Consider the following 50,205-nt stretch of genomic DNA (forward strand, 5'->3'; position numbering starts at 1 on the left):
AGGGAGGCAGGGGAGGCAGGGGGAGACAAGGGGGACAAGGAAAATAACAATTCCCAATTCCCAATGCCCAATTCCCAATGCACAATTCCCAATTCCCAATTCCCAATTCCCAATTCCCAATTCCCAATTCCCAATGCCAAAATAACTATTTAATATGGTTGACTATCTAATTTTCTTAGCAATTTCTACAGCACTTTTTGCTTTATTCGGACTGGGACTCAATTTACAGTGGGGCTTTACAGGGTTAATTAACTTTGGTCATATTGCTTTCATGACCCTTGGAGCATATACAACCGTATTGTTAAGTTTAAAGGGCGTGCCCCTATTGATATCAGCAATGGCTGGGGCAATTGTCGCCGCCTTGTTGGGTTTAATAATTGGTTTTGCAACTCTACGCTTACGGGAAGATTATCTAGGAATTGTCACCATTGGTACGGGCGAATTAATTCGTTTGGTGGTAAATAATCAGGAATTACCTGTGGGTGATACTTGGGTTTCTGGGGCATTTGGTGTACAAAGTTATCCGATACCCTTATCCACAGAGCTGAATTTGTTTGTCAAATTAGCGATGATTGGGTTGTTAACGCTACTAGCTGCTGTAACTTTTTTTACGTTATGGCAATGGATTCGTACTACCCAAATATCTCGGACTACTGATTTAGGCAAAAGGACAACTAGCAAGCAAGAATTTTTGTCGCGCTTGGTTGTGGGAATTATATTAGCAGTTTTGGCAACAGCAATTTATATTTCTGGGGTAATTGGACTGTATAATTACAACCCAAAAGCGGGTTTGATGCTGGTGTTGCTGTTGGTTTTAGCACTTGTATACTGGCGCTTAGAAATTTTGGTGCGATCGCCTTGGGGTAGAATTCTCAAAGCCATCCGTGAAGATGAAGAAATTCCCAAGGCGCTGGGAAAAAATGTTTTTTGGTATAAATTACAATCTCTCATGTTAGGGGGTGCGATCGCAGGTATCGCTGGTGCTTTCTTTGCTTGGCAACTCAGCGCCATTTACCCTGATAATTTTCAACCGCAGATCACCTTTGACACTTGGATCATGGTGATCTTAGGCGGTTCTGGAAATAACGTTGGCACAATCTTGGGTGCGGTAATTTTCTTTGCTTACGATGCGCTAACACGAGAAGTCTTACCTAGAATCGTCCCCCTTGATGAAGCACGTTTGGGTGCATTTAGAATCATGATAATCGGATTAATTTTGATGATACTGATGATTTGGCGACCTCAAGGTATTCTAGGGAAAAAGGAGGAACTTACTCTTGGTAAATAACCAGTCACCGCCACTTCCCCTTTTGGTAGCCACTGGACTTTCTAAAAGTTTTGGTGGTGTCAAAGCAGTTAATGAGGCGAAAATCGAAGTTGCTAAAGGCAGCATTACAGGCTTGATTGGCCCCAATGGTGCTGGTAAAACTACTTTATTTAACTTACTGTCAAATTTTATCCGCCCAGATAAGGGACGAGTGATTTTTGACGGCGAACCGATTCACAGTTTACAACCATATCAAATTGCCCAGCAGGGAGTAATCCGCACCTTTCAGGTTGCACGGACTCTATCGCGGTTGTCGGTGTTAGAAAATATGCTGCTGGCGGCGCAAAAACAAACTGGTGAAAATTTTTGGCAAGTGCAATTGCAGCCGCACGTTGTCGCTAAGGAAGAAAAGGAACTCGAAGAACGGGCAATGTTCCTATTAGAATCCGTAGGGTTGGCAAAAAAAGCACACGATTATGCTGGTTGCTTATCTGGTGGACAGCGTAAGCTGCTGGAGATGGGACGGGCGCTCATGACTAATCCCAAGTTAATTTTGTTGGATGAACCGGCTGCTGGGGTAAATCCGAAACTGATTGATGATATTTGCGATCGCATTATCACTTGGAACCGCCAAGACGGAATGACCTTTTTGATTATTGAACACAATATGGATGTGATTATGTCCTTGTGCGATCGTGTTTGGGTACTTGCCGAAGGGCAGAATTTGGCTGATGGTACACCCGCAGAAATTCAAAGCAATCCCAAAGTTCTAGAAGCTTATTTGGGAAAATGATTTATCAAATGTTTTGGACAATAAATTTCTCTTTACGGATTTGTTATATGTTCTTTTTGCCTCTGTGGTTAAATAAATTAATTTTTTAAACCGCAGAGGCACAGAGAACGCTGAGAAAAAATAAGAGATTTTACAAGTCGCCCTAAAAGCGGTTGTCATACATATTTTATTATGAAAGCCATAAATACCCGATTTATCAAATCAGTCGGGTACCTTGCTGATTGCAGTTATATTTTAGGATTATTCGGGAATATTAAGCTATGAGAGCTTAGACACAAAATCGAGTTTTGGATATTTATTTATGAAAAAGATTGCTGAGTCAATGATCATCGGTGTCATCCTCCTTGGACTTTGCAGTTGCAACTCAGTTAAAACAACGGAACTGAAAGATTCTAATCCAGTTACCAGCCAAACTGATGCTCAAGGCCCAAAGCTCATCAAAATTGGTAGTTCTAGTTCAACAGTAACTGTTTTAAAACTTTTAGCAAAAGGCTATGAATCCCAAAATAAAACTGTCAAAATTGAGTTTATCTCCAATAGCCAATCTGAAGGTGCGATCGCAGCCCTAAACAACAATATTATTGATATTGCTGGTAGCAGTAAACAACTAAAACCAGAAGAAAATAACGGTAAAATTGAATATCGTGAACTTGCACAAGATTTGCTAATTGTCGCCAACCACAAGAGTGTTAAAGGTGTTAAAAACTTATCAACCAAGCAATTAAAAGCAATTTACAAAGGTGATATCACTAATTGGCGAGAATTAGGCGGCGCTGATGCAAACATTGTAGTATTAGATAGGCCCGAAGACGAATCAGCAAAAAAGTTATTGCGAAAATATTATTTGGGAGGAGATAAGACTACAAATAAAGCCGTGATTTTAAACAAAGAGGGTGAATTGATCGAAACCTTACAAAGTACTCCTAATTCCATCGGTGCTTTTTCTTTGGCTTATTCTCTCATCAATCAATTACCTGTCAATCACCTCAGTCTCAATGGTGTTGCTCCCAAATCGCAAAACTTTAGCAGTGGGCAATATAAAATGGTGCGTCATATAGGTATTCTCTGGAACAAAGCACCTTCAGCAGCTACTCAGAATTTTATTGATTTTATCTTCAGCAAAGAAGGGGAACAACTACTACAAAATAATGGCTTTGTCCCTGCCAAATAAATTGAACATGCCATGCAGAGATTTTTCAGGGGGCTGAGACTCAGCCAAAAAATTGTTCTACCGATACTTGCAGTTTGTCTCAGCGTATTCCTGTTTGGCTTAGTAGTACTAGGAAATTGGTTTACCGATAGTTTGGAGCAGAATTTTCGCCAAGAGGTCGAAAGTTTTTCTGAACGAGTTTATCAGGATTTTCAGTATGAACAGCAAACTCTAGAAACTAAAATAGAACTGATTGCTAATCGAGATATGCTGAGTCAGGCTGTAAAACAGCGCGATCAAAGTTTGCTTTTGCAAACATTACTACCACTTAAATCTATTTTGAAATTGGATTGGATTAAGGTAATTGATACTCAGGGTAATATCCTTGTAGATTTACGAAATAATTCTTTGAATCAAGCCAAGTTCTCAGACAAGGTAGTTACCAGTACTGCAATTAAAGGAGCGTATTTATTCGATTTGGTAGATGTAAAAGGTGAAGGTGAGCAACAAGTTCTCGAAGTAGTAACCAGTGGAATCAAATCATCAGCAGGACTCTTGGGAGGAATTATTATTGGCAACTTAGTAGACGGCAGTCTACTACAAAAGATTGCTGCTGGTTCCTCTAAACATCTGATCATCCACAGAGAAAATCGTGTATTTGCTGAAACCTTATTGAGAGTAAGCAAGAGTGTAAATTGGCAACTTCCTGCTCCTGATTTGTCTCCTAAACGAATCGCTATTGATAACAAAAACTATTTAGCTAAAACTATCATATTTTCAGGAGTAAGCCAGTCTTTAAAAGCAACAGTTTTGTATCCTATCTCACTGCTAGAGGTTGAACAACGAAAGTTATGGAAATATTTGGGATTGTTGTTTTTGCTGGGAAGCAGTATTGTAGCAGTTATTGGGTTATTAATTGCGCGAACAATTACTCGTCACCTAAAAGCTGTGACACAGGTAGCACAACGAGTTACCCAAGAATCTAATTTTGATCTCCAAGCTCCCGTAAATACTGAAGATGAGATTGGGATTTTAGCCATTTCTTTTAACCAATTAATTCAACAGGTAAAGCGATTGTTGGCAGAGCAATATGAAACGAATCAAAAGCTAGAGTCTTACAGCCAAACATTAGAAGAGAAAATAGAAGAACGAACGCAAGCAATGCGACAAAAAAATATCGTTCTCAAGGAAACTTTACAAGAACTTAGGCTTACCCAATCCCAATTAATCCAAAATGAAAAAATGTCTTCTTTGGGGCAGTTGGTTGCTGGTATTGCTCATGAAATCAACAACCCAGTTAATTTTATCTATGGCAATCTAAAGTACACTGATGATTACACTCAACAGTTGTTGGGGTTACTTCAACTTTATCAAAAACATTATCCCTATCCAGAACCAGAAATTCAAAATGCTAAAGAAGAAGCTGATATTGAATATTTAACAGAAGATTTGCCTAAAATGTTGACTTCCATGAAAGTTGGAGCCAGTCGCATTCGAGAAATTGTCCTCAGTTTACGAATCTTCTCTCGTTTGGATGAAGCCGAGTTTAAAACTGCTGATATTCATGAAGGGATTGACAGCACACTGTTGATTTTACAACACCGGATCAAATCCCAAAGCGCTCGTCCTCAAATTACCGTGATAAAAGAGTATGGTGACATCCCTAAAATTCAGTGCTTTGCAGGACAATTAAATCAGGTATTTATGAATATATTGGCAAATGGCATTGATGCTTTAGAAGAGGCTTTTGCAAAGGGGCTTTGTCCAGAACCGATAATTCGTATTTCTTCAGTCCAGGTGAATGAAAATGTAGTTGTTAATATTGCTGATAATGGCACAGGCATTCCAGAAGCAATCCAGCCTCGTCTATTTGACCCCTTTTTCACTACAAAACCAGTTGGCAAAGGTACTGGTATGGGATTGTCAATTAGCTACCAGATAATTACTGAAAAACACGGTGGCTCGCTAAAGTGCATTTCATCACCAGGAGAGGGTACAGAGTTCATAATTACAATCCCAGTTCGATAGATGATTTGGCACAATAGTTCTATAAAGATTTAAATTGCTCTGGTTGTATAACTAACTTCTAATTAAATAGATATCTAATTAAAAAGTTCAAATCCCCAAGTTCTTTGAGAAGTTGGGGATTTTGTTGTTAAATTTAACTAAACTGCTCCCCTGCATCCAGGTTGAATAGCATTTGCAGAGTTTGCATACAGCGCCGTCTAGCTTCAACATCTTGCTGCGATCGCAATTGCACCATCGGGTCATGTAAAATTTTATTGACAATTCCCCGCGTTAATGCTTCAATCACCTCTTGATGTTTTTCGGCGAATTCCGAACCCAATCTCGACAAAGCTTTTTCTAACTCTTGTTCGCGGATGGTTTCGACTTTATTTCGCAGACAGCTAATAGTGGTAACAGTTTCTAAACTGCGCCACCAAATATCAAAGGCTTCCACTTCTTCTTCTAAAAGTTTCTCTGCTTCCTGTGCAATCTTGCGACGGCTTTCGTAGTTTTGCGCTACTACAGCCTTCAAATCATCCACATTAAACGCTTGCACATTTTCCAATTCATTTACATCCGCATGAACATTACGCGGCACAGAAATATCAAATAACATTAAAGAGCGCTGAACTTCTAAAACCATTTCCAATTTGGCACGGTCAAGTATTGGCTCTGTTGCCGAAGTACTTGTAAACACCAAATCACTATCGGCAATTACGTTCATCATTTCCGATAGTGGATGAATTTTGATCGGTTGTTGAGGGAACAGCTTTGCTAATTCCTCGGCACGTTCACGAGAGCGATTTACAATACTAATTTCCACAGCACCTTTAGAAATTAGATGTTGCACCAGCAGGCGTGACATTTTGCCAGCACCCAGAATTACCACTCGACAAGCGGCTAAATTTGCCACTTTTATCTGTGCTAATTCCACAGCTGCCGAACTAATAGAGACAGCGCCAGTACCAATACTAGTTTCAGTCCTAACCCGCTTACCTGCTGTCAGCGCTTGTTTAAATAATCGATTCAAAATGGTTTTTATACCGCTATATTGCTGTCCCAGTTTGTGAGTTGTTTTCACCTGAGCCAGAATTTGACCTTCTCCGAGTACCAGACTATCTAAACCACCTGCTACTCGCATAACGTGCATGACTGCATCATCATGTAGCAACATAAATAGGTGCTGTCGCAGAGAAAGAACGGGCAATTTACTGTATTCCGCAAGAAACTGAGTTATTTCTCGGATACCTTGGTCTGCTTCACTGGTAACAATATAAATTTCTAGACGGTTACAAGTGCTAAGAATTGCAACTTCATCAATATGAGGATAGCTGGCCAGTTGAGCGATCGCACTTTCAATTTGTGGTTCTGGAATGCTCAGTTTTTCCCGGACTTCTACTGGGGCTGTTTTATGGCTTAACCCCACCACTGCTATATTCATTTGCTAAATCGTAGTTACTAGTTGGTAGTTGAAAATAGGGCATTGAGTGAGAATAGGGAATGGGGAATTTTTGTTTATTGGTTGGTAGTTATCCCCAGCAACAAACAACTATTAATCACTAACTACTAACTACTAACTACTGCAAAGGTGAAGCATTTGGTTGACTATTTTTCCCTTATATAGAAAGATTTATCTCCAAATGCTTCGCCCCTACTTTTACCATTCCCCATTCCCTAAAAATTAGTTCAGTTGGAGAGTCTTAGGTTCACCAAACATGTGAATTGTATCAACAAATCGAGCAGTTTTCGACTGGTTGGAAATTACCAAGCTTTGAGTTCTGGCTCCGCCGTGGAAGAAACGTACACCATTCATCAGATTACCACTGGTAATACCGCAAGCAGCGAACAGAACAGTTTGACCAGATGCCAATTCATGAGCATCATAGACCTTATCGGGGTCATTGATATTCATAGACTTTAAGCGATCGATGTTGGCTTCTCTGCTTTCTCCAATCAGACCTGTTTTTACGACTGCTGGATCGTAAATCAGTTGACCTTGGAAGTGTCCACCCAAAGCACGCATTGCTGCTGCTGAGATTACACCTTCAGGAGCCGCACCAATACCCATCAGCGCGTGGATATTAGTTCCAGCAAAACCGCAGCTTACAGCTGCACCCACATCACCGTCTGAAATTAGGGCGACTCTCGCTCCAGCCTCACGGATTTCTTTAATTAAATCGTTGTGGCGTTCGCGCTTCATGACTACGATCACAAGTTCTTCAATAGAACGCTCTAGACACTCAGCGAGAATCTTCAGGTTTTCTGTTGCTGACTTGTTGATGTCTACCTTGCCCTTAGCTGCGGGAGGTGCTGCTAACTTCTTCATGTAAAAGTCAGGAGCAGCAAATAATCCACCCTTTTCAGAAATTGCCAACACAGCCATCGAACCAGGTTGTCCATAAGCTACCAAGTTCGTACCTTCACAGGGGTCAACGGCGATGTCAATTTCAACTAGTTCATCAGGGTTACAGAGAGCTTCGGCATTTGGTTGAGTACAAATACCAACTTCTTCCCCGATGTATAACATAGGTGCGTTGTCGCGTTCACCTTCCCCAATCACAATGCGACCGCGCATATAGATTTTATTCATCCGCTCCCGCATAGCTTCCACTGCTACTTGGTCAGCAATGTCTTTTTCGCCTTTGCCCATCCATTTCGAGGAAGCGATCGCGGCTTGCTCTACTACTTCAATAATCTCTAACCCAAGTGTATTTTCCACAGAGTCTGCCCTCTCAACTGCTTGAATTTCCGCCGCTTTATCTGGCCATTTCAGTTTTCAAGTCTACCAAAGGGCGGATACACGTGGAAGAAAGTTAAGTTTTACTGCTAACTGGTTACAAAAGTGCCAGTTAACACATCCTCATTTTTTACTCCTAACTACTCCAGTATAAAGCGTGTTCAAAACTAACTAAGTTAAGAACTTGCACAAATGGGTAGCAGTTTATGTATACAACATTGCTTTTCTTCAGTGTTTATCTTTAGGTATAAAATAATAAAGGAAAAAAAGCTGGTAAATTCACTCAAAATCGAAAAACGAGGCTGAGAGTAAATAAGAGGTGAATCGTGTTTATCGACTACATCACACTCATGTTGATCAATATGGTAGCTGGGTTATTTCTACTAGCTGACTATGTGTATCGTGGTATAGATAATTCTAATCAAAGACAGTGGATTCCGGGATTTGGAATTACGGGTGCGATCGCACTCACAACTGGTTTACACATGAGCTTTACCTGGCCAGTTATTGGTAGCTTTAACATTGCCTTTGGTGAGACAAGTGTCCTATTTGGAATCTTGTTTGTTGCAGCAGCGATCGCACTTGCTCAAGGTTGGGATTTATTGACAATAGCAATTTACGGCTTCTTTGCTGGTGCAGTTGCGATCATAGTGGGTATCCGGATCATCAACTTGAATATGACAAAGCAACCGCTTCTATCGGGAATCGGCTTTATTTTAACTGGTTTAGGTGGTATTTTTGCAGCGCCAACCCTTTACTGGAAACCCAACCGAACCTGGCGGTTAATTGGCGTAGCAGTGCTAATAGTAGCCGCTCTAATTTGGGCATTGACTGGATATTTGTCTTACTGGAATCATTTAGAAGGTTTCCAAAAGTGGGTTCCAGCGCCGATGCGGTAAGCAATGATCTAGGCTAGAGACATAGTTAAAACCTTGCTTAAAAAATATGCTGGACTTTCTTAATCCCCTATTAAATCGCCATCCAGAGCGAGTCAAAGCCAACGTCGAACTTTACACCTGGCAAACCTGTCCTTACTGCATTCGTGCCAAAATACTGCTGTGGTGGAAAGGCGTAAATTTTACCGAATATAAAATCGACGGCGACGAAGCAGCCAGAGCTAAAATGGCAGAACGCGCTAACGGAAAACGTACCGTACCGCAAATTTTCATTAATAACCAGCACATTGGCGGCTGCGATGACCTCTATCAGCTAGACACACGAAGCCAACTCGATCCTCTTTTGGCCCAAGTCGCTATTTAGAAATCAAATTAGCCCCAACCGTAGGGGCACACAGCAGCAGTGCATTGGTATTAACTTAAGCCAAAGCGAATGGAATAGAGCCTCCGGCACGCTACGCGAACGCGGCTATACAAACGTACCCATTGGCCAATCCATAGGGTAGACTGCCTCCTCGAACTAACGGGAAATTAAGGCTTTTTAACCCACTTCTGTGGGTTTTGTTTGTCTAGACGCGGTTTCTAACTACCCATTTCTTGTTAGATTATCTTGCCCGTCCAAAGGCGAGCATAATTTTAAAATTTTTATATTGATAAGAATATGCTAACTAAATACACAGAATATCTTATACATCAACAATGGATGAATTGTGCCTTAGAATTAGCAAAAGCAGCCGGTGATGCAGGTGAGGTTCCCGTAGGTGCTGTTATCATTGATTCAACAGGCAAATTGCTGGCACAAGGAGAAAACAGAAAAGAACGCGACAAAGACCCTACCGCCCATGCGGAAATTCTCGCTCTCAAGACAGCTGCAACAACTTTACAAAATTGGCATCTTAATGAATGTACCCTCTACGTAACTCTTGAACCGTGTCCGATGTGTGCAGGTGCTATTTTGCAAGCGCGTGTCGGACAACTTGTATATGGAGTAGACGATACAAAAACTGGCGCAATACGTACAGTTATTAACATACCCGATAGTGCTGCTTCTAATCACCGTCTCCAAGTCATTGGAGGCATTCTAGAGTCAGCTTGTCGTCAACAATTACAGGCTTGGTTTGCTACTAGGCGGCGTAAGGTAAACTAACGGACAGAGGTAAAACTGTCCATCTAGTACGACACAAGTCACGCAAGAGAATCTACGGTGTAACTAATCAGGCTTTTCGTTAAATTTTTACCCGTCAATCAGCTGCATCCGTCATGATGGAATTTTACTCTTCATCCGATCCCTGCCAGCGCCCACCAGCAAATCATCAGGTAGCTGGTACTACTTCAAGGGTTTCTCCTTGGTTAAGTCCTCTGGCATATTTATTAGGCCGTCACTGCCTATTACCATTATTCTTTGGACAAATTAGAATAACCGGACAAAAAAATATCCCTACAACTGGGCCTGTGATTCTTGCGCCTACACATCGGGCGCGTTGGGATGCATTACTTGTACCCTACGCTACTGCTGATTGTCGGAGAGAACAAGACCTGCGGTTTATGGTGACAATTGACGAATGCCAAGGTTTGCAAGGCTGGTTTGTTAAACGTTTGGGGGGGTTTCCTGTAAATTCTAAGCATCCGTCAATCCGCACACTGCGACATGGAGTTGAGCTACTTCAGCAGGAAAAAACCCTGGTTATCTTTCCAGAAGGTAATATTTTTCGTGATGGCCAAGTTCACCAGTTAAAGCCGGGAATTGCTCGTCTTGCTTTAAGTGCTGAATCTAGTCATTCTGGGCTGGGAGTGAAAATTATACCCATAGGTGTTAATTACAGCCAACCTTATCCAAATTGGGGTACAGATGTCAGTATTGACATTGGCTCCCCAATCAGAGTAGCGGATTACATGAGTGGTTGTATAAAACACGATGCCAAAAGCATCACAACTGATTTAGGAAAGGCACTGCAACAATTAAGTCATCAAGAAACAAAAATTACTAATCACGCATTTGCAGAAATTACTAACTCTTGATCTTGTCAAAAGGCAAAAGTTCCAATACTGCCTCTTAAACCCTGACCGTGCATGATTAAGAAACTGCACGTTTTCAATGTTTGACACTAATTGCTAACTAGCTATATCCATCCTGAATTAAGCCATTAAAGATTTAGTGCTATTTTGCAAGCTTTGAGGATGTATACATATATAGATTACTCCCTATTGACAGGATATTTAGCCAAATTGGCATTTTTTTGAGTAAATAGCTAATAATTGTCTGCAAACTACTGAATTGCTTTAGAAGAAACATTTTTGCTACTTCAGTTAGATAGTTACAAGGTAGTTGCGAGTAAACCGATGATTGGAAATCAGAGTAATTAACGTGTTAACCCAGCCCACCGTAGTATCGCTCATCACGAAGATTTAAGTTAGTTACTATACAAGGGCAATGGGAACTCTATTAAAGCGATTTTCAGTCCTAAATCAGAGATACTTAGGATGTAACTTTGCTTTGTCCAAGACCAAAACAGAGTTAAGATACCCGAAGTTTCCATAACTTTTTATATAGTTGTCGCACTAATTGATCCCATGAACACTGCTGCCGCTGTTACCTTGATGCACCGTACCCTTTTATCAGTCATAGCAGTCCTCAGCCTGCTATCACCTGTGAATGCTCAGGTATCACAGTCACCAGGCACTAATAGCCCACAACCAATTGACCCCAACGATCCTAATAATCTGCGCCCCATAACCCAAAGTAACAGCCTTTTGAGCATTGCAGGTGGCGATCGCTTAGTAAAAGATGCAGAACAAGCTGTTTCTGCTCAAAACTACACCTTAGCTGCTAAAAAGCTACAAGAAGCACGTCAGGTTTATAATCAGCTATCTAATTTTTATCAAGAGTTAAATTCTAGCTTTTCGGGAATTGACAACAGAGTTTCTGATTCTCAACGTCAAAAAGCTCTATTAACAGCCCAAAAGCGGGATGAAGCCACTTTTCAGCTAGCATTGGTACATCGCGCCCAAAATCAGCCAGAATTAGCTGTGCCGTTGTTGGTTCAAATAATTAAGAGTCAAAACCCGACACGAGATTTAGGCAAGAAAGCTTATAAACAGTTGTTTGAGTTGGGTTTTGTTGATTCTCCCTATCCCAGAGAAGGTGGTACATCATCTTCCTCATCCCCAAAAAAATAAATTAAATTTTTGTTGCCTCTTTTTCCCATCTCCCTTATCTCCCTAACTAGTCGCTTGAGAACGCCCCAGTGCTAGGATAGAGCTATCCGCCGCAGCCCAAACCTGAGCGTTCTCAAAAATACACCTCAGAGGCTGGTTTATCTACAGCCTTGCCAAAACCTGAAGTTGGCACGGGCATTTACTCCATATCTGTTAATAATAGAAAAGTAAGTTTTTTCAGGAATTGCGATGATTAGTCCGCAGCAGGTTGAGGCAATGATCAAGGCGGAACTGCCAGACGCACAGGTTCAGGTGCAAGACTTGACTGGTGGCGGCGACCACTATCAAGTGACAGTAGTTTCATCGCACTTTTCAGGTAAAGGACTAGTGCAACAGCACCAGTTAGTTTATGGTGCGTTGGGTCAAGCTATGTCAACTGAAGCGATTCATGCCTTGGCGGTAAAAACGTACACTCCCGAAGCTTGGCAAGCTACAGCAAGTTCCTAAAGTTAGGAGTATTAGGAGTTAGGAGTTATAAAATTTTTAACTCCTGAATCATCATCGTTGAATGCAACATAGGAAACACAAATACCATGACACCAGAACTCAAAGAGAAAATTGATAACTTGCTAGAACAGAACAAAATTCTAGTTTTTATGAAGGGAAACAAGTTAATGCCCCAATGTGGTTTCTCCAACAATGTTGTGCAGATTCTCAATACCTTGGGAGTTCCCTTCGAGACGGTTGATGTTCTCTCAGACTCTGAAATCCGTCAAGGAATTAAAGAATACTCTAGCTGGCCGACAATTCCCCAAGTGTATATCAATGGTGAATTTGTTGGTGGTTCTGATATCTTGATTGAACTTTACCAAAAAGGTGAATTGCAGCAAAAGGTAGAAGTAGCACTAGCTTCCTAATCTCTCTAAGCAAATTAGAGAGAATGCGCTCAATTTGCGCTTCTTTATCTAGGCTATATGCCATTTTTAATGTCCTTGAGAGGAGAGACACTATTTATCTCCCTTTCAAGGTTTTTTAATAGGTTTTAGTCAACAATCCCCTCAGCCCTATATTGGCAAGACCAATATAGGGCTGAGGGGATGCGTTTAATCAATACAATATCTCCAAAATCTCACACCACGGCAACCCGTTGACCAATACAGATAATATGCTATAATCATCTGCGGTAATTAACGGTTACTATCAATGACCAACTAAACGGTACTTAGTAGTAATCTGGTTGTGGCTGTGGTTGCGGCACTGCAAAGTTTGACCCATCGTACAAGTAGCGGCTGGCTTCCTCTTCTAGACGATGAATCAGATAGGGTTCAATAACGTTGCTATGTCGCAGTGCGGCTAGATATCCATCCAAATACATCCGCATATCATCCGTGCGATAACCGCGATTCCATAACTCGACGAAGGCGTCGGTCAGTCTTTGGTAATAGCGGATGGTTTGTGTGTCTTGGAGCATAACTGCTGTATTAATCTCTTTGGAATGAGAATTGTAAATGATTCACGCTCAAATGTGAAGTGTAATTTCACTTTGGCATTAATTCAAAGTCAACACATCTACTTTGGGTACTACCCCTAGCAGCTACAAGCTACTTTCATCCTATTCCAGAAAACATCGATTCTAGTTATCTGCTCAGTTATTTGTCTGATTTTCATATTCAACGGCCCAATTGTATTGGTGTTATATTCCTGGATGAGGGCAGTAATTTTGCGGAGAAATCTACTTTTACCATCAGGTTGAAAAGCTGTTGTATTAACGTTTTGCTGATTGGTTATAGATATTCCCACATTACACCCATTAAAAGCAGAATGTTAAGCTACAAGAATTTTTGATACGTCTAACAACACTGCTGAGAAATTTAATAAAAATTTAATAATATTTCTAATCCCCTATCGGCAAGGCATAAATTAAAGATATTGCCACGTTTTTTATGAGGAAATGTAAAGCTAATAGCAGTTGAAGTAACAAAGGCTACAAAACCTTAGAGATGGGCTTGTTACTTTGAAAGTCATCAGACGCTAAGGGGTCTTGCCGCCGTGGGTTCGGTTTGTATAGAAATCATTGAGGGGAATCCCCATCTGAGGTCGTTGTTGGGTTGGCACTTGCAACAGCTAGAATACCGTGTTCATCAAGCTGCCAGTATTTATCAAGCAAGGGAAGTATTTTTAAGCCATCAACCAACACTGGTAGTATTGGATGCAGACTTGCCTGATGGTGATGGCATTGAGTTTTGTCGTTGGTTGCATCGTCAGCAGCAGCCTCTAATCTTAATGCTATCTGCTCGTAATAGTGAAGGTGATATCGTTGCAGGTTTAAAGGCGGGTGCAGATGATTACCTGAGTAAACCTTTTGGGATGCAAGAGTTTTTGGCACGGGTAGAGGCACTGATTCGCCGGAAACGCACACCTACTGCACCAGCTTATTTGGATTATGGCACTTTGCAAATAGATTTAGTCCAGCGCCGTGTCCGCTTCCAGGGGGAGTTTATCGACTTAACGCCCCAAGAGTTCAGTTTGTTGTACGTTTTGGCACAAGCTGGGGGAGTACCTTTGAGTAGGTCAGAATTACTGCGTCGTGCTTGGCCTGACGCTATTGATAACCCTCGTACCATTGATACTCATGTTTTATCGCTGCGGAAAAAGGTTGAACTTGATCCTCGCCAACCAAATTTGATTCAAACTATCCGCAATGTAGGATACCGTTTTAACATGGAAATTTTGAATACCAATATTTCACAATCACAAACAACAAAGTTAGCTAGAGAGAGATTTAATAATCAACGTTCAACACTTACTAGTAGTCAAGTGTAAATGGGGCATGGGGCATGGGGGAGTAAGAAAACGACTCCTGATTCCTGTCTCATCAAAAATTTAAAATCCAAAATCGTCTTGAGCTTCTGCTTGAATTAAGCTTTCTCGTAATTCAAGCCAGTCTATCTCAGAGACTGTTTGATTTGCGGATAAACGACCTTGTTCTAGGTGTAATAATCGAGTACAAAACATTTGGGCAAGTTCCAGTTGGTGATTTACCATCAGAATCGTGGTTTGATGAGTTTGACTCAACTGGTTTAAGACTTGCATGACATGGGAAGCTGTACCAGCATCAAGGGCAGAGGTTGGCTCGTCTAATAATAATATTTTAGGCTGGATGAGTAAGGCACGAGCGATCGCTATTAGTTGTCGTTGTCCAGCAGAAAGTTGTACCTCTGTTCGCCCTAACCATTCATTGGGAATATGCAGTTGTTCTGTCCAATCACTGATTCGTTGCTGAATTATCTGTTTGGGCAAACCACGCAAAACTAAAGGATAAGCCAAAGCTTGCCCAACTGTCATCCCCAGCAGCTTTGACTCTTGCAATACAAGTACAAGCATCTGGCGTAGCTGAATGACAGGAATTTGGCGATACTCTAGATTTTCTAGATAGATTTTGCCACTGGTGGGTTCAATTAGGCGGTTGATGAGGCGTAATAACGAAGTTTTACCAGCGCCTACTGACCCTACAATGGCAATACGTTCGCCCTGAAAAACCTCCAAGCCAATATCTTGCAATATGGGGTATCCCTGCTGATTGCCTGGAAGTTGGGTTTTCAGCTTTGTAAACAGATTAACTTGCTCTAGCCTGAGTGTTACCTTATTCAAGGGGAGTGAGGAGATAGGGGAGAAATAACCAATGCCCAATCTTAAGTTAATTGTGCAGTAGTTAAGGCTGTAGCGATCGCCCAGCCATCGACTAATAGTAACAGCAGTGTGAATCCTAGTAAAATCAGGTACATCCACGGCTGTGCTAAAGGACGAACATCTGTAGTATCAATGCCCGTCTTTGCTTGGACAATTTGCACGAAACGGGCAAATCCAGCTACACGCATTGGTAGTAAATAAGCTTTCCCATCCTGACTGAGGAAGTAATAAACTAGCCCTCCTTGACCAGTGGTGCGGGGTTTTAACTCTTTCACCTCTGACCAAGGTAAAAACCAGCCTTTACGAAAAAATCGAGGCACCCAGGCAGGGTAAGTAACCTGAATTCCCTGGTCATCTACCACTACTTGTTCAGTCAATACCGCATACAAGGCAACAAAGCCGATGCTAATCCCTATCCACAAAAATCCTGGGGATACGGGTGCGGCTGTTACCTGCGATAAAAAGGGTAATGGGGCTGTGAGTGCTATGTATAGACTCAGCAGCGTTATCCGAATTAAAGGAGACAGACGAAAAATAGAAACTGAGATATTGGCTGAGTTTGCTGTCACGGCTTAATTACAATGCTTTTCTTCATTGTAGGGTAGGTCTATGTCTTAGCTGGACTGTTGAAATAAGGTATGCCACTTTAATAATTCGTAATTCGTAATTACTAATTCTTTAAGGTAAATACTTTTGCACTACAATCCAGCCAGTCAGGGATACCCAGGCAAATCCTATAAACAGAATAATATTTACGCCGATGTGTAAGGGTCTAGCCCAAGGTCGTCTGGTGCTAATCTGTGTGGCGCTGAAAGCAGACAGTAAAACTAATGCTACCACTATCAATCCCGCAACTAAATGTGACGAGTGACCTAAAGAACCAAAGTGCCCTAAAGTGCCAACAATACCGATCGCCAGCAATAGTAGCACTAAGCTTACCATGCTGATACCCATTAAGTAGTGGAGCGATCGCACCCCTTTATTTCCGCCCATAAATGGCGTAAATAAAGGAAATTGCTGCGAAGTTCTCGCTCGAAACATTAAAACGCCGGTGATTGCTAACATCAGATATGCCAGCAGGGACAAACCCATCGACCAGGCCGCTATTTTCCACAACCAAAGAAATGAAGGCAGATTCATAAGAATGATTGTAGATGAGAGTGGGCAGTGGGGAGATCAGGAGATAAGGTGAGAAATTGCAACAAGTTTTTTCCCTTTCCCCCTTAACCGAAAAGTATTGATGTCCCATGCCCAATATAAAAAGGGCTACCGAATTCAGCAACCCTAAAATTGAGTCAAATTGTTTTTTTAATGAATAGCTGCTAAAGAGCGACTTGTAAGGGTTTTATACTATCTCCAGTGTTTGTATTAATTTGCTGTACCAATGATTTGGTATTAATAGGGTCTTTTTCAGATAATGAGTCTGTATCAAACTCATGAGTACTCGTTTCTTCGAGCATCAGGCGATCGCACGGAATCTTATCGGATAAAATTGCACTTGCCATCATCCCTGTATGAATCTCCAATTGACCTTTTCGCGGAGCTTCAAAAACTAAACGTTGTCCAGGGAAAACAACCCTTTCAAAGTACCAGTTGGGAATATTGCAGATGCGAGCCACCTGTATTTTGCTCGTGGCATTAATGTAGCAGCAGAGAATTTTTCCCGATTGCTCTGGTGGTAGAGGATCTAATATTTGAGCCATAACTGCTGAGGAGCTTTACGCCACAATTTTACATTACACCAGCCAAGCCTAGCACCCACTGATCCCCAGTTGCTGTAACTGTGAATACCAACTGTGTCTTTGGAGATTATTTCTTCCTAAAGATATATTTTTAGTTATAAAAACTTTGTAATTATTTGTAGCTTTTTCGGAATTATACACTATACATAAAAGTTTTTAAGATTTTTATCCTGGTATCAAAGCTTTAATTCTCTTAGGGCAGATAAAACGACGATCCCCTTGCTTTTCGCCTAGCGAGTAAGGGAGTTTTGCCGTTTCATCTATCCCAGGATTAATAGGCTGGGATCATCGCTTAATGAATAAACTCAATGTTATGGTAAAGCTATATGAAAAATATCTTCATAAAGCCTATCTATAAATTCTATGTATGTTTTATGCATAGCAATTTTAGCGTTTCCTGCAATTGCTAATATTAGTTTTCTCATTACCAGCAATTAAACGAAATGTCAAGGGCGATTGTGATAATTAAAACCCAATAAAACAAGCACATACTTTAAAACTGGATGTTTTTCTCGCTTTCTCCAAAGATTGGCAAGATGGAAGTCAAAACACAAATGATGGAAAATCGAATTCTTTACGTTCGCCTTCCTTGTAACCCCATCTTTCCTATTGGGGTTGTCTACTTGAGCGATCATGTCCATAAGCAGTTTCCTAATATCGAACAGCGAATTTTCGATTTAGGAACAGTGCCACCTTTAGATTACAATTCTGCTCTGGATCGCTGTATCGATGAATTTAAACCGACACTGCTAGTATTTTCTTGGCGGGATATTCAAATTTATGCCCCAGTTGGTGGACGTGGTGGCAACCCACTGCAAAACGCCTTTGAATTTTACTACGCTAAGAATCCTCTACTAAAACTACGTGGCGGATTTGGTGGTTTACGAATTTTTATCGCTTACTATGTAGAGTTATGGCGAAACCAAGGCTTAATCAAACGCGGTTTAAAGCGTGCTCAAAAATATAATTCTAATGCCCGTGTAGTTGTAGGTGGTGGTGCAGTTAGCGTATTTTACGAACAGTTGGGTAAAAGCTTACCCCAAGGGACAATTATTTCTGTGGGTGAAGGGGAAACCCTGCTGGAAAAACTTTTAAGTGGCAAAGATTTTCGAGATGAACGCTGTTACGTTGCGGGAGAAACCCAACCACGAAAACGGCTAATTCACGAACAACCCACCCCACTAGAAAAAACAGCTTGTAACTACGACTATATCGAAACCATCTGGCCGGAATTTAACTTTTACCTGCAAGAAGAAGACTTTTATATAGGTGTACAAACTAAACGTGGTTGTCCCCACAACTGCTGCTATTGCGTCTATACGGTTGTCGAAGGCAAACAAGTACGCATCAATCCAGCAGATGAAGTAGTTGCTGAGATGCGCCAATTATACGATCGCGGCATTCGCAACTTTTGGTTTACCGATGCCCAATTTATCCCCGCACGAAAATTTATCGACGATGCCATAGAACTCTTGCAAAAAATCGTCGATTCTGGTATGACAGATATCCACTGGGCAGCATATATCAGAGCCGACAATTTGACACCCGAATTGTGCGACTTGATGGCGAAAACCGGGATGAACTACTTTGAAATCGGGATTACCAGTGGTTCTCAAGAACTCGTGCGGAAAATGCGGATGGGGTACAATCTGCGAACCGTCTTGCAAAACTGCCGTGACTTAAAAGCAGCTGGTTTCAACGACTTAGTTTCCGTCAACTACTCCTTTAACGTTATTGACGAACGCCCCGAAACTATCCGCCAAACCATCGCCTACCACCGCGAACTAGAACGGATTTTTGGTGCTGATAAAGTCGAACCTGCCATCTTCTTTATTGGGTTGCAACCTCATACCCATTTAGAAGAATACGCTTTCAAAGAAGGCATCCTCAAACCAGGGTACGATCCAATGAGCTTGATGCCGTGGACAGCCAAAAAACTCCTCTGGAATCCCGAACCCCTTGGTTCATTCTTCGGCGAAGTTTGCTTGCAAGCTTGGCAACAAAACCCCAACGATTTCGGACGCGAAGTCATGAAAATCTTAGAAGAAAAACTGGGTTGTGCCGACTTAGAAGCGGCACTTTCCGCACCAATAGAAACGAAAGAAAAACAGTTAGCAGGTATATCCTAGAAAACACGAATTCTGAATTTCTCCCCCTCTCTTTCTCTGTGTCCTCTGCGCCTCTGTGGTTCGTTTTCATAAAATCCTAAACCCATGTTAGAAGGTTCAATCTTACAAAAGCTAGAAACAGCCCATCGCCATACCACCAGGCCAATTCGATTCGGTGTTTACTACAAAAATACCCTAGTTGCCCTGTGCCACGCTTTAGAAGACCATATCTTAGCCGATGATGGTACACCCCTCGTTATCACAGCCTTTCAACAGGGGAAATGGTATCTACAAGAAGCTGAACGATATGCAGACATCGCCCATCACAGCCGCCATATTGCCATCATGGCCGCCTCTGAATCTGGCTTTGCTGAACATCCTACTAGCCAGCTACCCAATGTAGACTTAGTAGGATTAGATGCAGGCGATCCAGTGGCACAGGAGTGGCACTTAATTATTTTATCGCCTAAGTACACAGCAATGGTAATTTGTCAAGAATTATCAGAAGCTGATTATGGCAGCACTGGAGTACCGACATCAGACTTAGAGCGGAAATTCTATGGTTTGTGGACATTTGAGCCGGAGTTAGTCCAAGAGACAGCAGAAATAGCGATCGCTCACATCAAAAAATACAACCCAGAACTAGCCCAAAAACTCACAGCCGACAAACAACAAATTGTCCCGTCAATGGCCAGATCGGAAAATTTAGGTGCAGTTGTCTCTCGTGTAGTAGATTACCTCCAGACTGGGCAAGATAATTTATCCATCCCAACAGCGTCTCACCAACAAACCCTAGATCGCAACTTGGTTTCTAACGAAATCCAAGCCTTTTTGCGAATGGCGCAACTGATGGATATGGCAGATGTCAACAATCCAATGGCAGCAGCAGAAGTGGTTGTACTTGCTGAAGCGATCGGCCAACTTTTGGATCTTCCCGCATGGCAGATTAAGAGATTAAGGCTAGCGGCTTTGTTACATCGCATAGATCCGTTACAAAAAGCAGAAAGCGTTCTCACAGATAGTATATCCACACGCTACCAAGAAGATGCACCCAGTTGTCCTTTAACTTGTCCCTTAGTACCGGGGGCACAAGTATTGCGAACCATGCCAAGATTACGAGCAGTTGCCCAAATTATTACTCACCAAAGCGAGTGGTGGAATGGCACAGGGGAACCAGCAGGTTTAGCTGGAGATGAAATTCCCCTAGAGTCGAGGATTTTGGCATTATTGGCAGACTTTCAGTGGCGAGTCAATGAGCGAAAATCGTCAAATCAAAGCCGGGAACAGATATTTACTCAAGCTTTAGATGAGTGCAAACAACAACAATCTAACCGCTTTGACCCTAAACTTGTAGATACCCTAACTTTATTAGTTATGGGTTTACAACAGGGACTCGACTTACCCATCATGACACCCAAATTCAGCGCCGGCATCTGGATACTGGATTCCCAATGGGATAGCCACAGCAACATAAGTGAGCAGATTGGTAGTTACTTTACATGAATATTGAAGCCATTAGATTAGGAAAACTCAAACAACTTCCAGGGGCAAATTTAGAAGACGAGGAACTCTCCCGACTGGATTTAAGCCGGATTAATCTTGCTGGTGCTACCCTTGTCGGCACTAATTTTGCTGGTTCTAAACTCGAAGGTGGACATTTGGAGGGGGCAAATTTGATGGGAGCCAACCTCCAAGAAACTGACTTGCGGGCGAATTTGATGGGAGCAAACCTGATGCAAGCAGATTTAACGGGTGCTGACTTGCGGGGTAGCAATTTGCGTGGCGCTAACTTGATGGGAGCCAGACTCAGTGATGTGTCATTGGTAGGTGCTTTCTTGAGTGGTGCCAATTTGATGAACGTCAACTTACAAGGCGTTGATTTGCGCGGTGCTGACTTGCGCGGTGCAAACCTGACTGGGGCAAATCTCAAAGGTGCAGACTTGAGTCGCGCCGATTTGCAAGGGGCTTTATTGAGTGAAGCAAACCTTGAAGAAGCTGACTTGCGGGGGGCAAATTTGGCAGGGGCGAATTTGACGGGAGCGAATTTACTCTGTGCAGAGTTAGAAGGTACAAATTTGAGCGGCGTTAATTTGAATAAAGCGTGTGTGGTGGGGACAGTGGTTGAGACGCTTGCGTAAAGATAGCACCAAAAAACCACCTATGCCGATTATTTGTATTTTTGAGGACTACCCACAATGACACCCGTCGCTGCACAAGTCTCAATCACCCCGATCATTCCCATGTTGAGCGCGATCGCAAATTGACAATGGGAACAGTTTAAAGAACTGGAGGCAGATTTTGTATCCCAGTATGGAGTAGAGGTATGGCAAGAGGTTTTTAATTTCCGTCTCAAGCTAGCACTGGATAAAGATTCTGACAGATGGCTTTTGATGCTGCGTGCCGTAGCCACTTTTTCATCACCAAACCCTCTAGGTATAAAAAGCCGAATCACGACTAATCAAAACAAGGGAATGATTCATCGTCTGTGCCACCAGAATACGATCAAACGGATCTCGATGATGCAGTGGTAAATAACGGAATTGAACAGTATCGGTAAAGGTAATAAGGAGAATTGTTATACCCGCAGCAATTAGTTTAGGTTCAATCTCTTCAAAAGCACCCTGTAAGAATAGTTTTCCAATGTTGAGTTTAATCGCCATTTCCCAAAGACTTGCAATACTAAAGAAAACAGCCTCAGCAGATTCAATTTTTTCTCTAGTTAACACTGGTAGGGTGGCATCATTCGAGACAAACCAGATAAAAGCATGAGTATCCAATAGTAATCTATTCATTCCATATATTCTTTCATATCTTGAAGCGGCTCATCAAAGTCATTAGGTAATGGCAGAACAAACATTCCTTTCATTGTTCCAGCAACGCGACGCTTGTTTGTCTGCTTTTCTTCGGTAGAGTTTTTAGAGTGCTTCTCTATCAAAAACTCAATGTAATGAAGCACTTCTGTCTGAAGAGACTCAGGGAGTTCTTCTAATTTTTCTAAAATGACTGGCTGTATCATTGTTTTTCTCCTTGGCAACTTTTATGAAAAACATCACAGCTATATTTGTTTGAATGTCAAATACATTTTAATCCGGTTTGGATAAGGACTTTAATATCATGTCCGCTTGATTACTTACTAAACCCCAAGAATCCCACCCCGCAAGTGGCTATCCTTACCCATAAACTCTTTGGTAGTAGAAAACACACTTAAATTAGCTTTCTCCAAATTTACTTTATTGAATTTTACCTAGTTTAATTTTGCAAGAAAAAGAAGGGAGTAATAAAGTTGATACGATTAATATTTTTTTTTCATATATGACGCGATCGCTCAGTTCGCCCTCGTATCCACAAAGCTAGTACACTCATCAACAACACCCCCATCACTCCTTGTAGAGGATTATTATTCACACCAGTTACCCAATCAGGAACTTGACCAGAATATTTCACTAATTCCCCAACATTAATAATGTAGTAGCCCCAAACTAAACCACCATGCAAACCAATTGGAAAACCCAAGCGCCCCCTCCGCCAACGCTTTCCCCATACCTGCGTTAACCCCAGTAGTACTAAAGCTGGAAATTGTGGCAGTGTATGAATAATTGCCTCCAAGGGTTTAATAAAGTGCAATGTAGCAAACGCAGTTGCATCTGTCCATAATGCCACACGCGGACTGTAATCTCGTTGTAATTCATCTAGTAACCAGCCTCGGAATAACAATTCCTCAGCAAATCCGATGCCCAAACCAACAAGTAAACCCTCTAAAATAACTTTCAGCAAAAAAACTTTCGGTTGTTGCCACACCAACCAACCCAACAAACTTTCTACCCCAAAAAGTATCAGAATATTAATTATCCCCATAGCCAAGCCACGCAGCAAATCCATACCGTTTTGTCGCGTGAATTCTAAGCCGTAATGCCGCAGAATTTGGGGCCGTTGGTAGACATATTTACCCCATAGTCTCAGGAGGAAAATAAATACCGCATATAACAATACCAATGTCAATATACTTTCTAAATTTGAATCATGTACTAGTAAGTATATTGGTGCAGCCAATGGCAACCATAGCAACAATAAAGTCAAAATAAAACAACCCAGCCTAATAGGGGCAGGGCGTTCAGCTAAACGGACAAGGTTTTTTTTCATACCAATGTATAAGTCACCAGCCAATACTTTATATTTCAACTAATGACCAATGACAAATTACCAATGACTATTCGTCAGGTTCAATCGTGCTACTTAAACCGTGACTTATCAATGTTTCGCAATAGAACTCAGCGTGTTCCAGAGCGCAAGTAATCACTAAAGCTAGCCCGTTAGTATGGGCTTCCATCATGATGCTAACAGCCTGGGGTTGGGTAAGACTTGGTACAGTGGCTATTAGTGACTGCACAACATGCTCCATAGAATTGTAGTCATCGTTATGGAGCAAAACGCGATACCGGGGCGCTAGCTTACGAATTGTGGAAGGCTTTTCAATAGTTTCAACTGACACGGCTCTTTGCTCTTTTCTTGTTGATTCACTACTACAAACTGTCTGTGTAGCGATCGCTTAACAGTTATTTACCTATTCTATAGTATCTCTGTTCAGATACTATGCTAGAAAAACCGCTCAACTTAGTTTTGCGTAGCCACTTGCGAGGCAGATGTCTGAGACATACTTGGCGTGAGAGTGCTACCCTAATCTTACAGAAGCTTCCTTAAACCTAGCGTATTTTCATTTTTAAAATTAAGGAAATTGCAAATAATCCTTGCCCCTCCCCAAACTCCATAATCATGGACATTAGCCTAGATTTTCTTCAACCAGGACAAATTGTGTCTTTAGAGCATGGCGACAGAAATCTGTATGCAGAAGTCATTCAATTTGTAGTTTCCCGCCAGTTGTGCTGGGTACGTCCTTTAATAATGGTTAGTTTGATTCAAGAATCCCCGCTAATTACCGATTTGCGAGATGTGTCTGACTTGCTTTGGCCTGCAAATTTATTTCGACCAGCATTAGACACAGAAGTAATTACCTTCTTGAGTCAAGTTTTAGTAAAAGAACCAAAAACTGAGCCTGACTCAGCCGCAAAACAGCAACTTAATCAATTTATTCACCAACTATGGTCAGCATATCAACAGGCATAGGGCAAAAGATATGACTAGAAGTTAGTTTATCTGGAGCGCTAACAGCCATATTGATGACATCAACTCCCTTCGCAACGAGTTTATTCTGTTTGTGGACAATTTCAGGAAACAGAAAGGGAGGAATTTTTTCTCGGCGTTTAGCGAACTACATAATGTAGAGGGTTATTAGCACGGTTTACGCCATTCTAGTTATTGAAATAATCAACGTCAGAGAAAAATACAAACAATAATATCACTATTATTATCCCAACTGCTTTTACTAAAACTTCTTTTACTAACTCGGAATTTTGATTACTTCACTATTTATCAAATTTACTTGATATACCTCTATGCATAAGCATTTAGGAATATCCAAAGCTGGGAACCAACTTAATTCTACCAGCATCCATCTCCGACATTAATAATTCCAGAGCTTCGTAGTCAACATCAGAAATATAACCCAGTTCTGTCAGTTCTGAATTGATTTCATTTTCTATCTCAGGAGTTAGCTTCTTAATGTCAAGAGCTTTTTCTACCAATTTACGAATAGCGTACTTAGTTCTCATAAGTAATACATCCAACTGTAATATGATACTGATTATCCCAGATAAGTCTAAGTATAAAGAGCGATCTAAATACTAATTAGGTTGTGATATAGATCACAATCAATTAATTAAATAGATAATTCGCTATGACTTGGCGTATGCCATCAGCAACGCTAAAGTAGGAGATTTAACTTACCGTTAAGACTTGGCTAAATTAGCCTTAGTTATAGACTAAGCAAGTTTTATCAGCATAGTTACTGATGATTTGTTTGCTCTATGACTGTCTATGTTGATTGTTTTTGAACTGAGATAAAAAAAAAGTATATCTAAACACATTTTAACCTGGAATTATAACAATCTTTAAACAGAGATACTAAAGAAATAAAGATTCAGCAAAGAGAGCTAAGACGTATGGTCGATGCAACAGAATAGAGTTTATGTTCAAATAATCTTTAGCGTGACGCTTCAATAATTCTCAATAGGATGTAACTATGCAAGCAGTGCTTAACTATCCCAAAATTGCAGTCATTCGCCCCCAAGGGTATTTGAATGCGACAAACGCCTTGGAATTTGAACGAGATATGACCACAGCGTTGGTACAAAATGATATTTCCATCTTGGTAGTAGACCTCGCAGCAGTAGAATCCTTAGATAGCGCGGGGTTAATGGCATTGTTATCTACACACAAACTGGCTCTGAGTTTAGAACGGGGTTTGCGACTTTGTGCTGTAGCTCCGTCAATTAGAATTATTTTTGAACTAACGCAACTCGATAGCGTATTTGAAATATTGGATAGTGAAGTTGAGTTAGCTGCAACAGAACTTACAACTGTATGTATGTAAAAGCACAAAAGTTCGGTTAAAAAGTGGAGTTTATGTAAAGGAGTTATAAGTTACAACGAGAAACTATGTTAGGAGACCTAATTCAATGCTAATGTTTTGTTTGGGTAGCTGTAATTAAGGTAGCTAGAAAATAGCACAGTGGCTGTTGCAGTTGAGAAATTAATAACATCGGATATTTTAAAACCAGGGCGTTACCTTGGTAATGAGCGTTTAGCAGTACACAAAGCTTGGGATAAGGCAGGAATACGCTGGGTATTAACCTACCCGGAAGTATATGAAGTCGGTGCATCTAATTTAGGGCACGTTATCCTATACAACATCTTGAATGCCCAACCGCGTCAATTGTGTGATCGCGCCTACCTCCCAGGAAAAGACCTGGCAGCCAAACTACGCGAAACTAATACGCCATTGTTTGCGGTAGAGTCAAAGCGATCGCTCACAGACTTCGACATCTTAGGTTTTAGCCTCAGTTACGAACTGGGTGCAACTAATATCTTAGAAATGTTGGATCTGGCTGGAATTCCATTGACGTGGAGAGAAAGGCAAAAAGCGGTGGAAGCAGGGGGAGAATTTACTAACCTCCAATCCCAGTTTCCGTTAATTTTTGCTGGTGGGCAAACAGCAACATCGAATCCTGAGCCTTACGCTGACTTTTTCGACTTTATCGCCCTTGGGGATGGAGAGGAACTGCTCCCAGAAATTGGTTTGGTATTGGAAGAAGGCAAACAAGCAGGATTGAGTCGGGAAGATATATTACTGGATTTGGCACAGATACCAGGCGTATATGTCCCTCAGTTTTACGACATGGCAGAAGATGGCTCAGTTCATCCTCGTCGCTCTGACGTACCAAAACGAATTCTGCGACGGGTGGCAACCCCCATACCAGCATATTCCATTGGGCTAGTTCCTTACGTAGAAACGGTGCATGACCGTTTGACAATTGAGATTCGGCGTGGTTGCACTCGTGGCTGTCGCTTCTGTCAACCAGGAATGCTGACTCGGCCAGCACGGGATGTAGAACCCAATAAGGTTGTAGAAGCAATTGAACAGGGAATGCGGGCAACTGGTTACAATGAGTTTTCCCTACTATCTCTGAGTTGTTCTGATTACTTGTCCCTACCAGCAGTGGGGATGGAAATCAAAAATCGCTTAAAAAATGAAAATATTTCTCTGACTCTACCAAGCCAACGGGTAGACAGATTTGATGAAAATATTGCCAATATCCTTGGAGGTACACGGCAAGGTGGACTAACTTTTGCTCCAGAAGCTGGAACTCAGCGGATGCGAGACATCGTAAATAAAGGTTTGACGAATGAAGAATTGTTGCGGGGAGTAAAAACCGCTTGGGAGCAAGGCTGGGATAAAATCAAGTTGTATTTTATGATTGGCTTGCCGGGTGAGACGGATGTTGATGTTTTGGGCATTGCGGAAACAGTCAGCTGGCTACAGCGAGAATGTCGAGGCAAAGGCAGAAAACCCCTGAACTTTAACCTGACAATTTCTAACTTTACGCCCAAGCCCCATACACCATTCCAGTGGCACTCAGTTTCTACCACTGAATTTAAGCGCAAACAAAACCTGTTGCGGCAAGAATTCCGTCGGATGAAGGGAATGAAGGTAAATTTTACCGATGTCCGCATTTCGGCAATGGAAGATTTTGTGGGACGAGGCGATCGCAATTTGAGCAAAGTAGTCCGCCGCGCCTGGGAATTGGGTGCAGGGATGGATTCCTGGTATGAAAATTTAGATCAAGCTTTTAGCGCTTGGGAAGATGCGATCGCTCAATCCGATCTAGATTGGAAATACCGCCAAGTAGAAAATGGCGAATGGAATTTGTTTCACGCACAACAGCAGAACAAATCGCCAGATGCGGAAAATGCCCAATTCCTCAGTTCTCACTCCCTAGATACTCCCTTACCTTGGGATCATATTGATACCGGGATTGATAAAAACTGGCTCAAAGAAGACTTGCTACGCGCCTTAGCAGCAGCAATTGTACCCGACTGCTCTTTTGAAGGTTGTTCTCACTGTGGCGTATGTGGAACCGACTTTGGCCATAACATCGTGATTGAATCACCTGTTATCCCACAATTCGCTGGCGATTTTGTTCCCAACACAACCAAGGCCCAACGACTGCGAGTTTGGTTTGGAAAACAGGGTAATATGGCTTTGGTAAGCCACCTAGATTTAATCCGTCTGTTTGACCGAGTTGTGCGGCGAGCAGGCTTACCAATTGCTTTCACTGGTGGGTTTCATCCAATGCCGCGAATTTCTGTAGCAACTGCTTTGGCTCTAGGTGCTACTAGTAGCGGTGAAATTGCGGATTTTGAGTTAACTGTACCAGTAAACATCGATATTTTTCGAGAAGAATTGGTTCGGGAAATGCCCACAGACATACCTATATATAATGTGGAGCAGATAGATTTAAAAACTCCCGCAGCTACTCAACTGCTAGAAACCGCAGAATATTTAATTACCGTAGCAGCACTTGGAGAAACAACACCTATACAATGGCAAAACTGGATTGATACCATCAAAGCAAAAGATGAGCTTTGGTACGAGCATACAACAAAGTCAGGCAAGAGCAAGTTAATAAATCTGCGCGATCGCTTATTTGAACTGGAATTAGTAGAAACCCACAACGGCATTGCAGAATCTATGTCTGTTATCCGTTATGTAGGTAGCTATCGCCAAGATGGTTTTCTATTGCGTCCCGAACAAATCCTGTTTATGCTAGGGATAGTGGCTAATGGAGAATTTCAACTCCTGCACATCCACCGCAATCGGCTAATTTTAGCGGTATAATCCCTGTAGGGCAGCTTGCTAGTAGTTGTCCTAACATGGCACATCGTCGGAATTGATTTTTAGCAAGGTTGCGTTAGAATGGGGTGAAGAGAATTTTTCTGGCGCTGCATTGAAATTAGCTGGTTCACTACCCTGGTGTTCAGGGGGCGAAAGCAAAGATATTAGAGTGCAACTTCTAGGATTTTATCCCAGATAAACTGAGGCAGATTAAAGAACACACACTCTCTCTATAGCTACCTTGTGAATCAGTAACTAACAGCAGGCTCGGTTAGCTTCTCTAAATCCATACTTTTCCAACAACTGCTGAATGTCTAATCCACAGTATTGCCCAAGAGCTAGCGCGTTACTCTTCTAGAGTTGTTCGCCCTTGGTGTTACCGTAGGGTAAACAACTACTGTAGGTTAAGCCGATTTGCAGACGTTCACCAGACGCGCAAAGCGCGGCTTAAAAGTAGGGTAGCAGCTGGTGTTGCTGAGTATAACCCTAAGAATAAATCCAGGGAATGGAAAATAGAAATAGTTTCTTTTTCTTAACGACTTCAGTAGGTTACTCTCAAAAAATGCTTCCTGAGTTAAAAACTCACTCAGGATTCAAAACTTTCAACTCAGAACTCTCTTCATTGAGAGTATTGCATTGCAAATCAACCATAGATGGTTGATTTAATTGCTTAAACATGCAGCCGTTCTGGAATAATCCGCCGTGAAAACGCTCTTAAGAGCGCCAATAGCTATTTAACTTAGAACATCAGGTTTGCGATTTTTATCATCAGTAGCGCCTTTTGAGGGTTGCAAGGGCAACAAAGGTATAACAAACCTCCAGACCTATTGGTGCTGACAATTTTTGAGGAAATTGAATGCCAAAACAAATTATCATCGCGGAGCAGCACCAAATTGCTGCTGTCTTTTCCGAAGATCAAATACAGGAACTCGTTGTTGCTACCGGTCATCATCAAATAGGTGATATCTACTTAGGAGTAGTAGAAAACGTATTGCCTGGGATAGATGCCGCTTTTGTGAATATTGGCGACCCAGAGCGCAACGGTTTTATTCACGTCACCGACTTGGGCCCATTGAAGCTAAAGCGTACCGCAGCAGCCATTACAGAACTATTAGCACCACAGCAGAAAGTTTTGGTGCAAGTAATGAAAGAGCCAACGGGAACAAAAGGGCCCAGGCTCACGGGTAATATCACCTTACCCGGACGCTACGTAGTACTGATGCCCTATGGTAGGGGCGTAAATTTATCCCGACGAATTAAAAGTGAAAGTGAGCGCAACCGCTTGCGGGCACTAGCGATTTTGGTCAAACCGGCGGGAATGGGTTTGCTCGTGCGTACAGAAGCCGAAGGCAAACCAGAAGAAGCGATTATGGAAGATTTGGAGTTGCTGCAAAAGCAATGGGAGGCGATTCAGCAGGAAGCGCATTCTACCCGTGCCCCAGCACTGCTCAACCGAGACGATGACTTTATCCAGCGCGTATTGCGGGATATGTACGGCGCGGATGTCAATCGGATTGTCGTAGATTCCAGTACTGGCTTGAAGCGTGTGAAGCAGTACTTGCAGAATTGGAGTGGTGGTCAAACACCGCAAGGATTGTTGATTGACCATCACCGCGATCGCTCCCCAATTTTAGAGTACTTCCGCATCAGTGCTGCCATTCGAGAAGCACTGAAACCAAGAGTAGACCTACCTTCTGGCGGTTACATCATTATCGAGCCAACGGAGGCATTAACCGTAATTGATGTTAACTCAGGTTCCTTCACGCGATCGGCGACAGCCAGAGAAACAGTTTTATGGACAAACTGCGAAGCTGCAACAGAAATTGCTCGCCAGTTGCGTCTGCGGAATATTGCTGGAGTGATTGTGGTTGATTTCATCGATATGGAATCCCGACGTGACCAACTGCAAGTTCTCGAACACTTTAATAAAGGACTCAAAGCAGACAAAGCTCGTCCCCAGATTGCTCAACTTACGGAACTGGGTTTAGTAGAATTGACCCGTAAACGTCAGGGTCAAAATATTTACGAATTGTTTGGTGAAACTTGTCCCACCTGTGGCGGTTTAGGGCATACTGTGCGTCTGCCTGGAGAACTTGAAAATCGATTACCAATACCAGCAGAAACACCAGAGCGTGAGCGTTTTGTATCTCTACCTCACCGAGAACCACGTCAGCCATCTGCCCGCGTCCCGGAACCACGAGAAACTTATGATGGATTTGGGGAAGCATTTGACGGCGACTCGGAATCGACTAACCTAAATCTGATTAATCATCCTAGTTATCAAGAACTTAATGATAATAAGCGTCGTACCCGCACTCGCCGCAGTCGAATTGGCATCAATGGGTTAAACGGGAAAGATGAATCTCGGGTTATTGCCAATCCATTAGCTTTTGCCAACGAGCCAGATTTAGACCTTGATATAGAACCAGAATTAGGAGTTACACCAGAAATTCCCTCACCCACCCTTGGTAAACCAGGATGGAATGAAAGAGTAGAGCGCACTGTAGAGCGTGCTAAAGTTATCAAGCCAGAACCAGTTAAACCAGTGGTAGAACCACCGGAGATTAGAACTGTAGAAATGAGCCTCCAGGAACAGGATATGTTTGCCTTGATGGGAATATCTCCCTTGGTGAAGTTAGAGCAAGAGGTTAAAAATACCAAATCTGTGATTATTAACGTGATTCAGCCTGGTCAAGTGCGAACAACTCCCACTGAATCTGTCTTAGAATCACCTATTGCCCAAAAAGTACCACCTGAAGTAATTGCAACTAAGTCACCAATACCAAAAGTTATTGAGCCAGAACAAAAATCTTTGATAGAAGAGACAGCTGAACCATCTGAATTGACTGCCAATCCTTCGGAAAGCTTGTCTGCAAAAGCCTCCGTCAAAGCGATCGCAGATGAAAATGATGCCAACAGCGCTGCCAATGCGATCGCAGATGAAAGCGATGCAAACAGCGCCGCTACTGCTAGCCGCCGTCGCCGCCGTCGTTCCTCAGCGATTGAGGATAATTAATTTGCTTTATGGTAGAAACATCGCCAACGCCCTTGGAACAATCCAACTGGCTGGAGTTTTCTACCTTGTCAGGAATTCCAGGATTGGTTGCAGGTGTGGATGAAGTAGGGCGAGGCGCTCTATTTGGCCCGGTGGTGGCGGCAGCAGTGATCCTCCCGGATCGTGCTTTGCCAATACTGATGGCAGCTAAAATTAAAGACAGTAAAAAGTTGTCTAGTTCTCGGAGAACTCAGCTAGCACAGCAAATTTGTAGGCTGGCTATAGACTGGAAAATTGGGTTTGCTTCTACTGCCGAAATTGACAAGATAAATATTTTGCAAGCGACACTATTAGCAATGAGGCGGGCTGTACTGAAGTTAAAGGTACAGCCTGCACTCTGCTTGGTTGATGGCAATCAGTCAATCAAAGACTTGCTATTGCCACAACAAACAATAGTTAAGGGAGATGAGCGATCGCTCGCTATTGCCTCTGCTAGTATTGTTGCCAAGGTTTGGCGTGATGATTTGGTTCTGCGTCTAGCATTGAAATACCCTATGTACAACCTAGAGCGTAACAAGGGCTATGGTAGCCAACGGCATTTGCTGGCTCTGCAACAATACGGGCCATCGCCCCTACATCGTCAGTCTTTTCGTCCTTGCCAAATCAAAGTACTGAATGCTGAGTGATTAAATGATTACTCAGCATTCAAGATTGGCAATTCGGTACTGTCACTGTCAAGCCCTCTATCTTTAGTTTGTGATATTACCCAGTAGCGATAATCAGCCAAAAGTTGATTTAATAAACGTTGCTTAACCGACAACAGCACGCTTTTGAGCAAACCATTACCAGTAGCTTCTAAAATTGGCTTAGGAGTAAAGGAAAATGGCGGTGGTAAATCCACAAGCACTTCTAAATCAGCCCTTCCTTGCAGACGAGTGCCAGTGCTAAACTCTTTGGGAGACAAATGCCCTTTTAAATTAAGGGCAAAGCGCTGGTTAATATACTCGAAACCCAGGATTTCACAGCCTAGCGATCGCAAATAAATTATTCCATTTGATTCTGCCCAAACTCTCATGTCTACAGTCGGTTGAATGCTTAATGACATAAAAGTGAGCGGACGCATTTTTAAGCGAAATACTTCCTCTGAAAGCTGCTGAATTCGGGTGTTGTCAGCTAAAGCCTTAACCAGACGTTGAGGCTGGCGTAAGTAGTGCTGAATGTGAATAGGCTGCTCTGGAACAGCGATTTCAACCGATTGGGAGGCAGTAAACCGGGTAGCCATGAGCGGATAAAAATATCTGTCTTTTAATTTTAATATTTTTTAACAACTTAAATCTGATTATTAGAAAAGTGCAAAATTATCGTTGCTTATCAGCTATACAGCATTAGCAAAAATTTGGTACGCTCATTACTATCTTTAGTTCAAGAAATATAGATTAGGATTAGCCCTTTCAAGGTGGGTAAAAATTTTGGTCAATAAATTCCTCTTTAAGCTCTATACTCTGTGCCATCTGCCTCTCTGTGGTTAAAAAGAATACTTTTAAACCGCAGAGGCACAGAGACCTCTGAGAAAAAATAAGAGATTTTACGAGTTACCTTGAAAGGGCTAAGATTAGGATTTAACTCTTGACACAAAGTAAAAAATGTGAATTTTTATTTGGTGAAAAACTAACATAATTGCTCTGAAGATTTCAGAGCAATTTCGCCAAAAAAACTGCCAGAGAATCTATTTGGTAGAAGACTGATTTTAATAATTTGTTTTCCTAGATACAGATTTCGGTCTATTCGTTTAGTGGGTAAATTTTAGAGATAACAGTTTTTACTAATAGTAAATATTGAATATATTTGTCAAAGCCAAAATCTCATAATCTCTGTTTACACATTAAACTCACAACTCAAGGCTAAAGGCATGACTCTATCGATCGCACATTTAGGGCCTCCCGGCACTTACGCAGAACAAGCAGCTGTTCGTTATGTCAACTGGTTGACTAAAAGTAGTGGAGTTGAAGCTACGTTATGTCCCTATCCGACTATCTCACAGTCACTACACGCCGTTGCTGATGGTCAAGCTCACCTGGCTGTTGTGCCCGTGGAAAATTCTATTGAAGGGAGTGTTACCACAACACTGGATACACTGTGGCAGTTAGACAGCTTGCGAATTCAGTTGGCTTTGGTATTACCCATTGTCCATACCTTAATTTCCTGCGCCTCTGGTTTAGATAAGATTAAAACTGTTTACTCTCACCCGCAAGCTTTGGCACAATGTCAGGGATGGTTAGAGCGATTTCTCCCGACTGTACAGATTATTCCCAGCAATTCTACAACTGAAGCACTACAGCGATTGGAGCAAGAGACAACAACAGCAGCGATCGCTTCTAGTAGAGCAGCTCAACTCTACAACCTGCCGATACTTGCCACTGGTATTAACGACTATCCAGAAAACTGTACTCGTTTTTGGGTAGTAAGTCAGGGTGAAGCAGATGCTGGATACCAAACATCAAAAGTGCCTACTAGTCACACATCGCTAGCTTTTAGTATGCCTGCTAACACACCCGGAGCATTAGTCAAACCTTTGCAAATCTTTGCTCAACTAGGAATTAACCTCAGCCGGATTGAATCTCGTCCGACTAAGCGATCGCTAGGCGAATATTTGTTTTTCATGGATTTAGAAGCAGATGTCAAGGAAGCACAAATGCAATCTGCTTTAGCAGAATTAACTATTCACACAGAGATTTTAAAAATTCTTGGCGCTTACAATGTTTTGCCGATCAGCGCTTTTAATTGAGAAGTTAGGAGTTATCAGTTAGGCAATATAAATTATAAGTTGTCGATCTTGTATTTTTTGTTATTTTTCCTAACTCCTAAACTCCTCACTTCTCACTTTTCATTAAAGGTGTCTTTGAGAACAGCGCGAGCTGCCAAATGATTACGAGTAGAAGTTAAAATTTCTGCTTCCCGCTCTAGACGCGTTGCAGTATCTTGCATTTCTAGCAATAACTGTTGCTCTGCGGCGACACCGTAAAGATTACTTGCTACCCAATAGGATAGTTCTGTTGGTAGATCGGGCAAATCTTCTGGCAGTTCGATATTTTGTTCGGTTAATTTACCTGATAGACGCACAACATCTCGCAGTAGTTGTTCTACTTCAGTTGACAAAGGATGCAAATCTTTAGTTGGTGGTTGGTCTTCAATCCACTCAACTAAGCCAACGCGATATGGCTTTTCACGAACATACTCTAATACACGAAATCTTTGCTGCCCTAATGTCAACATCTTGATTCGATCATCTGGCAGCCGTTGGTGATGAACGATTTCTGCACAGCAACCAGTGTTTGCAATTGTACCTTTGACTGGATCGAACATCAAAACACCAAACCTGCGATCACTCTCCAAAATCGTGTTCATCATGATTCGGTAGCGAAATTCAAAGATGTGTAAAGGTAATGGTCTAGTAGGAAACAGAACTACTTCGGGTAACGGGAACAGAGGTAGTTCACGAACTGCAATTTTAGAAGATGATGTCATTGTTACCTTGGTATAAACTTAATCTTTAAAATTTCTTTTTCTCTGCTTTTCCCGTATTTTGTCTATATTCTATCATTTGTTTCCTAGCTAAATAAAAGCCCTGAGATATATTTCTTCAGGGCTGTGTAAAAATTCATACTAATGTCATATGTCATTTGTCCTTTGCTAATGACCAATGACTCATAACTAATTAAAGTTTGACTTCAATATCTACGCCTGATGGTAGGTCCAATTTCATCAGGGCATCAATAGTCTTAGAAGAAGGCTGGTAAATATCAATAATCCGGCGATGAGTACGGGTTTCAAAGTGTTCCCGTGAATCTTTATCTACGTGAGGCGATCGCAGCACACAATAGATCCGGCGTTTTGTGGGTAAAGGAATTGGGCCTATGGCTGTAGCGTTGGTGCGGTTAGCTGTATCTACAATCTTCTCGCAAGATGTATCTAATAAGCGTCGGTCAAAAGCCTGTAAGCGAATTCTAATTTTCTGCTGCTGTAGAGTTGCCATCTTTAATTTTCCAGGTTCTGCGTAATTAGGGGATTATTTACAGGTTAAAGGTTACAGGGTAAAGGTTACAGAAAACTATTACCTGTCCCCTGTAACCTATTACCTTATTTATAGAGGGAAGAGAAAGGAGCAGAGAGGAATCATACCATCTCTGCTCCTTTGTTCTGAGCAAAAAGGTGCTACTTGATAATTTTGGAGACGACACCAGCACCGATGGTACGTCCACCTTCGCGGATAGCGAAGCGCATTCCTTGTTCAATCGCGATCGCGTTGATCAATTCTACTGTCATCTTGATGCGATCGCCTGGCATCACCATTTCTACTTCTTTGCCTTCATCGGAGGTGTAGGCTTTGATGGTACCAGTTACATCAGTTGTCCGCACGTAGAACTGTGGACGGTAGCCAGCGAAAAATGGAGTCTTACGACCACCTTCTTTTTCTGTTAAGACATAAACCTCACCTTCGAATTCATTGTGAGGTTTAATCGAACCAGGTTTGGCGATGACCATACCCCGTTCAATATCAGCCTTCTGGATACCCCGGAGTAGTACGCCAGCGTTATCCCCAGCCATACCTTGGTCGAGACTCTTCTTGAACATCTCAATCCCAGTTACGGTAGTGGCGCGAGTATCTCTGATACCCACTAGTTCAACGTTATCGCCAACTTTGACTACACCCCGCTCAATCCGACCGGTGGCGACAGTACCACGACCTGTAATTGAGAACACGTCTTCTACAGCCATCAGGAAGGGTTTATCAACATCCCGCTCAGGAGTGGGGATGTAAGAATCTACAGCATCCATCAATTCGTAGATTTTGTCTACCCAAGGATTTTCACCGCGTTGGGTCTTAGGATTTTTGGTCATTGCTTCTAGAGCTTGCAGACCAGATCCTTTGATAATGGGGATGTCGTCACCAGGGAAATCGTAGCTGGAAAGCAGTTCTCTCAGTTCTAGTTCTACTAGTTCCAAGAGTTCTGGGTCATCCATCAAATCTTCTTTGTTCAAGAAGACAACTAGACTGGGAACGCCTACCTGTTTTGCTAACAGGATGTGTTCGCGGGTTTGGGGCATAGGGCCATCGGTAGCAGCAACTACGAGGATACCTCCGTCCATTTGGGCAGCACCGGTGATCATGTTCTTCACATAGTCAGCGTGTCCTGGACAGTCTACGTGAGCATAGTGCCGACTTGCAGTCTCATACTCTACGTGAGCGGTATTAATGGTAATACCCCGTGCCTTTTCTTCTGGGGCATTATCAATTTGGTCGTAGCCCTTAGCTACAGCCTGACCCATAGCTGCCAAGGTCATGGTAATGGCTGCTGTCAAGGTAGTTTTACCGTGGTCAACGTGGCCAACTGTACCGATATTGATGTGGGGCTTATTTCTTTCAAACTTTGCGCGTGCCATGAATGCTCATTTCCTTATTTTAACTAAGCGTTCCCTTTGCTTTTTGCAATGATAGTTTCAGCTACGCTGCGAGGCACCTCTTCGTAGTGGCTGAACTCCATCGTGAAGGTACCCCGACCTTGCGTTTTTGACCGGATATCAGTGGCGTAGCCAAACATACTCGCCAGTGGAACTTTGGATGTTACCTTAGCGAGTCCCTTTTCGGTGCTTTGGCTTTCAATCTGCCCTCGGCGGGTGTTGAGGTCGCCAATGACGTTCCCCATATAGTCTTCAGGAACTTCAACTTCAACTTTCATCATAGGCTCTAAGATGACTGGTGAAGCTTTCAGCACAGCTTCTTTCATCGCCATTGAGCCAGCGATTTTGAAAGCCATTTCTGAAGAGTCTACATCGTGGTATGACCCATCAATTAGCGTCGCTTTAACGTCAATCAATGGATATCCAGCTAGAACACCGGATTCACAGCTTTCTTTCATCCCTTGTTCTGCGGGGCCAACGTACTCTTTAGGTACTGTACCGCCAGCAATTTTGGAAACGAATTCAAAGCCAGTACCGGGTTCTCCAGGCTCCAAATTGATCACAACGTGACCGTATTGACCTTTACCACCACTTTGGCGGATGAATTTGCCTTCAACTTTGTTCACAGCTTTCCGAATTGTTTCTCGGTAAGCTACTTGTGGCGCACCTACATTCGCTTCCACCTTGAATTCTCGTAACATCCGGTCTACTAGAATTTCTAGGTGTAGCTCTCCCATTCCCGCGATCACGGTCTGGTTTGTTTCGGGATCGACGCGAACACGAAAGGTTGGATCTTCTTCTGAGAGAGATTGCAGAGCTTTGGACAATTTGTCCATATCGTTCTTGGTTTTGGGTTCAACCGCCACCGAGATCACAGGCTCAGGAATGAATAGAGATTCCAGAATTACTGGCGATCCATCATCACAGAGCGTGTCACCTGTTAAGGTGTCTTTCAAACCCAGAGCTGCTCCCAAATCACCTGCTCGCAGTTCATCGACATCTTGCCGATCATCTGCTTTCATGAGAACTAAGCGGGAAATCCGTTCTTTTTTATTCTTACTAGCGTTGAGAACGTAGCTGCCCTTTTTCAGGACACCAGAATAAACGCGAACAAATGTCAGGCGACCGTAAGGGTCAGCCATAATTTTGAATGCCAGAGCTGCTAGGGGTTCATTGTCATCAGCCCGTCGCTCAATAGTATCGCCATTCGGCAGTAAGCCTTGAATTGGCGGTACTTCACTTGGCGCTGGCAGGTAATCTACAACGGCATCCAGCATCAACTGCACGCCTTTGTTTTTGAATGCTGAACCGCAAAGTACTGGTACAATTGTCCCCGCAATTGTGCCTTTACGCAGAGCAGTCCTAATTTCCTGTTCTGTAAGTTCTTCGCCCTCGAAGTACTTAGCCATCAGAGCATCATCGGTTTCTGCCGCAGCTTCTATGAGCTTAGTGCGGAATTCGTCTACCTGCGCTTGCAATTCTTCCGGGATATCGGTTTCCTGGATATCGGTTCCTTGGTCGTTGGCGTAAATATACGCACGTTGCCCTACTAGGTCAACGATGCCTTGGAAATCATTTTCACTACCAATTGGTAGTTGAATAGCAATCGCATTCGCCCGCAGGCGATCACGGATTTGCTCGTGAACTTTATAAAAGTTCGCTCCGGTGCGATCCATCTTATTGATAAAGGCTATCCGAGGAACTTTGTAGCGTTCTGCTTGTCGCCACACTGTCTCAGACTGCGGTTGCACGCCGCCCACAGAACAAAATACTGCGATTACCCCATCCAACACGCGCATGGAACGCTCAACTTCAATTGTGAAGTCTACGTGACCCGGAGTATCGATAATGTTAATTTGATGATCTTTCCAACTGGTACTAATAGCAGCAGCAGTAATGGTTATTCCCCGCTCCCGCTCTTGCTCCATCCAGTCTGTGACAGCAGTTCCTTCATGAACTTCGCCAATTTTATGAATTATCCCAGAGTAAAATAATATTCTCTCTGTTGTTGTTGTTTTGCCCGCATCTATATGCGCCGCAATACCAATGTTGCGTACTTTCTCTAGCGGGATCGTGCGTGCCACAGCTACCTCCTATAGTTTTTGCCTCATGATATCTTGTATATTACTCTTTGTTAAGATTCTATACTTTTACGGAAAACCGTCTTCTTTTTGTAAATCCACGATATACCGCTTCGGCAAGGCGATATATCGCTTTTCTACTTAATAACGATAGTGGGCAAATGCTTTGTTAGCTTCCGCCATCCGGTGCGTTTCTTCGCGTTTCCGAATCGCATTGCCAGTTTCGTTAGCAGCATCCATTAACTCATTTGCCAATTTGCTTGCCATTGTCCGGCCTGGTCTAGACCGGGAATATTGCACTAACCAACGCAATGCTAAGGTAGTGCCCCGTTCTGAACGCACTTCCATTGGTACTTGGTAGGTTGCTCCACCTACTCGTCTAGCTTTCACCTCTACTAAAGGTGTGGCATTTCGCACTGCTCTTTCAAAGGTTTCTAAAGCACCATTTCCAGTGCGTTCCTCAATAGTTTTCAATGCTTCATAAACAATTCGTGCGGCAAGTGATTTCTTGCCATGACGCATGATCCGCCTGATAATCATGCTCACAAGGCGACTGTTATATACAGAGTCAGACGGAACTGGGCGCCTTTGAATAACACCACGACGAGACATACTTCACCTTTAATTCGGAATTGGCAACGAAATTATATGCTATCAGACACCGGAAACTAAAAGCTGTGGAACCCAACCCTCAGACTTTTTCAATTTTGTTTTCGACTGTTGCAGCAAGGCTGACCTATTGATTGCCAATTTTGGATTAGAGTTTTTGGTAGACGTTCCGACCACAAGGATTGGAAAAAATCAAAAGTCTGTAAGCCTCATCCCCTTGTGGGTTCGACCAATCCAAAATTGCAAATCTAAAATCTAAAATTCATTGACTTGCTACCTGCAACTAAATACTTAAGGTGACAAGATTCTAAACCTTAATGTCCAGATTAGAATTCTGCTGTGGGTTACAGCATTCTCCTCAGAACTTCTACACTTGCTCGCTTAGTGTAGGTGTAGCTTGCTTGATTTTTTTTAACAGACTGAGCAGCTTTCATAACTGCTCTTAGAACACAGACCCTGATAGTTTTTTGTCCTTGGGCGCTTCGTAAGATAGACGATTAACCGTGTTGGGTGCGATTAATCGCCTAATCCTATTTTTTCGCTTCTTTTGGACGCTTGGTTCCATACTTGGAACGCCCTTGTTTACGGTCTTTAACTCCGGCTGTATCTAGGGTGCCACGGATAATGTGGTATCTCACGCCTGGTAGATCCTTAACCCGACCACCACGAATCATCACAACTGAGTGTTCTTGTAAGTTGTGACCAATACCTGGAATGTAAGCTGTAACTTCAAATCCAGATGTCAGTCTGACTCTTGCTACTTTGCGTAGAGCTGAGTTAGGCTTCTTGGGTGTGGTCGTGTATACTCTGGTACAAACTCCCCGACGTTGAGGGCATTGTTTCAGAGCCGGGGACTTGGTTTTCTGACGCGCTTGCTCGCGCTCATTACGTATTAGCTGCTGTATTGTTGGCATGAGTTACAGCGCGTAAAGCTGCTTATATGTCTAAGTTTTAACAAATCCTGATTATATCGTTTTTTAGTGTTTTATGTCAATTGTAATTTTTCCTTTGTTATTAGCAAATGATCGCTAATTTAAGGACTATTGATTGCTTGTCAAAAAAGAATTGCCACAGCCACAGGTTGCGATCGCTTGGGGATTGTGGAAACGAAAACCACCACCCATTAAGTCTTCCGAATAATCTACCCTCAAATTGTTGAGGTAATTTAAGCTTGTAGCATCTATGACTACTTGAATTTCGTCCAAGTTGAAAACCTGGTCGCCAACTTTTATCGTTTCATCAAAGGACATATCATAAAATAACCCAGAACAGCCACCTGGTTTTACTGACAATCGAAACAAGACATTTGGCTGCTGCTTAGACTTTATTCGCCCAATTTCACTCGCGGCTGCTTGACTCAGATGAATCATGGAAGTCGTTTTTTGCAATTGAATACCCCATGTTCATTTTACAGACAGATGGGTTAACTCTCGCTTCCCGAAAATTCCAAATTACCGAAGCCATGAGCATGATCGCTATTACTACATTTATAACACAAAAAACTTCAGTCCCCACCTTAACTAGGTAGGGACTTCTAGGGTGCAGTGGTTCGCAAAGACGATTGGCACAAAATGTATTCAGTTTTTAGATTAGAGCTTTAGTCCTTAGTTCGGGCATAGTCATCTTGGTAGCGGATAATGTCGTCCTCTCCCAAGTATTCGCCATTTTGCACTTCAATTAACACTAAGGTAATCACGCCAGGATTTTCTAAACGATGAGATGTACATTGAGGTACATAAGTTGACTCATTATTGCTCAGTAATACTTCTTTCTCGCCACAAGTTACCCTAGCTGTACCTGAGACAACAATCCAGTGTTCGCTGCGGTGGTGGTGCATCTGTAAACTGAGGCGATGTCCGGGTTTAACTTCGATGCGCTTGATTTTGTATCCGCGCCCTTCTTCCAAAACTGTAAAAGCACCCCAAGGACGTAACTCAGTTGCAGCAACACCTCTGGAAGTGATAGTTGAAGGTAGGTGTAGAGTGTCAGTCTGTGTAGTTTCTTGATATCGAGCCATAATTACCTCATTTGAAGACATAACAAACCGTCTGTACTCTTAACTATTGATAAAAAATCTGGCGCTATGTTCCAACGTTGAAAATCAGCAATTTTTTCGCACCTTGATAAACATAACAAAATCAAACCTGACGGTGTAAAGTATCACTATTAAAACTCTTAGGTTTACACTAAGTCTTCATCAAGCAAAGCGGCAGCTTGTTCTAAACTTTAAAAAAAGATGGAGAATTGGGAATTGGGAATTAGAAAGAGGCGGGGTGCTGCTCATGCTGGGGACAAAACTCTTTTCCCTTACTCCCTATTCCTTAATCCCTGATTAACGTGGTTTCAGGAAAATACCAATTCCATTATGAACACGAGCAGCAGTACTAGGCGATCGGTCAAGTAGTTGCCCTCCTAAATAAAGGCTGGTAGAACTACCGCCGTCTAGATTTAAGGCATCCACACAGCCCATCTGTTGCATTAATTGGGCATGTTCTGCCAATGTAGGGCCATAACCGCCGGCACGATTATGGACGGCAGCAATCATCAGTGTGCCTGTTGCAGTTGTACAAATACCGCTACGAATAGCCTTTTCTGCAATAAAGGCATTGCTGAATTTTTCGGCTTTGGCATCGAGAACAATTTGACGATTTTGGATTAATAGCGGCCCAGCTCCAATAATGTGGGGATAACGACTAACATCAGTGGGAGTAGTGCTGCTAGAAATACGTACTGCGCTTCCAATCGTTAACTGTGACGCAGCGCTAAGGCTGCTAGCGCGTAAAGTTAGTAGGTAGCCATCCTGGGGAATGGGAACGGCCGTCCCACCAACTTTGCCGCCTGGTAGCTGCTGAGTAATTTGGTCTTTTTGTACCACTAGGATAATTTCGTTATCCGTTAAGGGTGTGTAAGTTGCTCCCCAAACTGGGGTGTAACGGGCAATACCACTCTGAACGTAGCCACTATTAAGAAACAAAATTGGTAAGCGCTGGTTATTTGCAGTAATTAAAGTTTCTTCTAAGGTGAGACGACCGAAGTAAAATTGACCTGAATCATTCCAAGCGATCGCACCCCGGTTAAGAATGGGGCCTGATAACCACTGACTATCCCGGCGAATCGCACCCAATGGTAATCTGTTGTTGCGGTTAAAATAACCACCGTTAATTCCAGCTACTGCTAAGTAACGTTGTGCTGTTTGAATTAAGGGGGCAGTACCCCCAAGCCCATCAGGACTAGCCCACATAGGTTTCAAGGTTAGCCCAAATTTACGGGGATTAACTTCTAACCAAACCACCGGAAAGCGTTCTGTGCCTAAGTTGACATAACGCTGTCGCCAGCGCAATCCTGGGGCCCAAGTAATATCTCGTTCTTCTAGAGGATCGGGTCGAATATCGATAATCAGGCGATTGGGATTAGCGCTAGTCTTAACTTGAGGCGATAGACCAAAGGGAACGCTCAGACTAATAATCGTTTGGCTTTTCACCACCTGCACTTGTCGGATAAGTGGTTCAGGGGCTGGTGGTATTGGTTGTGTTGGTGTAACTGGTAATAATTGTTTGAGCAGGTTTGGCAGCAATGTTGGTGCTGCTGCTGGCTGGGGGGTATAGCGTTCTATCAAAACGGGATCGGCTATTCCATCCAGGGTAATTGTCCACTCTCGATTTGGCGGTGTAGTGGGTTTTGGGGTTGGTGTGTCTGGATCGGAAGATGGAGTTTGCGGTTTTGCGATCGTTGATCCTTGTGCAACTTGCCAAGGAGTTGGACGATCTAAATTTACAAGTATGCGAGTTTGTTGCAAAGGGGCACTTGCCTCTGGAGGTTCCTGGCTCTGAACAATATTCGTAATTTGTGCTTTTGGGGTAGCAATCACCAAGGTGTTCCCATTGGCTTGGATTTGCCATCCAGATGTTTGAGCAAAATTAGTGATATCCAGATAGCGATATGCTCCTACTAGCCTGGTGGCTAAAACCAGTGGTGTTGTCACCGACGAAAACCACTGTATTGGTTGCTTCGCTGAACTACTACTGGTTAAGAAATTTACTCCGATTAATTGCCTAAATACCCCATCACTGAGATGAGTTGTCACCTGACCAGATTTTCCCGGCCGTTGCAACCAAGTTCCTGGTAAAGTACGACCATTGAGGGAAATTTGATTCCCAGAGGATACCGTCCCTGTTAAAGGAGGTGCAGGTGACTGGGAGATCAGTGATTTGCTGTTTTTTGGCAACTCTTGGGCATTGCTAACACCAGTAGTGGTTAAACACAGTAATGTTAAAAGTATTGGTGACACAGTAACCAGGAAGAATCTGCGTTCGCTAATCCCTGATTGGCAACAACTCGGCATTTTTACCATAATTTACTAGGTACTTTTGAAAACTATCACCCCAAGGTATAAATTAACTAATTATTTGAAAATTTTAAAAAAACATGACTTTTTTTATTAAAAAACATGCTATTGTATATATTGGCTAATCATCTCTTTTAAACAGAAATAAATTATAGACGCTAAATCAACTGCAAAGAAGTGTTTTAACTGGCAATAATTCTAACCACACTATACACGGTAGTCTTGATTATCAAAAGTGGATTAAGATAGTCAATCCTGACTGAATGTTGCTACTTCAGTGAGGTCTAGTTAATAGCAATATAGCAACTGGTAAGTAGCAAAACTCCAGACAACAACAAAAATATTTGGGAATTGTCAAATGGGTATATATTGTAATACGCTGATTTTATTGCCGGATCGGGATAACTAAATAATTACTAATTCGTAATTAAAAGGGTACAGCAGCCCACACTAAATTAAAGATTTAGTGGTTAACAAGACAATGGAGGGTAAAACCCCCCACTGATTGCAACTACGAATTAAGGTAGCGTAGCTTAAAGGCTTCTCTTCTCCCTTGGCGATAGCCTCTCCCTTTGGGATAAGTGGGAGACGCTACGCCAACGTAAAGAGCGATGACTCGCTCTTTACGATCAATTACGAATTATTTTGACTTTGGCTTTAAAACATAGTACAGCGTTCAGTTTTAGTTTTGTTTCAGGTGAGCCGAAATAGGCTCTATGAGTAGCTACCGTGCATCGGGAAAAAGGTAATTGAAAAAATACTTAGCTTCAGAATATAAAAAAGAAACTGTCAGGATAATAATCATGTCTTGGCGGAGGTAAATTGTCTGACACCGCATAAATACATAAAAGATACGCAACTATTTTAACACGGGTAAACTAAGAAAGTAAAACCGAAGTTAAAATTTTTTTTCCCTAAATTTCGGTGCTTATATATTTCTCCATCGTGGAATTTAGAAATTTTTCCCGTAAGTAGTGGCAAAATTGGTAACTCAATACTTCAGGAACAGGGTATGAATAATCAACCGATGAATCAAGAGCAAAAAATCACAGCAAATGTCAACTCAAGAGATACCTATCAGGGGCAGAAGTGGTTAGTAGAAGAACGAGATGCCTGTGGTGTCGGTTTTATTGCTCATCGTCAAAATCATACCAGCCACGAAATTGTCGAAAAAGCCTTAGCTGCTCTAACCTGCTTAGAACATCGGGGAGGTTGTAGCGCCGATCAAGACTCTGGTGATGGGGCTGGAGTATTGACAGCTATCCCTTGGGATTTGTTCCAACAAGACTTTGCCCAAAGAGGGAAGGAATTTCCATCCACCAATAATATAGCTGTGGGGATGATATTTCTCCCACAAGACCAGGAAGCAGCACAAAAAGCTAGGGCGGCAGTTGAGCAAGTAGCTACTGAAGAAAAATTAATTGTACTGGGTTGGCGAGTAGTGCCAGTGCAATCTGATTTATTGGGTCTACAAGCAAGAGAAAATCAACCCCAGATCGAACAAGTTTTGTTAGCTTCTGTTGACAAAAGCGGCGATGAATTGGAACGACAGTTGTACATTACCCGCCGCCGAATTAGTAAAATTGCAACCAATATCTCAGAAGAATTTTATATCTGCTCGTTGTCAAATCGCACAATTGTCTACAAAGGCATGGTGCGTTCTGCCGTATTGGGAGAATTTTATCAAGATTTAAAAAATCCAGTTTACAAAAGCGCCTTTGCTGTCTATCATCGCCGCTTTAGTACCAACACTATGCCCAAGTGGCCCCTAGCTCAACCGATGCGGCTTTTGGGTCACAACGGCGAAATTAATACCTTATTGGGTAACATCAACTGGATGATGGCACGAGAAGCTAGCCTGAATCATCCTGTATGGGGCGATCGCATCAAGGAACTCAAGCCATTAGTTCATATTGATAACAGCGACTCGGCTACCCTAGATAACGTACTGGAATTACTGGTGTGTTCTGGACGCACCCCCTTGGAAGCTTTAATGATTATGGTTCCAGAAGCTTACCAAAATCAGCCTTCTTTGCGTGAATTTCCAGAAATTGTTGATTTCTACGAATATTACAGTGGTTTGCAAGAAGCGTGGGACGGGCCAGCACTTTTAGTATTCAGCGATGGCAAAAAAGTTGGTGCAACATTAGATCGTAATGGCTTAAGACCAGCTCGTTACCTAATCACCAAAGATGACTACATTGTTGTAGCTTCCGAAGCTGGTGTAGTGGACTTTCCAGAAGCCGATATTGTTGAGAAAGGTAGACTCGGCCCTGGGCAAATGATTGCCGTGGATTTAGTCAACCATGAAGTGCTGAAGAATTGGGAGATTAAGCAGCGCATTGCCAAGCAGCACCCTTATGGAGAATGGCTGCAACAGTATCGTCAAGAACTCAAAGAACTTGTCACAGATGTTAATGGAAATGGACATCTGGCTACTGAAAATGGTAACGGACATAGTACAACGGAGAAAATTGACAAGCAAACCTTGCTTCAACTTCAAACCGCCTTTGGCTACACCACAGAAGATGTGGAAATGGTGATTCAGCAAATGGCGATCGCAGGTTCAGAGCCGACTTTCTGTATGGGGGATGATATTCCTTTAGCAGTGCTGTCAACGAAGCCCCACCTGCTTTATGACTATTTCAAACAGCGCTTTGCTCAGGTGACGAATCCGGCAATTGATCCCCTGCGGGAAAAGCTAGTGATGTCTTTGAAAGTCGAATTGGGTGAACGAGGTAACTTATTAGAACCCAAGCCAGAATATGCTCGAAGATTGAAACTTGAATCGCCAGTGTTAACGGATGGTGAATTAGAGGCGATTAAGCTGTCGGGATTTGCCACAGCCGAGTTGTCAACCCTATTTGCGATCGCCAACGGCCCTGAAGGATTGAAAGCCGCAGTCGAATCTTTACAAGCACAAGCAGCTGAATCAGTCCGGGCAGGTGCAAAGATTTTAATCTTAACCGATAAGGTAAGTGACGGTATCACCACACAATATACCTACATCCCTCCCCTGTTAGCAGTTGGTGCTGTACATCATCACCTGATTCGGGAAGGGTTGCGGATGAAAACATCCCTAATTGTTAATACTGCCCAATGCTGGAGTACTCATCACTTTGCTTGTCTGATTGGCTATGGGGCTGGTGCAGTCTGCCCATATATGGCTTTGGATACGGTGCGTGATTGGTGCATTGATCCCAGAACCCAAAAGTTAATGGGGGTGCAAAAACTTCCTACCCTCACCGTAGAACAAGCTTTAGGAAACTATCGCAAAGCGGTAGAGTCAGGTTTGCTCAAAATTCTCTCCAAGATGGGAATTTCTCTGCTCTCCAGTTATCAAGCAGCCCAAATATTTGAAGCTATTGGTATTGGTGGAGATTTAATCGAACTAGGATTTCGTGGTACGACTTCCCGCATTGGTGGTTTGAGTATTAGCGAACTCGCTGATGAAGTACTTTCATTCCACGTCAAGGCTTTCCCAGAACTAACGACCAAGAAGTTAGAAAACCTGGGGTTTGTGCAGTATCGTCCTGGCGGTGAGTACCACATGAATAGCCCGGAAATGGTCAAGGCGCTGCATAAGGCTTTAGATGGCAAAAACTATGACCACTACGAAGTTTACAAAAAACACCTCCAAGGCAGACCAGTAACGGCATTGCGAGACTTGCTAGATTTCCAAGGCGAGCGTACTCCAATTTCTATAGAAGAAGTAGAGTCGGTAGCTGAGATTGTCAAACGTTTCTGTACGGGCGGCATGTCTTTAGGCGCTTTGTCAAGAGAAGCCCATGAAACTTTAGCGATCGCCATGAATCGCATTGGCGGTAAATCTAACTCTGGAGAAGGCGGCGAAGATCCAGTGCGCTATAAAGTTTTAGATGATGTAGATGAGTCTGGTAACTCGCCAACCCTACCTCATTTAAAAGGATTACGGAATGGTGATAAAGCCTATAGTGCCATTAAGCAAGTTGCATCGGGACGCTTTGGTGTCACGCCAGAGTACCTAGTCAACGCCAAACAAATTGAAATCAAAATTGCCCAAGGTGCCAAGCCTGGAGAAGGTGGACAACTACCAGGGCCAAAGGTGAGCCAATACATTGCAATGTTAAGGCGCTCGAAGCCAGGTGTGACACTGATTTCACCGCCACCGCATCACGATATCTATTCTATTGAAGACCTAGCGCAACTGATTTTCGATCTGCACCAAATTAACCCCAAAGCAAAGGTGTCGGTGAAGCTAGTTTCAGAAGTTGGCATTGGCACGATCGCTGCTGGTGTAGCCAAGGCAAACGCTGATATCATCCAAATTTCTGGTCATGATGGTGGTACAGGTGCATCGCCACTCAGTTCGATTAAACACGCTGGTTCGCCGTGGGAATTGGGTTTAAGTGAAGTGCATCGGGTTTTGATGGAAAATAGCCTGCGCGATCGCGTGGTTTTACGTGTGGATGGCGGTCTTAAGAGTGGCTGGGATGTGGTAATAGGTGCATTGATGGGTGCTGAAGAATTTGGTTTCGGTTCCATCGCTATGATTGCTGAAGGCTGCATCATGGCGCGGATCTGCCACACGAATAATTGCCCTGTGGGTGTCGCTTCCCAGAAAGAAGAACTCCGCAAGCGGTTTACGGGAATACCGGAACAGGTTGTCAACTTCTTTTACTTCATCGCCGAAGAAGTGCGTAGTTTGCTAGCAGGACTTGGCTACCGTTCTTTGTCAGAAATCATTGGACGTGCAGATTTGTTGAAACTGCGCCAAGAGGCAAAAATTACCAAAACACAATCACTAAATCTTGATTGTTTACTTAAGCTGCCAGATACCAGAGATAATCGTAGCTGGTTAGTGCATGAAGAAGTCCACAGCAACGGCGTGGTTTTGGATGACAAATTTCTTGCCGATCCCGACGTTCAGGCTGCCATTAGAGATCAGTCCACTGTCACCAAGACTTACCCCATTGTCAATACTGACAGAACAGTGGGTACAAGATTAGCGGGAGCGATCGCTTCTCAATATGGTGACAGTGATTTTGAAGGACAAATTAATCTCAACTTCATAGGTAGTGTTGGACAAAGCTTTGGTGCTTTTAACCTCCCCGGCATAACTTTGTCCTTAGAAGGAGAAGCAAACGACTACGTAGGTAAAGGGATGCATGGTGGTGAAATCATCATCAAACCTCCAACTGATGCTAGCTATAACGCATCACAAAACGTCATAGTTGGTAATACGTGCCTGTATGGTGCCACTGGTGGTATGTTATTTGCCAATGGACTAGCAGGAGAGCGCTTTGCGGTGAGAAACTCCAAAGGCATCGCAGTGATTGAAGGCGCTGGGGATCACTGCTGTGAATACATGACTGGTGGTGTGATTGTCGTCCTCGGTAAAGTAGGACGCAACGTCGCTGCTGGAATGACTGGCGGATTAGCATACTTCTTAGATGAAGACGACGCATTCCGTGAGTTAGTCAACCCGGAAATAGTCAAAATCCAACGGGTGATTACGGAAGTAGGTGCAAAACAACTGCAAGAGTTAATCCAAACTCATGCAGAACGCACTGGTTCACCAAAGGCAAAGAAAATTCTGCAAAATTGGCAAGAGTTTTTGCCGAAGTTCTGGCAGTTGGTTCCACCTTCTGAAGCTGATAGTCCCGAAGCTAATCCTGAAAAAACAACTGAGTTTAGTTTAGTAACTAGTCATTAGTAACTTCAGCAAAAATCTCTTTGGATTGCTAAGGTAGCCACCTGGACTTACTTCTGAAAATAGAGTAGAGATAAAAAAAGATTCCCCTTGATAAGGGGAATCTTTTTTTAAGTGATTCAAAAATAATGTATTTTAAACAAAAAATATAATTTTAGTTTTTAGCCAATTATTATTGACCAATTAAC

The 50,205-nt window shown here is 42.7% G+C and carries 45 protein-coding genes; 22 read left to right on the plus strand and 23 right to left on the minus strand.

Annotated features, from left to right (window positions below; all coding sequences use genetic code 11):
- The first annotated feature begins 154 nt into the window (after positions 1-154).
- From GNF10_RS09850 to GNF10_RS09865, 4 genes are all read left to right on the plus strand, one after another.
- Positions 155-1,288, plus strand: a complete 1,134-nt coding sequence (locus GNF10_RS09850) for a branched-chain amino acid ABC transporter permease (RefSeq protein WP_185581298.1) — start codon at positions 155-157, stop codon at positions 1,286-1,288.
- A complete protein-coding gene (locus GNF10_RS09855) occupies positions 1,278-2,060 on the plus strand; it encodes an ABC transporter ATP-binding protein (RefSeq protein ID WP_185581299.1) in 783 nt (260 codons plus the stop codon). Before GNF10_RS09850 ends, GNF10_RS09855 begins: the two co-directional genes overlap by 11 nt.
- A gap of 301 nt (positions 2,061-2,361) precedes the next feature.
- The gene (locus tag GNF10_RS09860; RefSeq protein WP_185581300.1) at positions 2,362-3,231 is read left to right on the plus strand and encodes a substrate-binding domain-containing protein; all 870 of its coding nucleotides are present in this window, start codon (positions 2,362-2,364) and stop codon (positions 3,229-3,231) included.
- Positions 3,232-3,243: 12 nt separating this feature from the next.
- A complete protein-coding gene (locus GNF10_RS09865; RefSeq protein WP_185581301.1) occupies positions 3,244-5,238 on the plus strand; it encodes an ATP-binding protein in 1,995 nt (664 codons plus the stop codon).
- 133 nt (positions 5,239-5,371) lie between these two features.
- On the opposite strand, the gene GNF10_RS09870 is transcribed toward GNF10_RS09865, so the two are convergent.
- Both GNF10_RS09870 and glpX read right to left on the minus strand, forming a co-directional pair.
- Positions 5,372-6,658: a glutamyl-tRNA reductase gene (locus tag GNF10_RS09870; protein WP_185581302.1), complete on the minus strand. Its 1,287-nt coding sequence runs from the start codon at positions 6,656-6,658 to the stop codon at positions 5,372-5,374.
- 240 nt (positions 6,659-6,898) lie between these two features.
- Complete coding sequence (glpX, locus tag GNF10_RS09875) at positions 6,899-7,936, minus strand: class II fructose-bisphosphatase (protein WP_185581303.1); 1,038 nt, start codon at positions 7,934-7,936, stop codon at positions 6,899-6,901.
- Positions 7,937-8,280: 344 nt separating this feature from the next.
- On the opposite strand from glpX, the gene GNF10_RS09880 reads away from it, so the two are divergent.
- The 7 genes from GNF10_RS09880 (at position 8,281) to grxD (ending at position 12,923) form a co-directional block, all read left to right on the plus strand.
- On the plus strand, positions 8,281-8,853 hold the full coding sequence (locus tag GNF10_RS09880) for a DUF981 family protein (protein ID WP_185581304.1): 573 nt from the start codon (positions 8,281-8,283) through the stop codon (positions 8,851-8,853).
- Between the two features lie 46 nt (positions 8,854-8,899).
- Complete coding sequence (grxC, locus tag GNF10_RS09885) at positions 8,900-9,214, plus strand: glutaredoxin 3 (protein WP_185581305.1); 315 nt, start codon at positions 8,900-8,902, stop codon at positions 9,212-9,214.
- 297 nt (positions 9,215-9,511) lie between these two features.
- Positions 9,512-9,997, plus strand: a complete 486-nt coding sequence (gene tadA / locus GNF10_RS09890; RefSeq protein ID WP_185581306.1) for a tRNA adenosine(34) deaminase TadA — start codon at positions 9,512-9,514, stop codon at positions 9,995-9,997.
- A 113-nt stretch (positions 9,998-10,110) separates the two neighbouring features.
- The gene (locus GNF10_RS09895; protein ID WP_185581307.1) at positions 10,111-10,869 is read left to right on the plus strand and encodes a 1-acyl-sn-glycerol-3-phosphate acyltransferase; all 759 of its coding nucleotides are present in this window, start codon (positions 10,111-10,113) and stop codon (positions 10,867-10,869) included.
- Positions 10,870-11,421: 552 nt separating this feature from the next.
- Positions 11,422-12,027, plus strand: a complete 606-nt coding sequence (locus GNF10_RS09900) for a hypothetical protein (RefSeq protein ID WP_185581308.1) — start codon at positions 11,422-11,424, stop codon at positions 12,025-12,027.
- A gap of 228 nt (positions 12,028-12,255) precedes the next feature.
- Entirely contained in the window at positions 12,256-12,513 is a 258-nt protein-coding gene (locus GNF10_RS09905; RefSeq protein WP_185581309.1) for a BolA family protein, read from the plus strand.
- Positions 12,514-12,599: 86 nt separating this feature from the next.
- Positions 12,600-12,923, plus strand: coding sequence for a Grx4 family monothiol glutaredoxin (grxD, locus tag GNF10_RS09910; RefSeq protein WP_185581310.1), 324 nt, complete (start codon positions 12,600-12,602; stop codon positions 12,921-12,923).
- 305 nt (positions 12,924-13,228) lie between these two features.
- Here the strand turns inward: grxD and GNF10_RS09915 are convergent, their stop codons facing one another.
- Positions 13,229-13,477, minus strand: a complete 249-nt coding sequence (locus GNF10_RS09915) for a DUF6761 family protein (RefSeq protein ID WP_012410260.1) — start codon at positions 13,475-13,477, stop codon at positions 13,229-13,231.
- 578 nt (positions 13,478-14,055) lie between these two features.
- Here GNF10_RS09915 and GNF10_RS09920 point away from each other — a divergent pair.
- Complete coding sequence (locus tag GNF10_RS09920; protein ID WP_012410259.1) at positions 14,056-14,829, plus strand: response regulator transcription factor; 774 nt, start codon at positions 14,056-14,058, stop codon at positions 14,827-14,829.
- Positions 14,830-14,889: 60 nt separating this feature from the next.
- Here GNF10_RS09920 and GNF10_RS09925 read toward each other — a convergent pair whose 3' ends face one another.
- The 4 genes from GNF10_RS09925 to GNF10_RS09940 all read right to left on the minus strand — a co-directional run bounded on the left by GNF10_RS09925 (position 14,890) and on the right by GNF10_RS09940 (position 17,399).
- Entirely contained in the window at positions 14,890-15,672 is a 783-nt protein-coding gene (locus GNF10_RS09925; protein ID WP_185581314.1) for an ATP-binding cassette domain-containing protein, read from the minus strand.
- A gap of 26 nt (positions 15,673-15,698) precedes the next feature.
- Positions 15,699-16,265, minus strand: coding sequence for a hypothetical protein (locus GNF10_RS09930; protein WP_185581311.1), 567 nt, complete (start codon positions 16,263-16,265; stop codon positions 15,699-15,701).
- A gap of 109 nt (positions 16,266-16,374) precedes the next feature.
- Positions 16,375-16,836 (minus strand): DUF4079 domain-containing protein, encoded by a 462-nt coding sequence (locus GNF10_RS09935; protein WP_185581312.1) that lies wholly within the window; start codon positions 16,834-16,836, stop codon positions 16,375-16,377.
- A 182-nt stretch (positions 16,837-17,018) separates the two neighbouring features.
- Entirely contained in the window at positions 17,019-17,399 is a 381-nt protein-coding gene (locus GNF10_RS09940) for a DUF1830 domain-containing protein (RefSeq protein WP_185581313.1), read from the minus strand.
- A gap of 575 nt (positions 17,400-17,974) precedes the next feature.
- Between GNF10_RS09940 and GNF10_RS09945 the strand changes: the two genes are divergently transcribed.
- The 3 genes from GNF10_RS09945 (at position 17,975) to GNF10_RS09955 (ending at position 21,684) form a co-directional block, all read left to right on the plus strand.
- A complete protein-coding gene (locus tag GNF10_RS09945; RefSeq protein ID WP_185580877.1) occupies positions 17,975-19,567 on the plus strand; it encodes a photosystem II high light acclimation radical SAM protein in 1,593 nt (530 codons plus the stop codon).
- 84 nt (positions 19,568-19,651) lie between these two features.
- Positions 19,652-21,049 (plus strand): DICT sensory domain-containing protein, encoded by a 1,398-nt coding sequence (locus tag GNF10_RS09950; RefSeq protein ID WP_185580878.1) that lies wholly within the window; start codon positions 19,652-19,654, stop codon positions 21,047-21,049.
- Positions 21,046-21,684, plus strand: a complete 639-nt coding sequence (locus GNF10_RS09955) for a pentapeptide repeat-containing protein (RefSeq protein WP_094349501.1) — start codon at positions 21,046-21,048, stop codon at positions 21,682-21,684. Before GNF10_RS09950 ends, GNF10_RS09955 begins: the two co-directional genes overlap by 4 nt.
- Before the next feature lie 29 nt (positions 21,685-21,713).
- On the opposite strand, the gene GNF10_RS39285 is transcribed toward GNF10_RS09955, so the two are convergent.
- From GNF10_RS39285 to clpS, 5 genes are all read right to left on the minus strand, one after another.
- Entirely contained in the window at positions 21,714-21,998 is a 285-nt protein-coding gene (locus tag GNF10_RS39285) for a hypothetical protein (RefSeq protein WP_185607148.1), read from the minus strand.
- A complete protein-coding gene (locus GNF10_RS09965; protein ID WP_185580880.1) occupies positions 21,976-22,338 on the minus strand; it encodes a type II toxin-antitoxin system VapC family toxin in 363 nt (120 codons plus the stop codon). Before GNF10_RS09965 ends, GNF10_RS39285 begins: the two co-directional genes overlap by 23 nt.
- A complete protein-coding gene (locus tag GNF10_RS09970) occupies positions 22,335-22,562 on the minus strand; it encodes a DUF2281 domain-containing protein (protein WP_185580881.1) in 228 nt (75 codons plus the stop codon). The genes GNF10_RS09965 and GNF10_RS09970 overlap by 4 nt, the downstream gene beginning before the upstream one ends.
- 290 nt (positions 22,563-22,852) lie before the next feature.
- A complete protein-coding gene (locus GNF10_RS09975) occupies positions 22,853-23,686 on the minus strand; it encodes a CPBP family intramembrane glutamic endopeptidase (RefSeq protein WP_185580882.1) in 834 nt (277 codons plus the stop codon).
- A 67-nt stretch (positions 23,687-23,753) separates the two neighbouring features.
- Positions 23,754-24,035 carry an ATP-dependent Clp protease adapter ClpS gene (clpS, locus tag GNF10_RS09980; RefSeq protein WP_114081141.1) on the minus strand — a complete coding sequence of 94 codons (282 nt, stop codon included), beginning with the start codon at positions 24,033-24,035 and terminating at the stop codon, positions 23,754-23,756.
- 281 nt (positions 24,036-24,316) lie between these two features.
- On the opposite strand from clpS, the gene GNF10_RS09985 reads away from it, so the two are divergent.
- The gene (locus GNF10_RS09985) at positions 24,317-24,667 is read left to right on the plus strand and encodes a hypothetical protein (RefSeq protein WP_185580883.1); all 351 of its coding nucleotides are present in this window, start codon (positions 24,317-24,319) and stop codon (positions 24,665-24,667) included.
- Between the two features lie 341 nt (positions 24,668-25,008).
- Here GNF10_RS09985 and GNF10_RS09990 read toward each other — a convergent pair whose 3' ends face one another.
- Positions 25,009-25,212: a hypothetical protein gene (locus GNF10_RS09990; protein ID WP_094331166.1), complete on the minus strand. Its 204-nt coding sequence runs from the start codon at positions 25,210-25,212 to the stop codon at positions 25,009-25,011.
- Between the two features lie 470 nt (positions 25,213-25,682).
- Here GNF10_RS09990 and GNF10_RS09995 point away from each other — a divergent pair, with 470 nt between their 5' ends.
- From GNF10_RS09995 to GNF10_RS10010, 4 genes are all read left to right on the plus strand, one after another.
- Positions 25,683-26,033: an STAS domain-containing protein gene (locus GNF10_RS09995; RefSeq protein ID WP_185580884.1), complete on the plus strand. Its 351-nt coding sequence runs from the start codon at positions 25,683-25,685 to the stop codon at positions 26,031-26,033.
- 138 nt (positions 26,034-26,171) lie between these two features.
- On the plus strand, positions 26,172-28,838 hold the full coding sequence (locus tag GNF10_RS10000; RefSeq protein ID WP_185580885.1) for a TIGR03960 family B12-binding radical SAM protein: 2,667 nt from the start codon (positions 26,172-26,174) through the stop codon (positions 28,836-28,838).
- A gap of 853 nt (positions 28,839-29,691) precedes the next feature.
- Complete coding sequence (locus tag GNF10_RS10005) at positions 29,692-31,851, plus strand: Rne/Rng family ribonuclease (protein ID WP_185580886.1); 2,160 nt, start codon at positions 29,692-29,694, stop codon at positions 31,849-31,851.
- Positions 31,852-31,859: 8 nt separating this feature from the next.
- Positions 31,860-32,516, plus strand: coding sequence for a ribonuclease HII (locus GNF10_RS10010; RefSeq protein WP_185580887.1), 657 nt, complete (start codon positions 31,860-31,862; stop codon positions 32,514-32,516).
- An 8-nt stretch (positions 32,517-32,524) separates the two neighbouring features.
- Here the strand turns inward: GNF10_RS10010 and GNF10_RS10015 are convergent, their stop codons facing one another.
- Positions 32,525-33,112 (minus strand): DUF1997 domain-containing protein, encoded by a 588-nt coding sequence (locus tag GNF10_RS10015; RefSeq protein WP_185580888.1) that lies wholly within the window; start codon positions 33,110-33,112, stop codon positions 32,525-32,527.
- 627 nt (positions 33,113-33,739) lie between these two features.
- On the opposite strand from GNF10_RS10015, the gene pheA reads away from it, so the two are divergent.
- The gene (gene pheA / locus GNF10_RS10020; protein WP_185580889.1) at positions 33,740-34,615 is read left to right on the plus strand and encodes a prephenate dehydratase; all 876 of its coding nucleotides are present in this window, start codon (positions 33,740-33,742) and stop codon (positions 34,613-34,615) included.
- Between the two features lie 92 nt (positions 34,616-34,707).
- On the opposite strand, the gene GNF10_RS10025 is transcribed toward pheA, so the two are convergent.
- The 9 genes from GNF10_RS10025 to GNF10_RS10065 all read right to left on the minus strand — a co-directional run bounded on the left by GNF10_RS10025 (position 34,708) and on the right by GNF10_RS10065 (position 44,322).
- Complete coding sequence (locus GNF10_RS10025) at positions 34,708-35,355, minus strand: LON peptidase substrate-binding domain-containing protein (RefSeq protein WP_114081149.1); 648 nt, start codon at positions 35,353-35,355, stop codon at positions 34,708-34,710.
- Positions 35,356-35,545: 190 nt separating this feature from the next.
- Positions 35,546-35,863: a 30S ribosomal protein S10 gene (rpsJ, locus tag GNF10_RS10030; RefSeq protein WP_008232935.1), complete on the minus strand. Its 318-nt coding sequence runs from the start codon at positions 35,861-35,863 to the stop codon at positions 35,546-35,548.
- A 179-nt stretch (positions 35,864-36,042) separates the two neighbouring features.
- Positions 36,043-37,272, minus strand: coding sequence for an elongation factor Tu (tuf, locus tag GNF10_RS10035; RefSeq protein WP_100899834.1), 1,230 nt, complete (start codon positions 37,270-37,272; stop codon positions 36,043-36,045).
- 23 nt (positions 37,273-37,295) lie between these two features.
- The gene (gene fusA / locus GNF10_RS10040; RefSeq protein ID WP_185580890.1) at positions 37,296-39,374 is read right to left on the minus strand and encodes an elongation factor G; all 2,079 of its coding nucleotides are present in this window, start codon (positions 39,372-39,374) and stop codon (positions 37,296-37,298) included.
- A gap of 138 nt (positions 39,375-39,512) precedes the next feature.
- Positions 39,513-39,983, minus strand: a complete 471-nt coding sequence (gene rpsG / locus GNF10_RS10045) for a 30S ribosomal protein S7 (protein ID WP_012410237.1) — start codon at positions 39,981-39,983, stop codon at positions 39,513-39,515.
- A gap of 527 nt (positions 39,984-40,510) precedes the next feature.
- Complete coding sequence (gene rpsL / locus GNF10_RS10050; protein ID WP_012410236.1) at positions 40,511-40,894, minus strand: 30S ribosomal protein S12; 384 nt, start codon at positions 40,892-40,894, stop codon at positions 40,511-40,513.
- 126 nt (positions 40,895-41,020) lie between these two features.
- A complete protein-coding gene (locus GNF10_RS10055) occupies positions 41,021-41,350 on the minus strand; it encodes an iron-sulfur cluster assembly accessory protein (protein ID WP_185580892.1) in 330 nt (109 codons plus the stop codon).
- 227 nt (positions 41,351-41,577) lie between these two features.
- Entirely contained in the window at positions 41,578-41,997 is a 420-nt protein-coding gene (locus tag GNF10_RS10060) for a cupin domain-containing protein (protein ID WP_179075585.1), read from the minus strand.
- A gap of 315 nt (positions 41,998-42,312) precedes the next feature.
- The gene (locus tag GNF10_RS10065) at positions 42,313-44,322 is read right to left on the minus strand and encodes a phosphodiester glycosidase family protein (protein ID WP_185580891.1); all 2,010 of its coding nucleotides are present in this window, start codon (positions 44,320-44,322) and stop codon (positions 42,313-42,315) included.
- A 1,015-nt stretch (positions 44,323-45,337) separates the two neighbouring features.
- On the opposite strand from GNF10_RS10065, the gene gltB reads away from it, so the two are divergent.
- The gene (gene gltB / locus GNF10_RS10070; RefSeq protein ID WP_185580939.1) at positions 45,338-50,020 is read left to right on the plus strand and encodes a glutamate synthase large subunit; all 4,683 of its coding nucleotides are present in this window, start codon (positions 45,338-45,340) and stop codon (positions 50,018-50,020) included.
- Positions 50,021-50,205: the final 185 nt, after the last annotated feature.

Origin of the sequence: Nostoc sp. UCD121 (assembly GCF_014222285.1) — a bacterium.
In the GTDB taxonomy this organism is placed as follows: domain Bacteria; phylum Cyanobacteriota; class Cyanobacteriia; order Cyanobacteriales; family Nostocaceae; genus Nostoc.

Excerpts from the sequence above, each read along its gene's own strand:
- GNF10_RS09935 (WP_185581312.1), bottom strand. The coding sequence starts at position 16,836 with ATGAATCTGCCTTCATTTCTTTGGTTGTGGAAAATAGCGGCCTGGTCG.
- GNF10_RS09950 (WP_185580878.1), top strand. The coding sequence starts at position 19,652 with ATGTTAGAAGGTTCAATCTTACAAAAGCTAGAAACAGCCCATCGCCAT.
- GNF10_RS10055 (WP_185580892.1), bottom strand. The coding sequence starts at position 41,350 with ATGATTCATCTGAGTCAAGCAGCCGCGAGTGAAATTGGGCGAATAAAG.
- GNF10_RS09975 (WP_185580882.1), bottom strand. The coding sequence starts at position 23,686 with ATGAAAAAAAACCTTGTCCGTTTAGCTGAACGCCCTGCCCCTATTAGG.
- GNF10_RS09985 (WP_185580883.1), top strand. The coding sequence starts at position 24,317 with ATGGACATTAGCCTAGATTTTCTTCAACCAGGACAAATTGTGTCTTTA.
- rpsL (WP_012410236.1), bottom strand. The coding sequence starts at position 40,894 with ATGCCAACAATACAGCAGCTAATACGTAATGAGCGCGAGCAAGCGCGT.
- grxC (WP_185581305.1), top strand. The coding sequence starts at position 8,900 with ATGCTGGACTTTCTTAATCCCCTATTAAATCGCCATCCAGAGCGAGTC.
- rpsG (WP_012410237.1), bottom strand. The coding sequence starts at position 39,983 with ATGTCTCGTCGTGGTGTTATTCAAAGGCGCCCAGTTCCGTCTGACTCT.
- GNF10_RS09895 (WP_185581307.1), top strand. The coding sequence starts at position 10,111 with ATGATGGAATTTTACTCTTCATCCGATCCCTGCCAGCGCCCACCAGCA.
- gltB (WP_185580939.1), top strand. The coding sequence starts at position 45,338 with ATGAATAATCAACCGATGAATCAAGAGCAAAAAATCACAGCAAATGTC.
- GNF10_RS10065 (WP_185580891.1), bottom strand. The coding sequence starts at position 44,322 with ATGCCGAGTTGTTGCCAATCAGGGATTAGCGAACGCAGATTCTTCCTG.
- GNF10_RS09990 (WP_094331166.1), bottom strand. The coding sequence starts at position 25,212 with ATGAGAACTAAGTACGCTATTCGTAAATTGGTAGAAAAAGCTCTTGAC.
- GNF10_RS09945 (WP_185580877.1), top strand. The coding sequence starts at position 17,975 with ATGGAAGTCAAAACACAAATGATGGAAAATCGAATTCTTTACGTTCGC.
- GNF10_RS10025 (WP_114081149.1), bottom strand. The coding sequence starts at position 35,355 with ATGACATCATCTTCTAAAATTGCAGTTCGTGAACTACCTCTGTTCCCG.
- grxD (WP_185581310.1), top strand. The coding sequence starts at position 12,600 with ATGACACCAGAACTCAAAGAGAAAATTGATAACTTGCTAGAACAGAAC.
- GNF10_RS10060 (WP_179075585.1), bottom strand. The coding sequence starts at position 41,997 with ATGGCTCGATATCAAGAAACTACACAGACTGACACTCTACACCTACCT.
- GNF10_RS09860 (WP_185581300.1), top strand. The coding sequence starts at position 2,362 with ATGAAAAAGATTGCTGAGTCAATGATCATCGGTGTCATCCTCCTTGGA.
- GNF10_RS09905 (WP_185581309.1), top strand. The coding sequence starts at position 12,256 with ATGATTAGTCCGCAGCAGGTTGAGGCAATGATCAAGGCGGAACTGCCA.
- GNF10_RS10010 (WP_185580887.1), top strand. The coding sequence starts at position 31,860 with ATGGTAGAAACATCGCCAACGCCCTTGGAACAATCCAACTGGCTGGAG.
- GNF10_RS09900 (WP_185581308.1), top strand. The coding sequence starts at position 11,422 with ATGAACACTGCTGCCGCTGTTACCTTGATGCACCGTACCCTTTTATCA.
- GNF10_RS09965 (WP_185580880.1), bottom strand. The coding sequence starts at position 22,338 with ATGAATAGATTACTATTGGATACTCATGCTTTTATCTGGTTTGTCTCG.
- GNF10_RS09995 (WP_185580884.1), top strand. The coding sequence starts at position 25,683 with ATGCAAGCAGTGCTTAACTATCCCAAAATTGCAGTCATTCGCCCCCAA.
- GNF10_RS10005 (WP_185580886.1), top strand. The coding sequence starts at position 29,692 with ATGCCAAAACAAATTATCATCGCGGAGCAGCACCAAATTGCTGCTGTC.
- tadA (WP_185581306.1), top strand. The coding sequence starts at position 9,512 with ATGCTAACTAAATACACAGAATATCTTATACATCAACAATGGATGAAT.
- GNF10_RS09870 (WP_185581302.1), bottom strand. The coding sequence starts at position 6,658 with ATGAATATAGCAGTGGTGGGGTTAAGCCATAAAACAGCCCCAGTAGAA.
- GNF10_RS09970 (WP_185580881.1), bottom strand. The coding sequence starts at position 22,562 with ATGATACAGCCAGTCATTTTAGAAAAATTAGAAGAACTCCCTGAGTCT.
- rpsJ (WP_008232935.1), bottom strand. The coding sequence starts at position 35,863 with ATGGCAACTCTACAGCAGCAGAAAATTAGAATTCGCTTACAGGCTTTT.
- GNF10_RS09865 (WP_185581301.1), top strand. The coding sequence starts at position 3,244 with ATGCAGAGATTTTTCAGGGGGCTGAGACTCAGCCAAAAAATTGTTCTA.
- GNF10_RS10015 (WP_185580888.1), bottom strand. The coding sequence starts at position 33,112 with ATGGCTACCCGGTTTACTGCCTCCCAATCGGTTGAAATCGCTGTTCCA.
- GNF10_RS09850 (WP_185581298.1), top strand. The coding sequence starts at position 155 with ATGGTTGACTATCTAATTTTCTTAGCAATTTCTACAGCACTTTTTGCT.
- tuf (WP_100899834.1), bottom strand. The coding sequence starts at position 37,272 with ATGGCACGCGCAAAGTTTGAAAGAAATAAGCCCCACATCAATATCGGT.
- GNF10_RS09915 (WP_012410260.1), bottom strand. The coding sequence starts at position 13,477 with ATGCTCCAAGACACACAAACCATCCGCTATTACCAAAGACTGACCGAC.
- GNF10_RS09955 (WP_094349501.1), top strand. The coding sequence starts at position 21,046 with ATGAATATTGAAGCCATTAGATTAGGAAAACTCAAACAACTTCCAGGG.
- GNF10_RS09940 (WP_185581313.1), bottom strand. The coding sequence starts at position 17,399 with ATGGCTCAAATATTAGATCCTCTACCACCAGAGCAATCGGGAAAAATT.
- pheA (WP_185580889.1), top strand. The coding sequence starts at position 33,740 with ATGACTCTATCGATCGCACATTTAGGGCCTCCCGGCACTTACGCAGAA.